This is a genomic window from Flavobacterium sp. (assembly GCF_031363805.1).
Lineage (GTDB): Bacteria > Bacteroidota > Bacteroidia > Flavobacteriales > Flavobacteriaceae > Flavobacterium.
Map to the genome: position 1 here is coordinate 1 of NZ_JANLVD010000130.1, position 46,587 is coordinate 46,587.

Below are 46,587 nucleotides of genomic sequence, written 5' to 3' on the forward strand. Positions count from 1 at the left end.
AAAACCCAAAAAGCATTTTCAACGGTAGCTGCATTGGTAAGAATACACCTGATAAGCAATCTTGATGTGTTTTGGGTAATCGAAAACAGCCGAAGAACCTATACAAAACGACAAAAAAGAACCAAACCTGCAAATATTCAAACCGCATTATTCTAATACATAGAGGGGTGGGGTTTTGTTTTAAAAATTAAACCATAGCATTTGCTAGGGTTGAGAGCATTTTATTGCCTTATTTTTAGGTTCGTCGGTTGATAGTGATTTAATATGTTTGCTAATTTTTATAAACAGTTGTGCTTGGCTGGATGAAAGTGAACATCAAAAAATTATTGAACAATATGAAGTTGGTTGGAATGACCTTGAATCCAATCGCGCAATTTTGAAAAAAATTGAAAATTCCGAAAATTATTATAATATAATAGTTAGTGATTATGTATTTGCAGTTGGACATAACGAAAGTTATATTATAGCAAATCAACACCAAAATTTTAATGCTGAAACTAATTACTATTTGATTGATATTAATAAAAAAAACACGATAATTCAAAAGGAATTCATGGCCCTTTAAACAAAGCTGAATTCGAAAAAATTAAAAAAAAATTGAATATTGAAAACCTAAATTTCGACATGATTTTTAAAGACAAACCCCGCTCAGCAAAGAGTAAATAAACTACAAAACTGTTCTGGAAATGTCTTTGACTTTACAGCCATAAAGTAAGTACTAGCTCCTATCCATAAAAATGTTTTTTAATTAAAATGATATAAAAACTAAGAATAGACACAAACAAGAAACTTGCACTAGCGAGGTGAAAATATAGAATTAAAACAAATACAAATTTTCATTAATAACAATGCACAAAACATTTGAAATAATAACAGAAATCGTTGGCTGGATACAAATTGTATTATCTCCTACTTTAATTGGAATAGCATTCGGTTTGGGAATTTACTATAATTTCCCAAACAATTATGGGTTGGTATTTGGAATATTTATTGCATCAATTGGATTAATTATCGAAATTATTTGGGCAACAAAAAAGTTTAAAACAACTGGAACAATTCATTTTCTGTCAAGAATAAGTGCAATTCCAGAATTAGACAATTTCGAAAAAATTGAAAAAGAAAAATTGAATATTAAAAGTAAATAATTGCCAAAAAATAATAGCAAATTTTGACTAACATAAATAATATTTAGAAGGTTAGATACAATCCTATATCCACTCTCACAACTTCTCCTTCAAATATTTCCCAGTAATCGATTTTTTGTTTTTAACAATTTCTTCCGGAGTTCCAATAGCCAGAATCTGTCCACCGTTTTCACCGCCTTCAGGACCCAAATCAATCACCCAATCGGCACATTTTATCATGTCGAGATTATGTTCAATCACAATGATAGAATGACCTTTTTCAATTAAAGCATTAAACGATTTGAGTAATTTTTGAATATCATGAAAATGCAAACCAGTAGTTGGTTCATCAAAAACAAACAAGGCTTTTTCTTTTGTAGCACCTTTCACTAAAAATGTGGCGAGCTTAATTCGTTGCGCTTCACCACCAGAAAGTGTCGAGGATGATTGTCCCAATTGGACATATCCCAAACCAACATCTTGTAATGGTTGGAGTTTTTGAGAAATTTTAGTCTGTTTGGTTTCAATAAAAAAAGTAAGCGCATCGTCGATTGTCATGGTTAAAATATCATCTATATTTTTTCCTTCAAATGTAACTTCTAGGATTTCCTTTTTGAATCGTTTGCCACTGCAAGTTTCGCAAGGCAACGACACATCGGCCATAAAAACCATTTCAACATTGATGGAACCTTCGCCTTTGCATATTTCGCAACGACCACCATCAACATTAAAAGAAAAATGCTTGGCTTGGTAACCACGATTTTTGGATAATTTTTCTTTGGCATACAAATCGCGAATATCATCGTAAGCTTTAATATATGTGACAGGATTAGATCTTGAACTTCTACCAATTGGATTTTGATCTACATATTCGATATGGTGAATTTTGTGATAAAAACCACGCATTTCCGTAAACTGTCCAGCCTTTTCACTCACGCCATCAATCTTTTTTTGCATGGCTGGAAAAAGAATTTTTTTGACCAAAGTACTCTTTCCAGAACCCGAAACGCCAGTAATTACGGTAAGCATTTCCAATGGAAATTTAACATCTACGTTTTGTAAATTATTCTCGCGAGCTCCCAAAATTTCGATATAGGTAGAAGATTTTCTTCGGGTTTTGGGAACTGCAATTTCTAAATCGCCATTCAAATATTTTGCTGTTAATGAGGTAGATTTTAATATTTCGTCAAAAGTACCTTGCGCGACCAACTCGCCACCAAAAGTTCCAGCTTCTGGACCAATATCGATAATCATATCCGCGGCTTTCATAATATCTTCGTCGTGTTCCACAACAATAACTGTATTGCCTAAATTTCGTAAAGAAAGTAAAACTTCAATTAGTTTTTCGGTATCTTTTGGATGTAAACCAATACTCGGTTCGTCCAAAATATACATGGAGCCCACCAGTGAGCTTCCCAATGAAGTTGCCAAATTAATGCGTTGCGATTCACCGCCAGAAAGTGTTGCTGAATTTCGATTTAAAGTCAAATAATCCAAACCAACTTCTTGTAAAAATGACAATCGATTGTTAATTTCAATCAATAATCTTTTAGCCACTTTCACATCATAATCTGACAATTTTAAATCTTTAAAAAATAAAACAGTATTTTTAATAGATAAATCGACCAAATCGGGCAGTGTCTTCCCTCCTACTTTTATGTTATAAACTTCTTGACGTAATCGTTTTCCTTTGCAAGCATAACATTTAGTTTTTCCGCGATAACGAGAAAGCATGACACGATTTTGAATTTTATAATTTTTTTCTTCTAATTCTTTAAAAAAACCATTTAACCCTTCAAAATATTTATTTCCTTTCCAAACTAAATCTTTTTGAGCATCTGTCAGCTCAAAATAAGGTTTATGAACGGGAAAATCAAATTTGTGACTATTGTTGACCAATTGGTCTCGAAACCAACCCATACTTTCACCTCGCCATGGAAAAATAGCATTTTCAAACACAGATAAAGCTGTATTTGGAATAACCAATTCCGGATCAATTCCAATAATATTTCCGTAACCATCGCAAACTGGGCAAGCTCCATAAGGATTATTAAAGCTAAACAAATGCACATTGGGTTCCAAAAATGACAATCCGTCCAATTCAAAATTGGAACTGTAAGTATATTTTTTCTTGGAATTTACTTCTTGCAAATAGCAAATTCCTTTGCCTTCATAGAAAGCAGTTTGTACCGAATCTGCCAATCTGTTATAAAAATCTTCTTCTTCTTTGACTACAATTCTGTCAATAATCAACAAAATATCTTTATTGTCCAAGGAATGTTCCTCTAAAGCATCCAATCGAACCAATTCATTTTTAACTAAAATACGAGCAAAACCTTGTTGCAACAATACTTTGAGCTTGTCTTCCAATTTCCTGCCTTCTTCCAAATGAATTGGTGCCAGAAGCAACCATTTTGAGTCCAATTCAAAAGTTTTGACTTCATTTATAACATCGGAAACAGTATCTTTTTTTACTTCTTTGCCAGAAATAGGAGAAATAGTTTTTCCAATTCGAGCGTAAAGCAACTTTAAATAATCATAAATTTCGGTAGAAGTTCCTACGGTAGAACGCGCATTTGTAGTATTTACTTTTTGTTCAATGGCAATGGCTGGCGCAATACCTTTTATATATTCTACTTTTGGTTTATCCAACCTGCCCAAAAATTGTCGCGCATAGCTCGATAAGCTTTCTACATAGCGTCGCTGTCCTTCTGCATACAAAGTATCGAAAGCCAAGGAAGATTTTCCGGAGCCAGAAAGCCCCGTGATAACCACTAATTTATTTCTTGGAATGGCAACATCAAGGTTTTTCAGATTGTGAATTTGAGCACCTTTTATTATAATATTTTTTTTTGGTTCTAGCTTCGAAATATCTTGATGAATCATATAAAAAAGTCAATTTTTACAAAGGTAATTAATTCTGTGTTGACAAATGTTAAAGATTTAAAACTAATAATTTTATGCTATTTAAACGTTTTTATATTAATGTCATAAATTTTCAGCTGAGTTTTTGCATATATGCTAATTTTATCTCTTTTTTATTTTATAAATAGATATTTAGCATTAAATAATGCTTCGCAAACGTAATAGTTACCCATTCATGACCACAACATTTAAGATTGTAGTTTTTAATTATTGATTGTGTTTACTATTTGCAAACCCTTAAATACGTTGATAATACTGTTATAATCAATGTAAATGATTACTAATATTTTCGGTATAGTTTTTATATACTTTCAATTTAATGATTTCTTTACAAACAACCCTAAATTTGAGAGTATAAAATAATCAAAATATTATGAAAAAAATTACACTATTCATTTTCTTAACTTTTATTTCGTTAGGATATTCTCAACAACAACAGTACAATTTAGGTTTTGAGCCAGGAACACCTTCTGGAATTTTAAGTAACTGGGCAACTTTCGAAAATCCGAATCCAGTTGCAGATATAGTCACTAACCCAAATCCTAATGGAACAAATACCTCTGCAACTACAAAGGTTTTAAAACTTAACATGGTTCAAAGTTCTGCATGTTATGGTGGCGCTGTAAATTTTCATTCCACTTTAGGAACTTGGAATTTAAATTCAACCATTTTATCAAATAAGACCTTAACCATGCAAGTAAACAAAAGTATTGTTGGAAAAGTGGGTATTAAATTTGGAAACGCAACTAATGGAACCGTATTTGAAATTAAAGACAATCAAGGTCTGGTTTCTACTGTTAATCAATGGGTTACTTTATCGTGGGACATTTCAGCATACAATGCTGCAGACAATGTGAACATAGATCAAATGGTTATTTTTATTGATTGGAGATGTACAGGTGAAATAGCAAGACCTTCGGACGTTCAATTATTAGTAGATAATATTTCATGGGGAGCAAATAAACTAACGGATCCAGCTGTACCAACTTGCTCTGATGGTATTCAAAATGGAGATGAAACAGGTGTAGATTGTGGTGGAACTAATTGTCCAGTTTGCATTCTTGACCCAACAGTGTCTGCACCAAGTCCACTAGCGCCAGCAGCTAATGTACGTTCTGTTTATAGTGAAACATATCCTGCAATAAATACTGTTTCTAATTTTATTTTTAACGCTTTTCAAGGAGCTGGAACTATTTCAGAAGTTGATATACAAAATAATGGTAATAAATCTGGTAAAATAAATGGGCTATCATATTATGGAGCTCAATGGACTGCTACAAATATCAGTTCCTTTGGTTATGTACATTTAGATTATTATGCAACAACTTCTAATAATTTTAATTTTTATTTAATAGACCAAAATGCTAATATCCCTGGAGGAAACCCAGCTGAACCTAGATATAGTTTTGGAGGAACAACACCAAATGCTCCACTTGTTAAAGGTTCATGGCAAAGCATTTTTATTCCATTATCTCATTTTAGTAGTTTTAATACAGGTAGTTTTACATATAATCTAAATAATATTTATCAATGGAAATTTGATGGCAATGGAACAGTTTATTTTGATAATATCTATTTTAGTACTACCAACTTAGCAACTTCTACTTTCGAAAATTTAAATGTAAGAATGTATCCAAATCCTGCAAATAGCGTTTTGAATATTGATGCAAAGTCTAATATCGAAAATGTTTCAATTTACAACCTTTTAGGTCAAGAAGTAGTTTCTAAAACTATCAATAACCAAAATGCTTCAATTAATATCTCGAACCTACAAAGCGGTATTTATATCGTGAAAACTTCGATTGGAGGAAAAATTGCAACATCAAAGTTGATAAAAGAATAAACTTTTTTGTCCCAATGAAAAAGTTAAAAGCACGTTTTTTATAAAACGTGCTTTTTTTATGAATAAAAATTTCATGAATAGTTAACTAAGTTATTAATTTGTATAAATATTTATATCAAATAATGATCAAATTTAAATCATCGATTTTTTTCTTTTTACTTTTTATTAATAGTATTGGTTTTTCTCAAGATTTGCCACCTATTATAAAATATTCATCCACTGTTTACGGTGCTGGAAATCAAAACTGGATGATTTCACAAGATTCAAATAGGTTTGTTTATTTTGCTAACAATGACGGGTTGTTGGAATATAATGGATCAAACTGGACGTTATATCCTTCGCCAAATGAAACCATTATTCGATCGGTAAAAGTAGTTGAGGACAAAATTTATACGGGTTGTTATATGAATTTTGGATATTGGAAAAGGCAATCAAATGGGCAACTTAAATATTTCTCGTTATCGAATGCTATAAAAAATAAAATACTTGATGATGAACAATTTTGGAATATCATAAACTATGATCAATGGATAGTTTTTCAATCATTAAGTAGAATTTATATATATGATACAAAAACTTCGGACATAAAAATTATTACTCCAAAAAATAATATTACAAAGATATTTAAAACCAATAATTCTATATATTATCAAGTATTAGAGGAAGGATTGTATGAAATTGAAAACGGAAAAAGTAAAATTGTTTCGAATAATATAATACTCCAAAAAAATAAAATAGCCGCTATTTTTTCCAAAGATGACGCCTTACTTATACATACACAGTTAAAAGGTTTTTATAAACTTACAGATAGTAATTTATCGAAATTTGTTACAAAATCTGATGCTCAATTGGAAACTAGTAGCATTTATAGTAGTCAAATGCTTTTTGATGGAAGTTTTGCCGTAGGATCGGTTTCAAATGGGATTTTTATCCTTGATGAATTGGGTAATAATAGATATCATATTGATCAAAATAAAGGACTTAGCAATAATACAGCTTTATCTTTATTTGAAGATTTAGACAAAAACCTTTGGATTGGATTAGATAACGGAATTAATTGCATCAATTTACAATCTCCCGTTAGAAGTTATTCAGACAATGCTGGTGTTCTAGGAACCATTTATAGCTCAATATTTTATAATAATAAACTTTATTTTGGTACAAATCAAGGATTATTCTGTAAAAATATTAATAGTGGTAATGATTTCAAATTAGTAAATGGTACAAAAGGGCAGGTATGGTCACTATTCGAATATGAAGGAACACTTTTTTGTGGTCACGACTCAGGAACTTTTGTTATTGAAAACGAAATAGCAAAAAATATTTTTTCACAATCAGGTACTTGGAAGTTCGCTAAAGTCCCAAATCAAAAAAACGTATTATTACAAGGTAATTATTACGGTATTTCGGTTTTGTGTAAAGTTAATAATGAATGGATTTTTAAGAATAAAATAAATGGATTTAGCTCGTCGTCAAGGTTTTTAGAAATTTCAAATGCTAATAATATTTATGTAAGTCACGAATATAAAGGTATATTTAGACTAAATGTCAATTCAAAACTTGATAAAGTCTTGAAAATAAATACTTATGATAATCCTTCAAAAGGTAAAAATTCCAGTTTGGTAAAATATAATAATGAAATTTATTATGCTTTTAAAGAGGGTGTTTATAAGTTAAATTCTAAAGCACAAAAGTTTGATAAAGATGCCGTTTTAAGTTCGGTATTTGAAAAAGATGAATACACTTCTGGAAAAATAATTGTAGATGAATCAAATAAAATTTGGTTGTTTTCAAAAAATTATATCAATTATTTCTCTTTAAGCAAATTAAGTACACAACTTAAACAAAATAAGATTCCAATTCCAGCCTCTCTAACAAACTCATTGTTGGGTTTCGAAAATATAGCTCAAATTTCAAAATCAATTTATCTAGTTGGTACATCAAACGGGTATTACACTATAAATATTAATGATTTAAGCTTTAAGAATTATAAAGTCTCCATAACGAATGTTAGCAATAATAAATTAAATGAAAAAATAGTTAATTACCCTATTGATCAAAAAGGCAATTTTAATTACAAAGAAAATAACATCACCTTAAGCTATACAGTACCCGAATACGATAAGTATATAAATGCAGAATACCAGTATTTACTAGTAGGTTTCCAGGAAAAGTGGAGTGAATGGAGCTCAAAATCAACAGTTAATTTTAAAAATTTACCACCTGCCAATTATACATTTGAAGTACGTGCAAAAGTAGCAAATTCTCAACCTGAAAATATTGCTATTTATTCATTTGCAATTACAAAACTTTGGTATTTAACAAATTTTGCTTTGATTATTTATTTTTTAGCCATTTGTTTTTTCGGCTATTTTATTAATAAAACTTATGGAAATTACTACTCCAAACAAGAACAAAAACTAATTGAAGAAAACAATTTATTACTGGAAATAAAAGAATTAGAAAACGAACAACAATTAATGAAATTGAAAAACGAACAATTATCAATAGATGTTGATACAAAAAACAGAGAACTAGCAGTATCCACAATGAGTTTGATAAAAAAAGACGAATTATTGTCATTAATCAAAGAAGATTTAAACAAAACCTCAGACGAAGCAAGTTTAAGGAGTATAAAGTCTGTAATTAAAACTATTAATAAAAATATATCTGATGATAATACTTGGAACATTTTTAAAGAAGCATTTGATACTGCTGATAAAGACTTTCTGAAAAAAGTAAAACAAGCACATCCATCTCTAACTCCAAATGATTTGCGTTTATGTGCTTACTTGAGATTAAATTTGTCATCTAAAGAAATCGCACCATTATTAAACATATCAGTAAGAAGTATTGAAATAAAACGATATCGTTTGCGTAAAAAAATGGAATTACAACACGAGAAAGGACTTGTTGATTATATACTTTCCATATAATCAAAAAAGCACCTATTCATTTAACTATACATTACCACAACAAAAATAATTTAAGATCAGTTTTTACAATATGAATCAATATAATTTAAAACGTTAAATTGCTGTTAACTACGATATAATTTGATGGAGACCAAAAAATTACTTCTGTGTATATTTTTTGTTGAGGTTTATTTAGTGTTAAAACCATTATTTACCAATACTTTTATATTTCTATCAATTAAATGTTGATAAAAATACATTTTATTAATTTTTTAATGCATTTTTTTACCAAATACCTAAATAAGCACATCGTATGAAAAAAATCTTTTTTTTACTAACCTTTTGGTTTTGTTTTTCCAGTACTTATTCGCAATCTGACAAGGTAATAGTTGACAAGTCCGATTCAGGATTTAAACTTAAAGTTAACGGAAGCGATTTTATGATAAATGGAATGAACTGGGATTATTGTCCAATTGGGAATAATTATTCCTACAGTTTATGGAAACAACCCGACAATATTATTAAGGAAGCTTTAGAGGACGAAATGTCATTGCTTAAAAATATGGGTGTAAATACCATAAGGGTGTATTCGGATACACCCAAAAGATGGATAGAATATATTTATGCCAATTTTGGAATTTACACAATGCTAAATCACACTTTTGGTCGTTATGGTTTAACTTTAAATGGCTCTTGGGTTGTTAATACTGAATATTCTGACGCTACAACTCGCGAAGTACTTCTTGGAGAAGTTACGCAAATGATAAAAGAGTACAAGGATACCAAAGGGCTACTTTTATTCCTATTAGGAAATGAAAATAATTATGGACTATTTTGGGATGGAGCTACAACAGAAAATATTCCTGTAGAAGATAGAGCTTCAACTAAACGTGCTCGTTTTATGTACAAATTATTTAATGAAGCTGTCGTGGCTATGAAACAAATAGATACTTCACATCCAATAGCAATTTGCAATGGGGATCTATTGTTTTTAGATATTATTGCAGAAGAATGTAAGGATATTGATATTTTAGGAGCTAATGTTTATCGTGGTGTTTCTTTTGGAGATTTTTTCGACAAAGTAAAAAAAGAAACAGGTAAGCCTGTTTTATTTACAGAATTTGGGTCAGATGCTTTTAATGTTATTTCAAATGAAGAAGATCAAAAATCACAATCCTACTATTTGAAAAATAATTGGAGAGAAATTTATGAAAATGCTGCGGGTCTTGGTAAATCTGATAATTCTTTAGGCGGTTTTACTTTTCAATTCAGTGATGGTTGGTGGAAAACGGGTCAAACCGTAAATTTAGACATACACGATAATTCAGCTTCTTGGTCTAACGGGGGTTATCAAAAAGATTATGAAGAAGGCGCAAATAATATGAATGAAGAATGGTTTGGAATTTGCGCCAAAGGACCAAGCAATTCAAATGGTTTATACCAATTGTATCCACGTTCTGCGTATTATATTTTAAAAGAAGCACATCAACTCAATCCGTACGCAGCGGGAACAAGTTTAAATGCTATAAAATCTCATTTTGATGGAATTCAACAAATGGACGCAACTTTAAAAGCCAGAGGTGATAAAGCAGCTTTGGATAGTAAAAAAGGCGATAAAATTAGATTTAGTAGATTATCAGCAGAATTTACAATATTCAATACAGGTGGGAATTTAATTACAACACCTAAGAATGAGGTTGTAAACAATACCACATATCCGAATCAATTGGGATTTGACCATATGCAATCCTATTTTATTGGTGTAGAGGGCAATCCATCAGCCAATTCAAAAGTAAATGTTGAGTTTAATATTCTAGGAAATGTAGCTAAAAATCCTATTGATCAAATATTTTACGAAAATCGAGGACTTCCAATAGCTCTAAACAGCAATAACGGAAACGTAACACTAGACTCAAATAACAGAGTTCAAGTTTACAAAGCCAGTTACAATTGGAATCATAAGCTATTTAATTTAAACGGATTTTATAGAACAGGACATTACCACTGGGGCTATGAAGGCGATTTCTTCGGATTATATCCAGAGGCCAACTATGGTCCACAAATCGATGTTTATAATGGTGCGGCTCCTTTTGGTTTTGAAGTAGAAGGAAAAAAACTGTTTAAGGGTTTAAAATTAGCCTTTGGACCACAACTTTGGTGGGGTGCAAATCCAGCTTTATTACTTAAATATTCTAAAAAAATTGGAAAATTTAATGTTACGGGGATTTTTCACGAAGATATTGCCGAACAAAGTTTAACCCAGAGTTCATTTGCAATTCCTCAACCTAAAACCAGAAGGTTAACCTTGCACATGAACAGAAAAATTGGTAATATAGGAATTGATTTTGGAGGTATTTGGGGAGGTCAACCATTGAATGGAAGGGATTATCAGGTTCAAAGAGGTGAAGAAGGAAACTACAAGGCATTTCAAAATCAAATTGACACTAAGGATAATTGGGGAGGAAAAGTAAAATTTACTTACCTAGGAGGAAGTTTTAATTGGTACGGACAATCTGCTATTATGGGATTAGTAGCAAACGGTGGTGCAGATTATACGCAAACCTTTTCAGGATGGCGTTTAAAAGATAGCGGGAGCGGAAATCAATACAACTTTTTAAGTGGTTTTACCTATACTGTTGGCAAATTACAAATTGCACCTAACTTTCTATGGCAAAAACCAATTGAAGGACCAATGAATACAAATGTTCCTGCGCCTGGAAGACCCAGAAATATTCTTGATGATCCTTTTATCGTAAGAGGTAACAGAGAGCAAGTAGCAGGTGAATTACTATTTACTTACGATCCAACCCCTGGTACTTGGATGTACGATTGGGATAATGATAGAACAGAAGATTCTAAATTCTCCATAAGCGCAGGTGTAGTTTTCCGTCGTTTGCCAACCACACAAGATGCAGCTATTGGAATTTTCCCTAACGGAAGAACTACTTTTGCTTTTTCAGGCGCAGCTCCTGCTAAAAATTTGTATGAAATAAATACCCGTTTAGTATCAAAATTCAACAAAGATCTAGGTTTTATTGTTAATATTTATGGTGGTGAGGGTCAAGCAAACGGAAGTGATGCTAGAACAATTAACCGAATCGGTATGGATATTCGTATGATTTATAATAAAATTAAGTTAAGCACTTCTTCAAAAATAAATGACTGGGGTCCATACGATTACCACCGAGATTTTAATCTAACTTTTCCTGTTCAGTTAATGGCAGATATTTCTACCGAAATTGGAAAACCTGATTGGTTTGTATTACCAAGTACACGCATAGGATTGCGAGGTGCATGGCGTTCATTAGACAAGTATTCACCAAGATACAATCCAGCACAAATGTTAGACGGGACAGGTAATTTTGTACCTAATCCAAATGCAATAGGTTTTCCAAACGGTCAGGAGTGGGAAATTAGAACCTATGTTCTTATAAATATTGGAAATTAAAAAAATATAAATATTATGAAATCAAACCTTAATTTTGTAAAAATTTTATCTTTATTGATGATTGCAATGTCCTTTTCAGCATGTGAAAAAGACCTAAATGATTTGGAAGAAGCCAGTTATCCAATTAATCCTGAAGTTTTTATCGATGGATTTAGCCATGGACTAAACTTTGCATCATTTGGTGGCGCAGTACCAACGGCTTTTCAAGTTGATAATGAAATAACTTATAGTAATTCTAGCGCTTCCATGCGTTTTGATGTGCCCAATGTAAACGATCCTAGTGGAGCTTATGCAGGAGGTTCTTTCTTTACTTCTGTTGGAAGAGACTTATCAGGTTACGATGCTTTAACTTTTTGGGCAAAATCTTCTAAAGCTGCAACAATTGATGTAGTTGGTTTTGGAAATGACTTTGGAGCCAATAAATATCAAGGTTCAATTTCTGGATTAACTATAAGTACAGCTTGGAAAAAATATATAATACCTATTGCAGACGCTTCAAAATTAAAAGCAGAAAAGGGAATGTTTTTTATATCCGAAGGACCAGAAGGTGGGGTTGGTTATACATTTTGGATAGATGATGTAAAATTCGAGAAATTAGGAACTATTGCACACGGTAAAGGCTCTATTTTTGATGGAGTAGATAAAGTGGAAACCTCTTTTATAGGAGTTTCAAAAACTATAGATGCTTTGATTTCAGTTTTTAATTTACCAAATGGAATCAATCAGCCAGTAGCAGTAACTCCTTCTTATTTTGTATTCTCATCTTCCAATACATCAGTAGCTACAGTTGATGAGCTGGGTAAAATATCAATTATTGGAACTGGTACAGCTAAAATAACTGCTAAATTGGGAGATACATTAGCAATAGGATCTTTAACAATAAATTCTTCTGGTACATTTATTAACGCTCCAACACCAACAAGGAATGCGTCTAATGTTATTTCAATTTTTAGCGAAACATACCCTAATGTTCCGGTTGATTACTATAATGGATATTATGCCCCTTATCAAACCACACAATCAGCTGATTTTACTGTGGGTACTGACAATGTTTTAAATTATACTAATTTTAATTTTGTAGGAATACAGTTTAGCGCACCTACAATCAATGCCACTTTAATGTCGCACTTGCATTTAGATATATTTATTCCAAGAGCAACACCATTACTGGCAGGTTCTAATTTTAAAATTGAAGTAAACGATTGGGGTTCAGATGCAGCTTTTGGCGGAGGAAATGATGTAACTGGTTCTCGTACTTTTTTTACGCCTACCTTAGTTTCTCAAAATTGGATAAGTTTAGACATACCCTTATCAAGTTTAGCTGGTTTAACAAGAAAAATTAACTTGGCTCAAATAATATTGAGTACAACAAATACAAATATTTCAACTTTTTATGCAGATAATATTTATTTTTATAACGACGGAAGTATAATTCCAGCTGTACCAACTGCAGCTGCTCCTACTCCTTCAATTTCAGCTGCAAATGTTACGTCTATTTTTAGTGATGCTTATACTAATGTAGCAGGATCTGATCTAAATCCAAATTGGGGACAAGCTACTGTTACTACACAGGTACCAATCGCAGGTAATAATACACTTAAATATGCTGGACTTAATTACCAAGGATTACAAATTGGAAGTAGCCAAAACGTATCAACTAAAAACTTTTTACATCTAGATTATTATACAGCAAATTCAACAAGTTTAAAAGTATATCTAATAAGTACAGGGCCTGTAGAAAGACCGTATACCCTAACAGTCCCATCTTCGGGTACTGGTGGTTGGAGAAGTGTAGACATTCCTTTAACTGCATTTGCTCCAGTAAATATGAGTGATATAATTCAATTAAAATTTGATGGAAATGGCGATATTTATTTAGACAATATTTATTTCCGTAATTAATTTATAAAAATAATGATATGAGAAACTTTTTAAAAAATAAGATATATAATTTGCGAATATTTGGCTTAATTTCAACTTTTTCATTTTCGTTAGTTGGTTGTAATTCTGACGACAAACAAAAAGTTGATCAACAAAATTGGCAATTATCTTGGAGCGATGAGTTTAATGGTGCCGCTGGAGCATCACCAGATGCAACCAAATGGGCTTATGATATAGGAACAGGAAATAGTGGCTGGGGTAATCAAGAATTAGAATATTATACCAATCGCACTGAAAACGTAGCTATGGATGGAGCAGGAAATCTAGTGATTACAGCCAAAAAAGAAAATTTTGGTGGATCAGCTTATACTTCAGCCAGAATAAAAACCCAAGCTTTGTTTGAACAAACTTATGGACGATTTGAAGCCCGACTAAAAACACCTTACGGACCAGGTATTTGGCCAGCTTTTTGGATGCTAGGATCTAATATAACAACTACAGCTTGGCCGCAATGTGGAGAAATTGACATAATGGAACTAAGAGGCCAACTTCCAAACATAAACAACGGCACAATCCACGGACCAGGCTACTCAGGCGGTAACGCCATAACAGGAACATACGCATTAAAAAACAGTCGTTATGATGTGGATTATCATGTTTTTGCAGTAGAATGGAATGCTGATAAAATGGATTTTTATGTTGATGATTATTTGTATCAGCGTATTGAAAAAAGTGATGTAGCTAAAAAAGGGGAATGGGTTTATGACAATCCATTCTTTTTAATTCTTAATATTGCGGTTGGTGGAAATTTTGTAGGTTTTCCTACCGAACAAACTCCTTTGCCACAAACAATGACGATAGACTACGTTAGAGTTTACAAACAAATTTAAATACAATTTTTACAAGTAATTCAGTCAAAATAAAATTTTCAAATTAGACCTTATTTTTTTAATAGAATTCTAATAGGAAATTTTGTTTTGTAATGATATGCAATTAAATTTTTTTACAAAACATAAGCAAAATCCAGACCTTGTTTAGAGATAATAAAAAGGAGATACAAACAAAATTATAACAATGGATATAGTAATTATACAAGGAGAGCAATTCTATAAAATAGTTAATAACGATAGTATGCGTCCTTTTTTTATGAGTATAGTAAGCGATTCTAACCATTGGATGTTTATATCTAGTAATGGAGGACTTACAGCTGGTAGAAAAAATGCAGAATTCGCTCTTTTTCCATATTATACCGATGATAAAATTACCGAATTTGCAGATATTACTGGTAGTAAAACTATTTTTCAAATCCATTACGAAAATAAAATCCATCTTTGGGAACCATTTTCGGAAAGATTTAATGATGGATATTCTATTACACGAAATTTATATAAAAATATATATGGTAATAAAATAATTTTTGAAGAAATATTCAATGATTTCAAATTAACATATAGATACGAATGGAATTCAAGTAATATTTTCGGATTTATCAAAAAATCTGAAATTATTAATGATTCCCAAAATGATTACGCAATTACACTACTAGATGGAATTCAAAATCTTTTGCCACACGGAGTACATAGCGATTTACAAATGAGTACCAGTAATCTAGTTGACGCTTACAAAAGAAACGAAATTATCGAAAAAAGTGGGCTCGGAATTTTTGCATTAAGTGCCATTATTGTTGACAAAGCAGAACCAAGCGAAGCACTTAAAGCCAATATTGCTTGGAGTTTAGGCTTAAATAATCCAACATATTTACTTTCTTCGATGCAACTTCCAGCTTTTAGAAAAAAGCAAACAATACTATCTGAAAAAGATATTAAAGGAGAAAAAGGTGCCTACTTCGTTTCCACTGAAATAGAATTGCTTAAAAACTCTAATAAGAATTGGAAAATTATAGCAAACGTTAATCAAAACCAATCTCAAATTATTCAACTTTGCGAAGACATTTTGAAAGATGAAGAACTTGAAAACAAATTAAATGACGATATTGAATTAGGGAAACAAAACCTAATTGCACTTAATGCTACAGCAGATGGATTGCAATTTACAGCCGACAAAAAAAAAGATACGCGTCACTTTTCAAATGTACTTTTCAATAGTATGCGTGGAGGAATTTTTGACAACAACTATCAAATAGAAAAAAAAGATTTTAGCTCTTATTTGTCTAAGGCAAATAAAAATACATTTCAAACAAATAAAATTTTTATAACTAACCTAAAAGAAGAATTTTCATATTCAGAACTGCAACAATTACTTTCTCATCAAACTGATCTCGATTTAATTCGTTTATGTACAGAATATTTACCACTCAAATTTAGTAGAAGACACGGCGATCCTAGCCGTCCTTGGAATAAATTTTCAATTAATACCAGAAGTGAAATTGATGGATCTAAAATTTTAGATTACCAAGGAAACTGGAGAGATATTTTCCAAAATTGGGAAGCGCTTGCATATTCTTATCCAGAATTTATTGAGGGAATGATTTTTAAATTTTTAAACGCTTCAACTTTTGATGGATACAATCCATATCGAGTTACCAAATCTGGTTTTGATTGGGAAACCATAGAACCAGACAATCCATGGTCTTATATTGGATATTGGGGTGATCACCAAATTATTTATCTATTAAAATTTTTAGAGTTTATAGAAAAGTATAGCCCTGGAAAGTTACATTCTTATTTTGAAAAAGACTGTTTTGTTTACGCCGCAGTGCCTTATACAATAAAACCGTACCAAAATATTCTTCAAAATCCTAAAGATACTATAGAATACAACCACGAATGGGATAAAAAAATTAATAATCGAAAACAGCAAAATGGTGCAGATGGAGCTTTGTTGAGGGACAACAATGAGGAAATTTATCACGTAAATTTTATCGAAAAAATATTAGCTACCGTTTTGTCTAAAATGTCTAATTTTATTCCTGAAGCTGGAATTTGGATGAATACGCAACGTCCAGAGTGGAATGATGCCAACAATGCATTGGTTGGCAACGGGGTTTCTATGGTTACACTCTATTATTTACGGCGTTTTTTAAAGTTTTTTCAAAATTTACTAGAAACATCAACACAAGAAAACATTAAAATCTCTAATGAAATGGTTGAATTTTATCACGCCATTAGAGAAAATCTAATCAAATTTAAACCCTTACTTAATACAACTATCAACAATCAAGACAGAAAAAATATAATAGATGCTTTGGGTAAAGCAGCATCAGAATATCGTTTTCAAGTATATAATAGTGGTTTTTGGGGCAAGAAAAGAACACATTCTATGCAAGGACTAAAAAACTTTACAGCAGTTTGTTTAGATTTTATTGACCATTCCATTAAAGCGAATCAGCGAGAAGATAAATTATATCACGCATATAATTTAATGTCTATACAAAATGATGAAGTAGCAATTTGTCATTTATCAGAAATGCTAGAAGGTCAAGTGGCTGTTATTAGCTCTGGATTTTTGAGTGCAAAAGAAAGCTTAGAAATTTTAAATAGTTTAAGAAATAGCACTTTGTACAGACCAGATCAACAAAGTTATATTTTGTATCCAAACAAAGAAATTCCAAAATTTTTAGAAAAAAATATTTTACCCAACAATAAAGTAATACAATCTAATTTACTAACAAACCTTCTTCAAAAGAATAACACACAAATTATCAATCAAGATTGTAAAGGCGACTATCACTTTAATGGAAATTTTCACAATGTAGCAGATTTAAAGCAAGCATTAGAAAGCTTAAAAAATGATGAAACCTATAAACTATTAGTTGAAAAAGAATCAGATTCAATTTTACAAATTTTCGAAGAAGTTTTTAATCATAAAGCTTTTACAGGAAGATCTGGAACATTTTTTGCCTTTGAAGGATTAGGTTCTATCTATTGGCATATGGTTTCTAAGTTATATTTAGCAGTACAAGAAGTTTGTATTAAAGCCATTGATGACAAAGAGAACGAAGCGGTTATAAAATCTTTAATTAAACATTTTGAAGAAATTGGCGAAGGAATTGGAATACATAAATCGCCAAATGTTTATGGTGCTTTTCCAACCGATCCATATTCTCATACACCACAACATAGAGGTGCACAGCAACCCGGAATGACTGGTCAGGTTAAAGAAGATATTTTAGTAAGAATTAGCGAATTAGGTATAAAATTAAGCGAAGGAAAAATTCAATTTCAACCTTTGATTTTAAATAAAAATGAATTTCTAAGTGAAAGTCAAAAGGTAAATTTTATAGCTGTTGATGGCACACAGAATTCCATTTTTTTAGAAAAAAACAGTATGGCATTTACCTATTGTCAAGTACCTATTATTTACACAATTTCAAGTGTTAATCAATTAAAAATCAGTTACAAAAATAGCAATGTTGAAGAAAATGAAGCAATGATTTTAGATGTTATTCAAAGTAAAAAAATATTTCAAAGAACAGGAGAGATTTCTCAAATAAATATTTCTTTTCAAGATAATTTCTTTAGAAAATGAAAAATATAATTTACCCAATATTGGCAATGAGTATAATGAGTTGTAGTGTTACAAAACAAATGAAAGTACAAGTTTACGAAACCTCGGCGAATGGGAATTCATTAAAAAAAATGGAAACTTTTTCAGAGAAAGAGCCTAATATAATAATTTCATTAAATCCTGAAGAAACATTTCAAACTATTACAGGTTTTGGAGGAGCTTTTACCGAATCATCAGCATATTTACTCAATAAATTAAGTGCTAAAAACAGAAAAAAAATATTGGAGGCTTACTTTAACGAAAAAGGAGCAAACTATTCATTAACAAGAACACATATCAATTCTTGTGACTTCTCTTTGAAACAATATGCGTACGCAATGGTTGATGGGGATAAAAATTTAGAAAATTTTTCCATTGACGAAGACAAAAAAAATCATCTTATACCTACAATTCTAGAAGCAAAATCTATTTCAAAAGACGGTTTCAATATTATTGCATCACCTTGGACTTCGCCACCTTGGATGAAAGACAACAAAAAATGGGTAGGCGGGAAATTATTACCTGAATACTATGATACTTGGGCGCTTTATTTTTCAAAATACATAAAAGCTTATAAAAAAGAAGGCATCAATATTTGGGGAGTAACAGTAGAAAACGAACCACACGGAAATGGGAACAATTGGGAAAGTATGCTTTTTACGCCTCAAGAAATGACCCGATTTGTACAAAATAATTTAGGACCAAAACTAGAAAAAGACGGTTGGAAAGATATCAAAATTTTAGGTTACGATCAAAATAGAGCTGGAATTAAAGAATGGGTCGACGAAATGTATAAAGACGAAAAATCATCAAAATATTATGCTGGAACAGCGATTCATTGGTATGAAAGCACTTATGAAGTTTTCCCAGAAGACTTACAATATGCACACAAAAAAGCACCTAATAAATACCTAATTCAAACCGAAGCTTGTGTAGATTCTGAAATACCACATTGGAATGATGACCTTTGGTATTGGAAAAAAGAAGCCACCGATTGGGGTTGGGATTGGGCAAGTGAGAAAGACAAATATTTGCACCCAAAATATGCGCCGGTCAATCGATATGCCAACGATATAATAGGTTGTTTGAATAATTGGGTTGATGGTTGGGTCGATTGGAATATGGTTTTAGACCGTCAAGGAGGGCCAAATTGGTTCAAAAACTGGTGCGTTGCGCCTGTAATTGTAGATGTTGAAAAAGATGAGGTTTATTTCACACCTTTATATTACACAATGGCACATTTTAGCAAATTTATGCGTCCAGGTGCGGTAAAAATTGGCTGTACAATTAATCATAAAGATATAATTTCTACGGCTGTAAAAAACCCTGATGGATCAATTGCCGTTGCTATTTTTAACCCAACAGATGAGGCTGTTGGTATAGAGATTAATTTAAATAATATTAAAAAAAGTATTTCTATTAATGCAAAAGCTTTGCAAACGGTGGTAATAAATTTATAACTAAAAATATTTAAAATATGTCAAATAACAATTCTACCACGAAGCAAATAGTTCCAATGAGTCAGAAAATAGCCTTTGGATTGGGTATGTTAGCCAACCAAATGTTTCCTGCAGCCCTAGGCATTTTTATGGTTGTATTGGTAGAAAATTTAGGCATGCCTTCTTGGATGTGGGGTGTTTTGTTTTTTGTACCAAGAATTGTAGATGCTTTTTTTGACCCAATTATGGGATTTGTTTCTGATAATACCAAATCGGTTTGGGGTAGAAGAAGGCAGTATGTTTTTATTGGTTCCATAATTATGGGAATTGCATTTATGATTATGTGGCAATTATATAGAGAAGATAGCGTATTATACAATTTCACCTTTTTTCTTATTTGGTCGCTTATATTTCATATTGGGCTTTCAATTTTCAGCGTTCCTTATGTAGCAATGGGTTATGAAATGAGTGATGATTTTCACGAAAGAACCAGTATTATGGCAATCTCGCAATGGATTGGGCAATGGGCTTGGGTAATTGCGCCTTGGTTTTGGGTAGTAATGTATGATCCATCTTGGTTTCCAAATGCCGATACCGCTACAAGAACATTATCCATTTGGGTAGGCATTATATTTATGATATTAGCCATGGTTCCAGCTATATTTATTAAAAGTAAATCAACCCAGTTCAATGATAGTTTAGAACCCTTAACTTTTAGAAATATTGGAGGAAGTTTAAAAGAAATTTTAATTAGTTTTAAAGAAGCATTTAGAAACAAGCCTTTTAGAAAATTATGTATTGCTACATTTTTTATATTTAACGCCTTCAATACAGTTGCTGGTTTTACCTTTTTTATAGTGGTATATTATTTATTTAACGGCGATACTGGTGCGGCAGGTATTTGGCCTACTCTTTTTGGATGTGGAGGTGCATTGGCAACTACTTTTATAGTAATTCCTATTGTAGCTTGGTTAGCAAAAAAAATGGAGAAAAAGAAAGCTTTTTTGATTTGTCAAGGCATATCTGTTTTTGGATACATTCTGCTTTGGTTCCTCTTTATTCCAGGTAAACCGTATATGTTTTTGTTTGCTTTACCTTTCTTTTCTTTTGGTATCGGAAGTTTGTTTACTTTAATGATGTCTATGACAGCAGATGTTTGTGATATGGATGAGCTGGAATCAGGTAAAAGAAGAGAAGGTGTTTTTGGTGCTATTTATTGGTGGATGGTAAAGTTTGGTTTTGCAATTGCAGGATTGCTAACGGGTGTAATTATGTCGGCAGTAGCTTTTAAGGCTGGTGCTCCAACGCAACCCGAAGGTGCTGTTACTGGCTTAAGACTTTTCTTTTCTGGTGTTCCAATTATCGGAACTTTGATTGCTATGTGGGTAATGAGAAATTATGACTTAACAGAACAAAAAGCAAGAGATATCAAAAAAGAATTAGATGCTAGAAAAGCACCATTAAAAAAGCAGTCTTCTGCATATCTTTCTGGAAAATTACTTTCTTTAAAGAAAAGTGAAAACACAATAAATAGAACTCTTGGCAATGATTTAAGTTCTAAAAACGACACCGAAATTAGAACACTATCTTCGGAAGTTTTAAATAATGGTTTACACGGTTTGTGTTTTAGCCCTTATTTAGAAGGACAACAAGCGGGTGATATTTTATCAGCAAATCAAATTCAAAAAAGAATTGATGTAATTAGTCCACATACCAAATGGATTAGAACATTTTCTTGTTCAGATGGGAACGAACTTATTCCAGAAATAGCAAAACAAAAAGGATTAAAAACCCTAGTAGGAGCTTGGATAAGTGATGATAAAGAAAGAAACGAAAAAGAAATTAACTCCCTAATTGCTTTGGCTAAAGCGGGTAAAGTTGACATTGCCGCCATTGGAAATGAAGTACTACATCGGGAAGAAATTTCGGAGCAAGAGTTATTACAATATATTAAGAGAGTTAGAGAAGCATTGCGAAGTATTATTCCTGTTGGTTATGTTGATGCTTATTATCAATTTCTTGAAAGACCAGCATTAGTTGATGCTTGCGATGTTATTTTGGCTAACTGTTATCCTTTTTGGGAAGGTGCAAATATTACACATTCACTTTCTTATCTTGACGGAATGATCGAACTAACACAAATAGTGGCTAAAGGCAAAAAAGTAATTATTACCGAAACGGGTTGGCCAAGTACTGGAGAGAATGTCGAATCAGCTCAACCATCTAATTTGAATGCAATGAAATATTTTATTTCTGTTCAAGAATGGACAAAAAATCAGGGTATTGAACTATTTTATTTTTCATCATTTGACGAATCTTGGAAAGTAAACCAAGAAGGCGAAGTAGGTGCAGCTTGGGGTATTTGGGATAAAAACGAAAAATTGAAATTTGATAATAAATAAGAACTAATGTCATTTAGAAGAAAAGAAGATTCACTTTATCAAATAAAATTTGATAATAACAATGAGTTTAAAAACTTTAACAAAATTGATTTTACTGCAAAAACGCCAGAAGAATTAAATGTGCTTTTCAGCGACTTATTGAATACAGAAATGCACGGAATTTGTTTTAGTATGTATCAAGACGGTCAGAAACCAGGCGACATGATTTCTGATGAACAAGTTCGCCGAAGAATGGAAATTATTGCACCTTACACCAAATGGGTGAGATCTTTTTCGTGTACCGAGGGCAATGAGTTTATTCCAATAATTGCTAAAGAATTCGGAATAAAAACATTAGTTGGTGCTTGGCTTGGAGATGATCCAGAAGTTAATAAAAATGAGATTGAAGGATTAATTAAACTTTCAAACGAAGGCTTTGTTGATATTGCAGCAGTGGGAAACGAGGTAATGTATCGTAAAGATTTAACTGAAGATGAACTCTTAAAATTTATCGACAGAGTAAAAAAAGCTATTCCAGATACAATTCCAGTCGGTTACGTAGATGCTTATTATGAATTTACTATAAAACCAAGAATTACTGAAGCTTGCGATGTAATATTAACCAATTGTTATCCATTCTGGGAAGGTTGCAATCTTGATTATTCGTTAGCACATATGAAAAGCATGTACCACCAAGCACTACAAGCTGGAAATGGCAAAAAAGTAATTATTACCGAAACGGGCTGGCCAAGTCAAGGCGAAAGTTTTAAAGATTCGCATCCGTCAAAACAAGGTGCTTTGCAATATTTTGTCAATACCCAACTATGGTCCAAAGAAGAAAATATTGATGTTTTTTATTTCTCGTCTTTTGACGAATCTTGGAAAGTTGGTGCCGAAGGGGAAGTCGGTGCATATTGGGGGATTTGGGATAAAAACGAAAAATTAAAATACAATAATGAACAGTTTTAAAGCGCTAAATTTAGAACCAGGTCGAGCAATTTGTTATTCTGGTTTTAGAGAAGGACAACAACCAGGTGGAATTTATCCAAGTTATAATGAAGTAAAAGAAGATTTGATATTGCTTCAAAATCACTGGAGATATTTGCGTTTGTATGATTGCGATGTTCATGCCGTAACAGTTCTAGAAGTAATTAAAAATGAAAAATTACCATTTCAAGTAATGCTTGGTGCTTATATTGTAGCCGAAATGAATAATTTTGGTTGCCCTTGGGGTGGTGGCGTTTACACCGAAGAACAACTTTATGAAAACCGATTAAAAAACGGAATTCAGATTAAAAAACTTATCAGCTTAGCCAATCAATATCCAACAATTATTTCAACGCTATCAGCAGGAAATGAAGCCTGTGTAGATTGGACAGATCATTATGTGTCAGTTGCTAGCGTTATTGAATATGTAAAATTAATTAAAAAAGAAACAAAGCAGCCTGTAACTTTTTGTGAAAATTATGTGCCCTGGTTAGGTAAATTAAAACCTTTAGCAGAAGAAGTCGATTTTATATCAATACACACCTATCCAGTTTGGGAATATAAAAATATCCACGAAGCATTAGAATATACAAAAGAGAACTATTTAACAGTTGCCAATATGTATCCTAATAAACCAGCTGTAATTACCGAAGCGGGTTGGGCAACAAATTCAAACGGACGCGGAATAGACGCACATAACGTAAGTGAAGAAAATCAAGAAATTTATTTCCAAGATTTAGTAAAATGGACAGATGCAGAAGGAATTTTAACATTTGTTTTTGAAGCTTTTGACGAATCTTGGAAAGGCTCATCAGAACCATTAGAGCCAGAAAAACATTGGGGACTTTTTAAAATAGACAGAACGCCAAAGCTAGTAATGGAAGGTAAATTAGTTTAAAAAGATAAAATAATTCCTTTAAATAGCAAGTAGTATTTATTTTAAAATCATTTCCAATGAAAAAAAAAAACCTATTCAAATTCTATTTTTATTTTACCTAATAAGTCAATTCTCTTTTACACAGATTGATGTTGTATATTCAACTTTAGTTTGGTCAGTTGAATTTAATATAAATGGAGCAATAGATTCCAATCAATGGTTTCATCAAAATCTGATCTTGCAAACAATTATCATATATATTCCCTAAATTGGTCATCAAATAGAATATCATTTTTACTCGATGGCATTATTTATTACACCTATAATCATATAATTAAAAACGCTAACACTTGCCCATTTGATACTGAACAATATATTTTACTTAATATTGCAATGAGTGGAATTGCAGGTTCATTACTGTCTAATTTTACGCAAAGGTACATGTTAATTGACTACGAGTATATCAAAATCCTTTAAGTTCAAATGAAAATAAATTAAGTGAATTTAATATTTTTCTGAATCCAACCAGTAATTTTATAAATATTTCTAGTATTAATATCATTGATAAAGTAGAAATATACAATATTATTGGTAATCTAGTCATGAAAACTAATGTAAATGTTAATAAAATAGATGTATCAAATTTTTCTAAAGGTATTTATTTGATAAGTGTTTATTCAGCATTAGAAAAAAGCTTAAAAAAAATAATAGTTAACTAATTAAAAAATAACAATTCCTTTTAAAATATCCATAGGTATTTATTTATTGTGTTAAATATGTTAAATTTTAAGGTAAATATTGCCTATATTAAATATTTTGTTAATTTTGGAAATAATTAATAATAAAACAAAAAGCTTATAACAAAGAAATACTTTTAAAAAAGAGAAAAAATCTCTTCAGATAAACCCAAAAATCTAAAAGTATTGTTATGGCTACTACTCAACTCCCAGACGCATTATTGGTACGAAGTTACATTGATGGTAACGAAAAATCCTTATCCATTTTAATTGAAAGACACAAATCAAAAATTTATGGTTTTATATATTCAAAAGTATTAGATAGAGATGCTTCCGACGATATTTTTCAAGATACTTTTATTAAAGTAATAAAAACACTTAAAGGAAATTCTTATAACGAAGAAGGCAAATTTTTGCCTTGGGTCATGCGAATTGCGCATAATTTGGTTATAGATTCCTTTAGGAAAAATAAAAAAATGCCTATGTTTCGTGAAACAGAAGAGTTTTCTATTTTTTCAATCATGAATGACAATACTCCAAATATTGAAAGCAGAATTATTACCCAACAAGTTGAAAACGATTTAATTAAACTTTTGAATGAGTTACCAAACGATCAAAAAGAAGTGGTCGAAATGCGCATCTATCAAGATTTGAGTTTCAAAGAAATTGCAGAACTAACTGGAGTGAGTATTAATACTGCTTTGGGACGAATGCGCTATGCATTGATGAACTTGAGACGCATTATAGAAAAAAATCAAATGATTTTGACTAATTAAACAATATTATATTTAAGGTTGCGTTATGTTAATAAATTAAATATTGATATGGCAAAAATTTACTCTAAAAAGAAAAATGCAACCCCAAAAATGTCGCCTAAAAAAGAAACAGTCAATTTTATATTGAACTATTCGAAAGCATTAAGAATAGAAAAGTTAGGTGATGTGGTTTACGAAACAGTTTTAAACTAAAAGCAAAACGCTCTATTTACAGAGCGTTTTTTTTGTAATATTCTTTTAAAACGGTTGGTCTGCCGATAGTTTTGGTTATAATATCTTTGTCCAAATTCCAACCTCGAGCTGGTGAATACTCGCGTCCATACCAAATGATTTGAAGGTGTAAATCATTCCAGATTTTTTCAGGAAAAATACGTTTGGCATCTTTTTCTGTCTGAATTACATTTTTGCCATTTGTCAAATTCCAACGATACATCAATCGGTGTATGTGTGTATCCACAGGAAATGCTGGTACACCAAATGCTTGACTCATAACTACACTGGCTGTTTTATGACCAACGGCTGGCATGGCTTCAAGTGCTTCGAAACTCTGAGGAACTTGACCATTGTGTAGCTCAATTATCATTTTTGACAATCCAAAAATCCCTTTAGATTTCATAGGAGAAAGTCCGCAAGGGCGAATTATTTCTTTAATTTCCTCTACCGACATTTTAACCATATCGTAAGGGTTATCTGCTTTTGCAAATAATAAAGGTGTAATTTGATTTACTCTCACATCTGTACATTGCGCCGAAAGTAAAACAGCAACTAGCAAAGTATATGGATCTTTGTGATCCAGCGGAATTGGAATAGTTGGATAAAATTCTTTTAACGTATTTATAACAAAAGTTACACGCTCTTTTTTGGTCATTTTTAATTAAATTTGAATTGTAAAAATACGATTTCAATTGCAATATCAAAAACCAATTTAAAATTACAAATAATTATGTGCCTAATCCCGCTTTCCGTTTCAACTCCTCGATTGGAAAACTATTTTTCTACACAATGCCACGAGCTTCCTTTGGTCGCTGTGGCTTTGCAAGAAAAATAAATTTTCCAATCTGTGGGGTTTCCACTTCAATCTGGGGCATATAATGTTTATGATTTGAAATAGTCTTAAGTTTTTAGTAATATGTGTTCAGTGTTCGGTAATCAGAGTTCAAAATTTAATATTCAAAATAAAAATTTCTAAAAATCCAACAATCTAATAATCTAACAATCCAATAATCTAATAATCAAAAAATGACAACATTAAAAAAAGGCGACAAAGCACCCAGTTTTTCAGCACTTGACCAAGATGGAAATTCGCACAAATTGGCTGATTATGCAGGTAAAAAATTGGTGATTTTCTTTTATCCAAAAGCAAATACACCAGGATGTACGGCAGAAGCTTGCGATTTGAGCAATAATTATGCTCGTTTTACTTCAAACAATTATGCAATTTTGGGTGTAAGCGCAGATTCTGCGAAAGCACAATTAAAATTTAAAGAAAAATTTGATTTCCCTTTTCCACTGTTGGCAGATGAAGACAAATCTGTTATTCAAGCTTTTGGAGTTTGGGGACCCAAAAAATTTATGGGTAAAGAATATGGTGGGATTCATAGAACTACATTCATCATTGATGAAAAAGGAATGATATCCGATGTAATTTCAGATGTAAAAACCAAAGACCACGCCAATCAAATATTGGGTTAATCTCATTTAATAAAAACAATTAAATAGTATATTCAAAATTCTATTTCCTTGTTTATTTAAGATTTAAAATCATTCCCACACCCATTTGATTTCCGTTATAAAATGGCGCAATCATTGTAGAGCGCACATTCTTTTTGGATTTGAAAATATGATTGTCTATATATGGAAAAATCCAATACGCAATTTTGGTGCTTAAAATGCCAATACCTGCTCCCGCCACTACGTCTGTAAACCAATGTCTGTCATTATAAATTCTAAACATTCCTGTACCAGTTGCGACCAAATATCCTGAAATTCCATACCAAATAGAAACATCTCTGTATTCTTGCCACAAAAATTCAGCTCCAGCAAATGCATTTGCAGTATGTCCAGATGGAAAAGAATTGAAAGAACTTTTATCAGGACGCTCTACTTTTGTTGTATTTTTCAATGTATAAACAGAACTTCCCATTAGTAAATAAGAGGTTGCTAAAATTATAGATCGGTCTTTAAAATTGTTTTTACCTTTAATACCACCGAAATTTAAAGCATAAACAGAAATGGCTGGTGCAAATTGTGAAAAATCATCAAGTGTAATTTTACTGTCTATGTTTTCATTTACTTCTTCTTTTATAATGGCATTGAATAATTTTAAATCATCACTTTCTAAACCAATTACTCCATAAGCAATAAGTGCCGAAGGAATAATGAGTTGTTTGTAATGAAATTTTAAATTTTCAACTTTGGTTGATGCAATGGTATCTTTTGGACTAAGTTGTTGTGCTAATAAATTATTTAATGGTAATAATGCCATTATTATCCATATTCTAAATATTGGTTTCATGTGCGGTTAAAATTATATTTGTAATGATAGAAAAACCCAAATAATTTATAAAATTAGAGTTAATTTTTTCGATTTTAGACTAGTCCGATAAATGCTCATAAGCACCCAAATCTGGATTGGAAGGTGAAGTTCTTAGTTTTCCATCGGCATCATTGGGAACCAAATAAAGAGTATTCCCTTTTGCTTTAGCGGGAGAATTTAAACCAATTCGCAAATTATTTTTGTCAATATTTCTAAATTGCGGATTATTTGAATTTGCATTATTACTCAAAATATTTGTTGCATTTCTTATTGGAGCATATGTAGCATTATTATCAAATACATTATTAATATCATTAAATCTAATCAGACAATTTTCGATATTAAAATCAAAAAGTGCTCCATTGTTTTTGTTTAATCCCAATTCAATATTATTGGAACCGTAAACAATACTATTGTAAAATTTAGCTTGCAAATCGGCAATAAAAACAGTTGTACCATCAAAAAAAGTATTATCCACCAAAACTGCAGGTGACTGTCTTGAACCGCCTTTCCAAAAATTCGCAAAAGTACAATGTTTGAATTGGTAATTGCCCCCAAGTATAGTTGCCAATGCATATTGACCTGCGTTATTAATAATTATATTTTCACCATTTAATCTGGCATTTCTAGATAAAATTCCAAAATTTGACGAATTGTATATTTGTGTATTTTTTATTTGCACGGTTGTAGCATCTTTCCCTTCAATTAAAATACCAACCGATGCATTTTTGATAGTCAAATTTGTAAATGAATTATTTGTGCTACCATTTGTTAAATAAATAGTTCCCCACTGACCAGGAACTTCCGAAAAATCAGGCTCTAGCCTATCGCCTTCAAAAATAACTTCCTTCTCCAATAATTTTGGATCTGTAGATGTTGTACCGTTTACTTGAATACTTCCAGTATTTGCCACAATTATTCCCGATGAATCATGAAAATGAACCCTTGCTCCAGGATTTATAACTAATGTTTTTCCGGGCGGAACGGCAGCATAACCATAAATTACATAGGGTTTTGCATTGGTAAAAACTAATTCATTGCCGTTTAAAGGATCATTATCACTAAGGAAAAAACCATAAATATTTTGTGGCGGATTGGATCCAATTTGTAAATTTTCGTAGGTGTAGCCGCCATTTTGTTTTGGATACCTTTCAGGATACAAAAAAACAGCATCTTGAATAAGTGTTACCAAATTTACTTTTTGCTCATAACTACTTCCACCATCAAATAATATTTCATCGGTGTACAACAAATCGGTAGGATTTGCATTGGCAATATCTGTCGTCGCTTCAATGAAAATATATAAACTATCGTTGGCTAAAATTTCTACATTACTAAAAAGTTTTCCATCGCCAAAACCATTATTATCCGAATCGACACCTGTTTTACCATCAACCAAAATTCTATATTTTGAATTATTGCCTTTTTTTAAACCAATACTTGGAATGTTAATATCATCGTTGGATTTGTTATAAACCTTTAACTGATAGGTGCTTGAACTAATATTTGAAAAAACCGTATCAAGATATACCGTTGTTTTTGAAAATTCTAGCTTACCACTATTTGGAATTGTATCAAAATCTTTTCGACAAGATACAAGTATTAAGAGCAAAGAGATTGTTATGATAAAGGAGTAACGCATGATCCAATTAATTTTTGATAAAAATAATAATAAAAACCTTTATGTTTTAAATTATTATTAAACTTAACGTTCAAAAATGATTTTTAGTTTACTTTTTTGTAGCTTTGAATTACAAAATTTAAAATATGTCTTTTGATAAAGAAGAAATGCTACGAATTTGCAACAAAATGTGTGAAAATACTTTAATGCAAACACTCCAAATAGAATATATTGATGCTGGACTCGATTATCTAGTAGCAAAAATGCCAGTAAACTCAAAAGTACATCAACCCATTGGATTATTGCATGGTGGTGCGACTGTTGCGCTTGCTGAAAGCGTTGGAAGTGCTGCTTCGGTAATGTTTATTGATAGAAATTTGCAAGAAATTCGTGGCATTGAAATTTCTGCAAATCATTTAAAGAGCAAAACAGATGGCGAAGTTTTTGCTACTGCAAAAATTATTCACAAAGGAAAATCTATCCATTTATGGGAAATAAGAATTGTGGATGAAAAAGACAATTTGATATCTATTTGTAAACTGACGAACATGGTTTTACCAGTTAATAAATAATTTCATGGAACTTATTTTAGAAAAAATGAAACAACACAAGAAGCAAAATTTGCCTTTTGTATTGTTTCGAAAACCCAACTCCAAAACTGTAGTTGGGATGTTTCAAGAAAATGACCATGTGTATTTTTCTAAAAATCTTCAAGAAAAAGGATTTGTTTTTGCTCCATTTGAAGATGGAAATACAGTTGTTTTCCCTATTGAACATTCTGAAATAAATTTTGGAACATTTAAACTAAAAAATAAAAAAGATTTAGTTTTAAAAGAATCAAAAATAAATGAGGAGGAAAAGTCCAAATTTATTTCATTAGTAAAAAAAGGTGTAGATGCAATATCAAATGGTGAATTTCTAAAAGTAGTTTTGTCAAGAATAGAGTCTGTTTCAATTAAGCATTTCAAAATACGTAAAATATTTAAAAAAATGCTTCAGCAATATCCAACAGCTTTTTGTTATTGTTGGTTTCATCCAAAAATTGGATTTTGGATGGGCGCAACACCCGAAACATTGTTGCAAGTGAAAGAAAATAAATTCACCACCATGTCATTGGCTGGAACACAACAATTTGAAGATAATTATTTGGTTTCTTGGCAGGAAAAAGAAACTAAAGAACAAGGTTTTGTGACACAATATATTATTGAGAATCTTAAAAATATAGCGGAAGAGATTACAGTTTCAAGTCCGTACACCACAAAAGCTGGGAATTTATTACATTTAAAAACAGATATTCAAGGCATTTTGAAACCAAATTTTAGTAGTAAAGATGTGGTAGCTATTTTGCATCCAACACCCGCAGTTTGTGGCTTGCCAAAAGAAATTGCAAAAAATTTTATCCTTGAAAATGAAACCTACGACAGGGAATTTTATACTGGATTTTTGGGCGAATTGAATCATGACTCTAGCAAAAATGAAACGGCAACAGATTTGTATGTAAATTTGCGTTGCATGAAAATTAATATTGTAAATAATTCTGAAATAACCACTGCTACATTATATATAGGTTGCGGCATAACCGACCAGAGTAATCCAGAAAATGAATGGGAGGAAACGGTGAATAAATCAAAAACAATGAAAAGTATTTTTTAATAAAGATTTAATTTTAATACATGAAACTAGACATACTCGCTTTTGGCGCACATCCAGATGATGTAGAATTGGGCTGTGGTGCCACGATTGCAAAAGAAATTTCACTTGGAAAATCTGTTGGCATTATCGATTTGACCAGAGGTGAATTGGGAACCCGAGGAACAGCAGAAACAAGAGATATTGAAGCTAGCAATGCATCCAAAATTTTGAAAGTTTCCGTTAGGGGAAATTTAGGATTTAGAGATGGGTTTTTTAAAAATAATGTAAAAAATCAGCTGGAAATAATTAAAATGTTAAGAAAGTACAAACCTGAAATTGTACTTTGCAATGCTATCGAAGACAGACATATTGACCATGGAAAAGGGAGCAAATTGGTTTCTGATGCCTGTTTCTTATCAGGATTAGTAAAAATTGAAACCAGTTTAAATGGCAAAATTCAAGAAGTTTGGCGCCCAAAATTGGTCTATCATTACATTCAATGGAAAAACATTGAACCCGATTTTGTGGTCGATGTTTCTGATTTTATGGAGATAAAAATGGAAGCCATAAAAGCATATCAAACTCAGTTTTATAATCCAAATTCAAAGGAGCCTGAATCGCCCATTACTTCCAAAAACTTTTTGGACAGTGTGCTGTACAGGGCGCAAGATTTAGGAAGATTGATTGGGTCAAATTATGGGGAAGGTTTTACTGTAGAAAGGTATTTGGCAGTCAATAGTTTAAATGATTTGAAATAATTTTTTTGTTTTTTTGTTTGCAGAAACCAACTTTTACAATATCTTTGCACTCGTTAAATAAATGGTGGTTGTAGCTCAGTTGGTTAGAGTATTGGTTTGTGGTGCCGAGGGTCGCCGGTTCGAACCCGGTCAGCCACCCTACATAACGCAAAGGTTTCGAAGTAATTCGGAACCTTTTTTTTGGTTATTATCCTACTCTAAATATTAAAATTTATTAGTATTAATTGCAACCTTTTAAAAATATTTCTAAATAAAATTTGTATTTTTAAATTTTATTTAAACATACAATACAATTTTTGAAAATGCAAGATATTGAATTGATCACTTCATTGCGTGAAGAACTTAACTTACACAACCACAACTATTATGTGCTGGACAATGCCACAATTTCTGATTATGAATTTGATCAGAAGTTAAAACAACTCCAGGATTTAGAGGCTAAATATCCTGAATATTTTGACGAAAACTCGCCTTCGCAACGTGTGGGCGGATCGATTACAAAAAATTTTAAAACAATAAAACATGAATACAGAATGTATTCTTTGGATAATTCGTATTCGAAAGAAGATTTGTTGGATTGGGAAAACAGAATCCAAAAAGTGTTGGGAAATGTGCCATTGGAATATACTTGTGAATTGAAATATGACGGTGCATCGATTTCTATAACTTACGAAAACGGAAAATTGACTCAGGCTCTTACCCGAGGCGATGGTTTTCAGGGTGATGATGTGACCAATAATATTAAAACTATAAAATCGATACCTTTAAAATTAAAAGGAAATTTTCCAGATAAATTTGATATTCGTGGTGAAATTATTTTGCCTTTTGCTGGTTTTGAAAAAATGAATCAAGACTTGATAGAAATTGGCGAAACTCCTTACTCCAACCCAAGAAATACGGCATCTGGAAGTTTAAAATTGCAAGATAGTGCAGAAGTTGCCAAACGACCATTGGATTGTTTGTTATATTTTTTGATTGGTAATAATTTACCTTTCAGTAACCAGTTTGAAGGTTTGGAAACTGCTAGAAATTGGGGTTTTAAAGCACCAATTGAAGCCAAACTGGCGAAAAACTTGGAGGAAGTTTTTGAATTTATAGATTATTGGAATACAAACCGCCATCATTTGCCTTACGAAACCGATGGTGTTGTTGTAAAAGTGAATAGTTTTCATTACCAAGAAGAATTGGGCTACACTTCAAAATCGCCACGTTGGGCTATGGCTTACAAGTTCAAGTCGGAGCAGGTTTCTACCAAATTAAATTCGATTTCCTACCAAGTGGGTCGAACTGGCGCGATTACGCCAGTAGCAAATTTGGAACCTGTTCAATTGGCAGGAACTATTGTAAAAAGAGCTTCTTTGCACAATGCTGATCAAATTGAAAAATTAGACATTAGAGTTCATGATGAAGTTTTTGTAGAAAAAGGTGGCGAGATAATTCCTAAAATAATTGCTGTCGATTTGAGCAAACGACCAGCAAATACTCAGCCAACTAAATACATAACAAATTGTCCAGAATGCAATACCCAGCTGGAACGCAAGGATGGAGAAGCCAACCATTATTGCCCGAATTTTTATGGTTGTCCGCCGCAAATTATAGGTCGAATTCAACATTATATTTCTAGAAAGGCCATGGATATTGAAGGTTTGGGCGGAGAAACAGTTGCTTTGTTATTCAATAATGGTTTGGTTCATAATTATGCAGATTTGTATGAACTTACAGTGGAACAAATTTTACCATTGGAAAGAATGGCAAAAAAATCGGCAGAAAATTTGGTGAATGGCGTTTTAGAATCCAAAAAAATACCTTTTGAAAATGTTTTATTTGCCCTCGGCATCCGTTTTGTAGGTGAAACTGTTGCCAAAAAACTAGCCAAACATTATAAAAATATAGATGCTTTGAGTGAAGCAACATTGGAAGAATTGATTTTGGTTGACGAAATTGGAGATAGAATTGCCAGAAGTGTTATTGAATTTTTTGAAAATGAAGAAAATAGAATAATCATCAATCGATTAAAATCGTTCGGCATTCAATTCGAAATAATTGAAAAAATAAATCCGAATGCAACAGACAAACTTTTGGGTAAAACCTTCGTAGTTTCAGGCGTTTTTGAAATATACACACGCGATGATTTGAAAATAGCTATCGAAAATAATGGTGGCAAAGTAGGAAGTTCCATTTCTTCAAAAACAGATTATGTTGTAGCAGGAGAAAATATGGGACCTGCAAAATTGGAGAAAGCAAACCAATTGAATATTCCAATTATTTCTGAAACCGATTTTCAAAACTTGATTTCAAATTAAATTTACTTGAAGTGAATATTAAGATTATACTTTTTACCTTATTAAATGTTGCGCTAATAATATATTTTGGGGCTTCCTATTTGTATGATGCAAAATATGTAATTTATACAAAACCAGCAATTATCCCAATTTTTATGTTGTATGCTTTTGCAAAAAATAGGGGAAAACTAAGTCAAAATTATTTCTTTTTTGTTGCTTTTTTTTATTTAGGAGAAACTTTTTTACTTCATCATGAGAGTCAACCTATTTTGTATGTTTTAGCATTGACTTTTTATTTTTTGAGCTACTTAACCGTTGCAATATTGGCTTTTCCGTATTTAAAAAATTTAAAGTTACTCAATTATGTAAAAACCAATACTATTTTCATTTTTATACTAATTTGTTGTTTTTTGGGTATAGTAATTTCAATTATATTTAAAAACATTTCAATAATTTATTTAAATTTAATCATTCTATTAAATGCCATTGCCGCTTTAATACTGATTATTACCGCATTAATTTATTTAAGAATTGAATTTACAAAAAAATCGATTTATTATTTTTTTGGAAGTTTTTCAATATTTTTCTCGGATACAATTTCAGCATTGATAGTTTATTTTTTAGATGATATTGTTTTAAATTTTACTGAAAGAATTTTGCATTTTTTAGGATTTTTCTTGATTTATCTATTCCAAGTACAAAACAGAGAAATTCAAGCTGACAATGACTTTGCGTAGGTTTTAAAATAAAATTGAATATATTGATAAGGATTTTATTTTTTGGTTAATATATTTATTATGGAATAAATGCAATTTAATTTTCAAGAATGCCAATTAATTAAAAAATATTATATATTTATTAAATGAAAGCAAGTTCACCAGCATTGATTTTATATATATTTTCTAGTATTTTTTACTTACTTTCTATTATTTTTGATTATTCTGATTTAATATTACTTTTCAAGCCAATAATAGCTTCCTCAATGCTATTTTATTATTTGCAAGAATGCAAAGGTAAAGTCAGTTTTTGGTATACTTTAATTCTAATTCTCTTATTTATAAGTGGAATTTTGAACACTTTTGAAGATGAACTGGTATTGGTTTACGTTATTATTGTCAATTTTTTTGTATACGGAATTTTATTAACAAATACTATTTTATCAATATTTAAATTAAAAATAAAACTTCTTGACGGAGTCAATGTAAGTTATGTAATTATAACATCTTTTTTTTTAATGACACTAGCGTATGTATCAATGTTTGTGGTATTTAATCCAACTTCAGATATTTATTATTTTATAGTTTTGTATTCTATTACATTGCTGTTTTTAGGAATATTCAATACTATAAAATTTATAGCAAATTATAGCAAAGCCAATGTTTATTTAATGATATCTACTTTTTGTTTTATTATTTGCGATTTATTTTACGCATTATATTATTACTATTATGATTTTATTTTTTTTAGATATATAAGCATTCTATGCAATGTAATTAACTTTTATTTTCTAGTTAGTTATTTTTTAGAGAAACCAAACAAACAATCACAATAAAACTAAATATTTATTTAATGAGAGATAGCATTCCAGCACTTATTTTATACACTATAGCAGTTATTATTGCTGTTCTAGGTATTGTTTTGGATAATGAAATATTACTTTTATTTTCAAAACCTGTTATAGTTCCAGCCATTTTTTTCTATTATGTGCAAACTACAAAAATATCTATTAATTGGTTTTTTACAATAGGATTGTTTTGCCATTTTTTGGACGATATTATATCATTACTAAATTTTGGAAATACTATTTACTTTGTAATAATTTTTAATGCTGTAAATTTTTTAATTTTATTATATTTCAGAATTAAAGATATTGAACCAAATTTTATCAATAGTAAAAGAAAAATTTATATTTTAATGGCAACATTAATCAATTCTTTCATACTATTTTTTGTGCTTAATTTAATAAATATTGAAAATGAAACATTAAATTTTAGCCTTTATATTTATGGATTTATTTTATGGGCTTTAGCTTCTTTATCTGCATTTCATTTTTATAGTTCCAACAGCTTGCGAAACACTTTTGCCGCATTAATGTGTGGTTGTTTTATAATTTCCAATGTATCTTATGCAGTATATAATTTCTATATAAATATTGAAATTTTTAAAATATTGAATTTAATTATGCAATCAGCATCTTATTTTTATATGGTGAAATACTTTACAAGCAAAAAAATATACCGTTCGGATATAGAATTTGATGATTAATCAGTGTATTTATAGTGAAAGTTTTAAAGTGATTTTATTACAAAATTTAAACAATAATACTTTTACCAGTTGTGGAAACATTTTTATTCGAGTCCAAATAAAAATCAATTCTGCCTAAATTTATACCAAAACATCCCACTTGGTTTATTAGAACTTCTTTGCCTTCACTATTTTTTTCGATAACTGGTTTATCAAGAAATGTATGTGTATGTCCGCCAATTATCAAATCAATATTTTTGGTTTTTTGAGCCAGCATAATATCCGAAGGTTTTTCTGGATTGTCTTTATATTTAAATCCCAAATGAGACAAACAAATAACTAGGTCGCATTTTTCATTTTCTTTTAATTTTTGAGATATATCCTGTGCCGCTTCAATTGGATTATTATAAACAGTTTCTTTGTAAAGTTTAGGATCTACCAGACCTTTTAGTTCTATTCCAAGTCCGAAAACGCCTATTTTGATTCCATCTTTTACAAAAATTTTATACGGTTTTACAAAACTATCTAAAACAGTATTTTTAAAATTATAATTTGCATTTACAAACTCAAATTTAGCATTTGGCATTTGAGCCAAAAGTCCATCAATACCATTGTCGAAATCATGATTTCCAATAGTGGCCAAATCATATTGCATCATGTTCATAAGTTTAAATTCAATTTCACCACCATAATAATTAAAATAGGGAGTTCCTTGAAAAATATCGCCAGCATCTAGCAACAGCACATTTGCAGATTCTTTTCTAATAGATTCAATAACAGAAGCACGACGAGCAACTCCACCCATATTTGCATTTCTCGGATGTGTAGCCGGAAACGGATCAATATGACTATGAACATCATTCGTATGCAAAATGGTTATTTTTTTTATTTCGCCCGATGCAAAACTACTCAAAGACAATCCTCCCAAAGTTAAAAATGTAGTACTAGCAGCTGTTTTCTGTATAAAATCTCTTCTTTTCATTTTAGTTTTCTTTAGCAATTTTTATTTCAGATGGTACTGCAATAGTATCAATATCCTTCAAATAATCGATTAAAATATTGCGCAATTTATAATTTAAGTCAAAAGATTGAACACCTTTTTTGAAGAAATCCATATTATCGCCACCATTCGATAAATAATCAGAAGTTACCACATAATAAATTCTATTAAGTTGTAAAACTTCATTTTTTACTTTAATGTTTTTTACCTTATTATCTTTATCTATAGTAAAAGTAAATCCTGCAATAGGGTGTGGCTTTTTTACAGTTACAATATGATTTGCAATTTCCTCAATTTGTTCTCCTTTTAAAGCAATGACAATGGCGGTATTTTCAAAAGGCATAATTTCAAAAGCAGTTCTTGTAGTTACATTTCCTTTTGGCAAAATGGCACGAATTCCACCATCGTTTAAAAGACAAATGTCAATGTTTTTTTGCTCTCTTTTCAAAAAAACAACATTTGCTTTTTGAAGTGTAAGATTGGCTAAAAAATCACCAATACTAGTTTGCCATTCTCCTTTACTTTTGTCCAAAGTTTCTGGCGCGTATGCCAAAACACTATCTAAATCTTTTTCAATATTTTTTCTAAAAGGAGCAATATAATTTTCAATGTCCTGATTTGAAGCAGCCTTATCGGAAATATTTATTTGTTTTCCTTCAATTTTTGTAACGTTATAATTTTTGGAACAACTTGTGAAAACTAATGACAACGTTAAAATTAAAACAAAAAGTTTTAAAACAAGAACGCACTTTTTTACATTTACCATACCAATTGAATCTTATTTGATTAAATTTGTTTTTTTTGATTAATATGTAAAAGTAATATGTTTCTAAAGTATATAAAAGAATTATCTGTAAAAAAATTATTAAAAAGTACACTCAAACATGCTAATTCAAATACATTTTCAACACCAATTAAGACTGTAGGTTTATTGATTGATGAGAGCTACTTTCAACAAAAAGAGCAACTTAAACAACTAATAATTCAAAATGGAATTAAAGAAAACAACATAAAAATTATTGTTTTTAAAGACAAAATAAAAAAGAATGACGCCTATCAAGAATTAACTTTCAGTAATAAAAACATGAATTGGAAGGGAGTTTTGAAGAAAGATTTTATAAATGATTTCATAAATACGCCATTTGATATGCTTATTAGTTATTATGATGTTGAAAAAGCACCACTCCTTATAATTACTCATAATTCACGAGCTAATTTTAAGGTTGGAATTTCAAAAATCGATACACGACTCAATAATTTAATGATCAATACAACAGTAGAAAATTATACCGTTTTTACCGAAGAATTATTTAAATATCTAAAAATTTTAAAAAAAATATAAAATGCAAGCATTTATTGGTACTGGAGTTGCACTGGTTACTCCTTTTAAAAAAGATTTCTCTGTAGATATTGAAGCCTTAAAAAAAATTGTCAATCATGTTATAGATGGTGGCGTAGAATATTTGGTGGTTTTAGGAACTACCGGAGAACCTGCAACATTGAATCAAGAGGAAAAAGAAATTGTAATTGAAACTATAATTGAAGCCAATAAAGGAAGGCTACCACTAGTTTTAGGCGTAGGAGGAAATAATACCCAGCAAGTTGTTGAAGAATTAAAAAGTAGAGATTTTTCGAAATTTTCAGCCATTCTTTCGGTTTCTCCTTATTATAACAAACCCACTCAAGAAGGAATATACCAGCATTTTAAAGCTATAGCGGAAGCAGCACCCATTCCAGTAATTTTATACAATGTACCAGGAAGAACCGCTAGCAATATGCTACCGGAAACCGTTATGAGACTGGCAAACGATTTTAAAAATTTAATAGGAATTAAAGAAGCGGCTGGCGATATTGTGCAAGCAATGAAATTGATTCAGCACAAACCGAAAGATTTCTTAATTATTTCTGGCGATGATATGATAGCATTGCCAATAGTTTTGGCTGGTGGATCTGGTGTAATATCTGTAATTGGAGAAGGCTATCCAAAAGAATTTTCTGAAATGATTCGTTTGGGACTAAATAAAAAAGTAGAAGAAGCCTACGTTTTACATTACAAAATAATGGAAAGTATTGACATGATTTTTGAACAAGGAAATCCAGCTGGCGTAAAAGAAATTTTTAAAACACTCAATCTATCCGAAAATACAGTACGTTTGCCATTGGTAACTGTAAATAGTGACTTGGCAAACAGATTGGAAATATTCACAAAAAATCTTTCTAAATAACATTCAAAATAAAATTTTGTAGATAAGAAATATTAACTAAATTTGCAATTCGGTTTGTAAGCAAGAAAAGCCAATAAAATCGACATTTCTAAAATAAATATGAATAAATTAATATATACATTCCTCATTTTTGCCCTTATTTCTTCGTGCAGTGAATACCAAAAAGCATTCAAATCTGAAGATGTTGCTACAAAATTTACTGTAGCCGAAAAATATTATAACAAAGGCAAATACGAAAAAGCCATTCGTTTGTTTGAACAGCTTGCCCCAGCTTACAGAGGCAAACCAGAAGCACAAAATATGTTTTACTTGTATTCTCAAGCATTGTACAAATCAGAACAATATTATTTAGCAGGTTATCAATTTGATAGTTTTACTGCTTTATACCCAAAAAGTGATAAAGTAGAAGAAGCCGCTTTTTTATCTGCAAAATCATACACACAACTTTCTCCAGAGTATTCTTTGGATCAAGTAGATACAGATAAAGCTATTGTAAAATTGCAAAGTTTCATAAATACTTATCCAAAATCTCAATATCTTGCTGAGGCAAATATTTTGGTTAAAGATTTGAGAGAAAAACTAGAAAAGAAAGCATTTGAAAATGCCAAACTTTACAATGATATTTCAGATTATAAAGCTGCTATAAAAGCTTTGGATAATTTTGTTGCAGAATATCCAGGTACTCCTTACAAAGAAAAAGCATTATATTATAAATTGAATTCTAGCTACCAATTAGCGATTAATAGCGTGCCAAGCAAAATGCAAGATCGTTTAAATGTAGCAAAAGGAGCTCATACTTCTTTAATAAAATTTAATGCAAACACAGAATTTAAAGAAATTGCCAATGATATGTTGGTAAGAATAGATAAAGATTTACAACAATTTTCTAAATAAAAAAAAGTCATGGATTTAAAAAAGACTACTGCTCCAGTAAACACAATTACTTACAATAAAAATGTAATTGAAGAACCAACTGGAAATGTTTATGAAGCGATTACCATAATGGCTAAAAGAGCAAATCAAATTAACGCTGAAATTAAAAAAGAGTTAATTGAAAAATTGGAAGAATTTGCAACTTATAACGATAGTTTAGAAGAAGTGTTCGAAAATAAAGAGCAAATAGAAGTATCTAAATTTTACGAAAAACTACCAAAAGCACACGCATTGGCTGTGGAAGAGTGGTTGGGCGATAAAATTTACTACAAATCTACATCAAAATAAAATAGCTAATGTCTGTTTTAAGCGGTAAAAAAATAGTGCTGGGTGTTTCTGGTGGAATTGCCGCTTATAAATCTGCATCATTGGTTAGACTTTTTATAAAAGCAGGAGCGCATGTCCAAGTGATAATGACTCCTGCTTCTAAGGATTTTGTAACGCCGCTTACGCTATCTACACTTTCCAAAAACCCAGTATATTCTAGTTTTTTTGATGAAGATGAGGAAAATGGAGTTTGGAATAATCATGTAGATTTGGCGCTTTGGGCAGATTATATCATTATTGCACCTGCAACTGCAAATACCATGTCAAAAATGGTCAATGGAAATTGCGATAATTTACTAATAGCCATTTACTTATCTGCAAAATGCCCAGTTTATATTGCTCCAGCTATGGATTTAGATATGTACAAACATCCTTCTACAATATCAAATTTTGAAGCTTTCGCCAAATATGGGAACATAATAATTCCAGCTGAAAGTGGCGAATTAGCAAGTGGACTTTCCGGCGAAGGCAGAATGGCAGAACCCGAAAATATTATTTCTTTTCTAGAAAAAGATATTGAAGGTAAACTTCCTTTAAGAGGCAAAAAAATATTAATCACGGCTGGTCCAACCTATGAAGCCATAGATCCAGTGAGATTTATAGGCAATCATTCTTCAGGGAAAATGGGTTTTGATATTGCTGAAGCAGCAGCGAATATGGGCGCAGAAGTAATTTTAGTTTCAGGCCCAACTCATTTAAAGGCAAAAAATCAATTAATAAAAATTGTTAGTGTTACCTCAGCAGAAGAAATGTATTTTGCTTGTCACGATTATTTTAGCAAATGTAATGTTGCCATTGCAGCAGCCGCGGTTGCAGATTATAAACCAAAAAATGTAGCCTTACAGAAAATAAAAAAGATAGAAAACACGTTTAATATTGAGTTAGAAAAAACCAAAGATATTTTAGCTTCTTTGGGAGAAATTAAAAAAAATCAATTTCTAATTGGGTTTGCGCTAGAAACTGAAAATGAAATTGAAAATGCAAAGCTTAAAATTCAGAAAAAAAACCTAGATTTGATAGTTCTTAATTCTTTAAATGATGAAGGTGCTGGTTTTGGAAAATCAACAAATAAAGTTACCTTTATTGATAAACATTTTAATATTGAGGCTCAAGATTTAAAATCTAAAGAAGATGTAGCCATAGACATTGTTAATAAAATTATTTCCTATTATGCGTAAACTTATTGTTTGGATTTTTCTTTTATTCTTTGGATTTTCAAACGCGCAAGAATTAAATTGTGTAGTAGAAATTAATTCCGATCAAGTTGGTGCAACCAATAAACAAATATTCGTAACACTTCAAAAATCTTTGACTGAATTTATAAACAATACAAAATGGTCGCAGCAGGTTTATAAACAAAATGAGAAAATTGAATGTTCCTTTTTCTTTACAATAACAACCTACAATTCAGATCAATTTTCAGGAACCCTACAAATACAAGCATCAAGACCAATATTTAATGCAACTTACATGTCTCCAATTTTAAATATCAACGACAAAGATATTAACTTTACATATACCGAATTTCAAAATTTATTTTTCGATATTAACTCATACGATTCAAATCTTATTTCTATTATTGCATTTTATGCCAATATGATTGTAGGTATTGATGGTGATACATTTTCATCTGAAGGTGGTTCAAAATCTTTAGAAAATGCTCAAAATATTGTCAATATTGCACAACAAGGTCAACAAAAAGGTTGGAGCGCAACAGACGGAAATCAAAACAGATTTTTTTTAATAAACGATATGTTATCGCCAAGTTTCTCTTCTTTTAGAAAAGCGATGTACGAATATCATTTTAAAGCAATGGACATAATGACTGAAAATCCTAAAGAAGCTAAAGAAAATATTAAATCATCATTAAAAACACTTCAAGAAATTACAAATCTTAGACCCAATGCCTACATCACTCGCGTATTTTTTGATGCAAAAGTAGAAGAAATTTTAAGTATATTTAGTGGAGGCCCAAAAGTTGATGTGGCTGACGTTATTGACAATCTGAATAGAATGTCACCCACAAATGCTTCAAAATGGGGACAAATTAGCTATTAACAGATCAATATGCTTACTTCGCTATCTATAAAAAATTTCGCATTAATTGAAAGGTTGGAAATAAATTTTTCTAATCAGTTCTCTATAATTACTGGTGAAACTGGTGCTGGAAAATCGATACTATTGGGTGCTTTGGGATTGGTTTTAGGAAAAAGAGCTGATTTAACTTCTCTAAAAAATGCAGCTGAAAAATGTATTATTGAAGCACAATTTCAAATTTCGAAATACAACCTACAAGATTTTTTTTCTGAAAATAATTTAGATTACGAAGATGTAACTATTATTCGTAGAGAAATTTTACCTTCTGGAAAATCTAGAGCATTTATAAATGACAGTCCCGTAAATTTAAATGAACTGCAAGAATTGAGTGAATTTTTATTGGATATTCATTCGCAAAATCAAACACAGGAACTTTCTAACGAAGCGTATCAGATTGAAATTATTGATGCTATTGCGAATCATCAAAATTTAATTACAGAATATAAGCAACAATTATCCAAATACAAATCATTAAAAAGTCAATTAAAAAAAATTGAATCAGAAAAAGAAGCTTTGTCAAAAGAGCATGATTATAATTCATTTTTATTACAAGAATTGCTATCTGCCAATTTAAAAGCAAATGAACAAGAAGAGTTGGAAGCCACTTTCGAGAAATTAAATAATGTAGAATTTATAAAAGAGGCATTAGATAAATCTTTAGCATTGACAAATGAAGAACAGATTGGTATAATTCAAAATTTAAAGGAAGTAAAAATTTCAATTCAGAAAATTGCAAATCTATCGCCAGAACTTAAAACTGTTTTTGAAAGAATTTCAAGTACATTAATAGAATTTGAAGATATAAATATTGAATTGTCTAAGCAAGTAGATAATTTGACAGATGATCCTGAAAAATTGGAATTAGTCAATCAAAAATTGCAAACAATTTATACACTTCAGAAAAAACATCATGTAGAAACTATTGAAGATTTGCTAATTATACAAAATAATTTAGATAATAAAGTAGTTTTGGCTGATGATTTAGAATCTAAAATTCAAAAATTAGACATTCAAATTCAAGAAAATGTTATTGTTTTGGACAATTTAGCATTAGATATTTCAAAAAACAGGAAAACATCTATTCCAGTTTTGATTAGTAAAATTAATGAATTTCTATCTGAATTGGGAATGCCAAATGCGCTGTTTCAATTTGATATTAAACAGGCCGAAAGCTATTTACCTAATGGAAAAGATGAAGTTGAATTGTTATTTTCAGCCAATAAAGGCACAAATTTTGGTCTACTTAAAAAAGTAGCTTCTGGTGGAGAAATGTCAAGAATTATGTTGGCGGTGAAAGCTATTTTGGCAGATTATTCCAAACTACCAACCATAATTTTTGACGAAATTGATACTGGAGTTTCAGGAGAAATTGCACATAAAATGGGCAATATTATGAAAAATATGAGCAAACAAATGCAAGTTTTTGCCATCACTCATTTGCCACAAATTGCAGCAAAAGGCGATAATCATTATAAAGTATTTAAATCAATACAAGGAGAAAGTACTATTTCTGAACTTAAATTACTATGCAAAGAAGAACGTATTCTTGAAATTGCAGAAATGCTATCAGGAAAAGATATTTCAGATTCTGCACTAAACCACGCAAAAGCATTATTAAATTAATTTTTTTATTACTTTTGAAAAACAAATAAACAAGTCAACAAAAACAACATAAAATGATTATAGAACCAAGAATGAGGGGATTTATTTGCACCACAGCGCACCCAGATGGTTGTGCGCAAAATGTAAAAAATCAAATTGAATATATAAAATCAAAAGGTAAAATTGATGGTTCAAAACGTGTTTTGGTGATTGGTGCTTCGACAGGTTTTGGATTGGCTTCTAGAATTACGAGTGCCTTTGGCTCAAACGCATCCACAATAGGCGTATTTTTTGAAAAACCTCCAACTGAAGGAAGAACAGCTTCTCCAGGTTGGTATAATTCTGCCGCTTTTGAAATGGAAACTGAAAAAGCAGGATTGTATGCAAAAAGCATCAATGGAGATGCATTTTCAAACGAAATAAAACAACAAACTATCAATTTGATCAAACAAGATTTAGGTCAAATAGATTTGGTTATTTACAGTTTGGCATCGCCAGTAAGAACACATCCTGTAACGGGAATTACACATCGTTCTGTTTTAAAACCAATTGGCGACACTTATACCAACAAAACAGTAGATTTTCACTCAGGAAAAGTTTCAGATATTTCAATTTCGCCAAGTGAAGGTGATGATATTGAGAATACTGTAATTGTTATGGGTGGTGAAGATTGGAAAATGTGGATAGATGCACTTAAAGAAAATAATTTACTTTCCGATGGTTTTACAACAGTTTCCTACTCTTACATAGGATCATCGTTAACCGAAGCTGTTTACAGAAAAGGAACCATAGGTCGAGCCAAAGATCATATGGAGGCTACAGCATTTGAAATTACAGATTCTATAAAAAATATACATGGCAAAGCATATGTTTCTGTAAACAAAGCTTTGGTAACACAAGCTAGTTCGGCTATTCCCGTTATTCCATTGTACATTTCATTATTGTACAAATTAATGAAAGAAGAAGGAACTCATGAAGGATGTATTGAACAAATTCAACGATTATATTCACAACGATTATTTACTGGAAAACAAATTCCTTTGGATGAAAAAGGAAGAATTCGGATTGACGATTGGGAATTGACAGATCATATTCAAGAAAAAATTTCCAAACTTTGGGCAAATGCTACAACAGAAAATTTATCCGAATTAGGAGATTTAGAAGGATACCGCAATGATTTTTATAATTTATTTGGATTTGGATTCAAAGGCGTAGATTATAAATTGGAAACCAATGAAATGATACATATTTCAAGCATAAATTAGATATTTTTCATAATATAAGGTAAACTCATGAATTTCATGGGTTTTTTTATACATTTTATCGATATTATTATATTTTGTTAACAATTTAATTGTATCTCGGTTTATTTACCACAATTTTAAATAAATCGTTATATTTGATAAAAAATGACAATTTTAAAATTTGCTGAACACTTTCCAGATGAAGAATCTTGTAAGTTGTATTATAAGAAAGTTAGAGAAAAACAAG

General features: G+C 30.9%; 38 protein-coding genes and 1 tRNA gene. 33 read left to right on the top strand and 6 right to left on the bottom strand.

Annotation, left to right across the window (positions count from 1 at the left end):
* Window positions 1-268: 268 nt before the first annotated feature.
* Window positions 269-565: a hypothetical protein gene (locus tag RMN92_RS07745; protein ID WP_309608894.1), complete on the top strand. Its 297-nt coding sequence runs from the start codon at window positions 269-271 to the stop codon at window positions 563-565.
* A gap of 283 nt (window positions 566-848) precedes the next feature.
* Window positions 849-1,145, top strand: a complete 297-nt coding sequence (locus RMN92_RS07750; protein WP_309608895.1) for a hypothetical protein — start codon at window positions 849-851, stop codon at window positions 1,143-1,145.
* A gap of 75 nt (window positions 1,146-1,220) precedes the next feature.
* Here RMN92_RS07750 and uvrA read toward each other — a convergent pair whose 3' ends face one another.
* Window positions 1,221-4,010, bottom strand: coding sequence for an excinuclease ABC subunit UvrA (gene uvrA / locus RMN92_RS07755; protein ID WP_309608896.1), 2,790 nt, complete (start codon window positions 4,008-4,010; stop codon window positions 1,221-1,223).
* Window positions 4,011-4,422: 412 nt separating this feature from the next.
* Between uvrA and RMN92_RS07760 the strand changes: the two genes are divergently transcribed.
* The 14 genes from RMN92_RS07760 to RMN92_RS07815 all read left to right on the top strand — a co-directional run bounded on the left by RMN92_RS07760 (window position 4,423) and on the right by RMN92_RS07815 (window position 26,031).
* The gene (locus tag RMN92_RS07760) at window positions 4,423-5,892 is read left to right on the top strand and encodes a T9SS type A sorting domain-containing protein (protein ID WP_309608897.1); all 1,470 of its coding nucleotides are present in this window, start codon (window positions 4,423-4,425) and stop codon (window positions 5,890-5,892) included.
* Window positions 5,893-6,014: 122 nt separating this feature from the next.
* The gene (locus RMN92_RS07765) at window positions 6,015-8,828 is read left to right on the top strand and encodes a triple tyrosine motif-containing protein (RefSeq protein ID WP_309608898.1); all 2,814 of its coding nucleotides are present in this window, start codon (window positions 6,015-6,017) and stop codon (window positions 8,826-8,828) included.
* 292 nt (window positions 8,829-9,120) lie between these two features.
* Complete coding sequence (locus RMN92_RS07770; protein ID WP_309608899.1) at window positions 9,121-12,255, top strand: glycosidase; 3,135 nt, start codon at window positions 9,121-9,123, stop codon at window positions 12,253-12,255.
* A 15-nt stretch (window positions 12,256-12,270) separates the two neighbouring features.
* On the top strand, window positions 12,271-14,157 hold the full coding sequence (locus RMN92_RS07775) for a glycosyl hydrolase family 16 (RefSeq protein WP_309608900.1): 1,887 nt from the start codon (window positions 12,271-12,273) through the stop codon (window positions 14,155-14,157).
* A 17-nt stretch (window positions 14,158-14,174) separates the two neighbouring features.
* Window positions 14,175-15,026, top strand: a complete 852-nt coding sequence (locus RMN92_RS07780; protein ID WP_309608901.1) for a glycoside hydrolase family 16 protein — start codon at window positions 14,175-14,177, stop codon at window positions 15,024-15,026.
* Window positions 15,027-15,210: 184 nt separating this feature from the next.
* Window positions 15,211-18,624: a hypothetical protein gene (locus tag RMN92_RS07785; protein WP_309608902.1), complete on the top strand. Its 3,414-nt coding sequence runs from the start codon at window positions 15,211-15,213 to the stop codon at window positions 18,622-18,624.
* Window positions 18,621-20,102: a glycoside hydrolase family 30 protein gene (locus RMN92_RS07790; RefSeq protein ID WP_309608903.1), complete on the top strand. Its 1,482-nt coding sequence runs from the start codon at window positions 18,621-18,623 to the stop codon at window positions 20,100-20,102. The genes RMN92_RS07785 and RMN92_RS07790 overlap by 4 nt, the downstream gene beginning before the upstream one ends.
* A 17-nt stretch (window positions 20,103-20,119) precedes the next feature.
* Window positions 20,120-22,483, top strand: a complete 2,364-nt coding sequence (locus RMN92_RS07795; protein WP_309608904.1) for an MFS transporter — start codon at window positions 20,120-20,122, stop codon at window positions 22,481-22,483.
* Between the two features lie 6 nt (window positions 22,484-22,489).
* Window positions 22,490-23,431, top strand: coding sequence for a glycosyl hydrolase family 17 protein (locus RMN92_RS07800; protein WP_309608906.1), 942 nt, complete (start codon window positions 22,490-22,492; stop codon window positions 23,429-23,431).
* Window positions 23,418-24,347 carry a glycosyl hydrolase family 17 protein gene (locus RMN92_RS07805; RefSeq protein ID WP_309608907.1) on the top strand — a complete coding sequence of 310 codons (930 nt, stop codon included), beginning with the start codon at window positions 23,418-23,420 and terminating at the stop codon, window positions 24,345-24,347. The genes RMN92_RS07800 and RMN92_RS07805 overlap by 14 nt, the downstream gene beginning before the upstream one ends.
* A gap of 195 nt (window positions 24,348-24,542) precedes the next feature.
* Window positions 24,543-24,803, top strand: a complete 261-nt coding sequence (locus tag RMN92_RS14560; RefSeq protein WP_395077321.1) for a family 16 glycosylhydrolase — start codon at window positions 24,543-24,545, stop codon at window positions 24,801-24,803.
* A gap of 38 nt (window positions 24,804-24,841) precedes the next feature.
* Entirely contained in the window at window positions 24,842-25,045 is a 204-nt protein-coding gene (locus RMN92_RS14565; protein ID WP_395077365.1) for a T9SS type A sorting domain-containing protein, read from the top strand.
* 209 nt (window positions 25,046-25,254) lie between these two features.
* Complete coding sequence (locus RMN92_RS07810) at window positions 25,255-25,839, top strand: sigma-70 family RNA polymerase sigma factor (protein WP_309608908.1); 585 nt, start codon at window positions 25,255-25,257, stop codon at window positions 25,837-25,839.
* 48 nt (window positions 25,840-25,887) lie between these two features.
* Complete coding sequence (locus tag RMN92_RS07815; RefSeq protein WP_309608910.1) at window positions 25,888-26,031, top strand: hypothetical protein; 144 nt, start codon at window positions 25,888-25,890, stop codon at window positions 26,029-26,031.
* Window positions 26,032-26,047: 16 nt separating this feature from the next.
* Here the strand turns inward: RMN92_RS07815 and nth are convergent, their stop codons facing one another.
* Window positions 26,048-26,707, bottom strand: a complete 660-nt coding sequence (gene nth, locus RMN92_RS07820; protein ID WP_309608911.1) for an endonuclease III — start codon at window positions 26,705-26,707, stop codon at window positions 26,048-26,050.
* 371 nt (window positions 26,708-27,078) lie between these two features.
* On the opposite strand from nth, the gene bcp reads away from it, so the two are divergent.
* The gene (gene bcp, locus RMN92_RS07825; RefSeq protein WP_309608912.1) at window positions 27,079-27,531 is read left to right on the top strand and encodes a thioredoxin-dependent thiol peroxidase; all 453 of its coding nucleotides are present in this window, start codon (window positions 27,079-27,081) and stop codon (window positions 27,529-27,531) included.
* A 52-nt stretch (window positions 27,532-27,583) separates the two neighbouring features.
* Here the strand turns inward: bcp and RMN92_RS07830 are convergent, their stop codons facing one another.
* A complete protein-coding gene (locus tag RMN92_RS07830) occupies window positions 27,584-28,354 on the bottom strand; it encodes a phosphatase PAP2 family protein (RefSeq protein WP_309608914.1) in 771 nt (256 codons plus the stop codon).
* Between the two features lie 79 nt (window positions 28,355-28,433).
* The gene (locus RMN92_RS07835) at window positions 28,434-29,987 is read right to left on the bottom strand and encodes a hypothetical protein (protein ID WP_309608915.1); all 1,554 of its coding nucleotides are present in this window, start codon (window positions 29,985-29,987) and stop codon (window positions 28,434-28,436) included.
* A gap of 155 nt (window positions 29,988-30,142) precedes the next feature.
* On the opposite strand from RMN92_RS07835, the gene RMN92_RS07840 reads away from it, so the two are divergent.
* The 8 genes from RMN92_RS07840 (at window position 30,143) to RMN92_RS07875 (ending at window position 36,933) form a co-directional block, all read left to right on the top strand.
* Window positions 30,143-30,568 (top strand): PaaI family thioesterase, encoded by a 426-nt coding sequence (locus RMN92_RS07840; RefSeq protein WP_309608917.1) that lies wholly within the window; start codon window positions 30,143-30,145, stop codon window positions 30,566-30,568.
* Window positions 30,569-30,572: 4 nt separating this feature from the next.
* Window positions 30,573-31,649, top strand: a complete 1,077-nt coding sequence (locus tag RMN92_RS07845) for an isochorismate synthase (RefSeq protein ID WP_309608918.1) — start codon at window positions 30,573-30,575, stop codon at window positions 31,647-31,649.
* A gap of 20 nt (window positions 31,650-31,669) precedes the next feature.
* Window positions 31,670-32,386 (top strand): bacillithiol biosynthesis deacetylase BshB1, encoded by a 717-nt coding sequence (bshB1, locus tag RMN92_RS07850; RefSeq protein ID WP_309608919.1) that lies wholly within the window; start codon window positions 31,670-31,672, stop codon window positions 32,384-32,386.
* Window positions 32,387-32,450: 64 nt separating this feature from the next.
* Window positions 32,451-32,524: transfer RNA gene (locus tag RMN92_RS07855), tRNA-His, on the top strand.
* Window positions 32,525-32,688: 164 nt separating this feature from the next.
* Window positions 32,689-34,689: an NAD-dependent DNA ligase LigA gene (gene ligA / locus RMN92_RS07860; protein WP_309608920.1), complete on the top strand. Its 2,001-nt coding sequence runs from the start codon at window positions 32,689-32,691 to the stop codon at window positions 34,687-34,689.
* A gap of 11 nt (window positions 34,690-34,700) precedes the next feature.
* Window positions 34,701-35,405 (top strand): hypothetical protein, encoded by a 705-nt coding sequence (locus RMN92_RS07865; protein ID WP_309608922.1) that lies wholly within the window; start codon window positions 34,701-34,703, stop codon window positions 35,403-35,405.
* A 125-nt stretch (window positions 35,406-35,530) separates the two neighbouring features.
* Entirely contained in the window at window positions 35,531-36,220 is a 690-nt protein-coding gene (locus tag RMN92_RS07870) for a hypothetical protein (RefSeq protein ID WP_309608923.1), read from the top strand.
* Between the two features lie 17 nt (window positions 36,221-36,237).
* A complete protein-coding gene (locus tag RMN92_RS07875; RefSeq protein WP_309608924.1) occupies window positions 36,238-36,933 on the top strand; it encodes a hypothetical protein in 696 nt (231 codons plus the stop codon).
* Between the two features lie 46 nt (window positions 36,934-36,979).
* Here RMN92_RS07875 and RMN92_RS07880 read toward each other — a convergent pair whose 3' ends face one another.
* Entirely contained in the window at window positions 36,980-37,894 is a 915-nt protein-coding gene (locus RMN92_RS07880) for a metallophosphatase (RefSeq protein WP_309608925.1), read from the bottom strand.
* Window position 37,895: 1 nt separating this feature from the next.
* The gene (locus tag RMN92_RS07885; protein WP_309608926.1) at window positions 37,896-38,621 is read right to left on the bottom strand and encodes a 5'-nucleotidase; all 726 of its coding nucleotides are present in this window, start codon (window positions 38,619-38,621) and stop codon (window positions 37,896-37,898) included.
* 114 nt (window positions 38,622-38,735) lie between these two features.
* On the opposite strand from RMN92_RS07885, the gene RMN92_RS07890 reads away from it, so the two are divergent.
* The 8 genes from RMN92_RS07890 to fabV all read left to right on the top strand — a co-directional run bounded on the left by RMN92_RS07890 (window position 38,736) and on the right by fabV (window position 46,361).
* Window positions 38,736-39,254, top strand: coding sequence for a DUF6913 domain-containing protein (locus RMN92_RS07890; protein WP_309608927.1), 519 nt, complete (start codon window positions 38,736-38,738; stop codon window positions 39,252-39,254).
* A 1-nt stretch (window position 39,255) separates the two neighbouring features.
* A complete protein-coding gene (gene dapA / locus RMN92_RS07895) occupies window positions 39,256-40,137 on the top strand; it encodes a 4-hydroxy-tetrahydrodipicolinate synthase (protein WP_309608928.1) in 882 nt (293 codons plus the stop codon).
* A gap of 99 nt (window positions 40,138-40,236) precedes the next feature.
* Entirely contained in the window at window positions 40,237-41,031 is a 795-nt protein-coding gene (locus RMN92_RS07900; protein WP_309608929.1) for an outer membrane protein assembly factor BamD, read from the top strand.
* A 9-nt stretch (window positions 41,032-41,040) separates the two neighbouring features.
* Window positions 41,041-41,358 (top strand): DNA-directed RNA polymerase subunit omega, encoded by a 318-nt coding sequence (locus tag RMN92_RS07905; protein ID WP_309608930.1) that lies wholly within the window; start codon window positions 41,041-41,043, stop codon window positions 41,356-41,358.
* A gap of 8 nt (window positions 41,359-41,366) precedes the next feature.
* On the top strand, window positions 41,367-42,575 hold the full coding sequence (gene coaBC, locus RMN92_RS07910; protein WP_309608931.1) for a bifunctional phosphopantothenoylcysteine decarboxylase/phosphopantothenate--cysteine ligase CoaBC: 1,209 nt from the start codon (window positions 41,367-41,369) through the stop codon (window positions 42,573-42,575).
* Window positions 42,568-43,455: a DUF4835 family protein gene (locus tag RMN92_RS07915; protein ID WP_309608932.1), complete on the top strand. Its 888-nt coding sequence runs from the start codon at window positions 42,568-42,570 to the stop codon at window positions 43,453-43,455. Before coaBC ends, RMN92_RS07915 begins: the two co-directional genes overlap by 8 nt.
* A gap of 9 nt (window positions 43,456-43,464) precedes the next feature.
* Complete coding sequence (recN, locus tag RMN92_RS07920; RefSeq protein ID WP_309608933.1) at window positions 43,465-45,117, top strand: DNA repair protein RecN; 1,653 nt, start codon at window positions 43,465-43,467, stop codon at window positions 45,115-45,117.
* A 53-nt stretch (window positions 45,118-45,170) separates the two neighbouring features.
* Window positions 45,171-46,361 (top strand): enoyl-ACP reductase FabV, encoded by a 1,191-nt coding sequence (gene fabV, locus RMN92_RS07925; RefSeq protein WP_309608934.1) that lies wholly within the window; start codon window positions 45,171-45,173, stop codon window positions 46,359-46,361.
* Window positions 46,362-46,587: the final 226 nt, after the last annotated feature.

Bases quoted from the DNA above. Each gene is read 5' to 3' on its own strand.
- RMN92_RS07750 (WP_309608895.1), top strand. From the start codon at position 849: ATGCACAAAACATTTGAAATAATAACAGAAATCGTTGGCTGGATACAA.
- uvrA (WP_309608896.1), bottom strand. From the start codon at position 4,010: ATGATTCATCAAGATATTTCGAAGCTAGAACCAAAAAAAAATATTATA.
- RMN92_RS07760 (WP_309608897.1), top strand. From the start codon at position 4,423: ATGAAAAAAATTACACTATTCATTTTCTTAACTTTTATTTCGTTAGGA.
- RMN92_RS07765 (WP_309608898.1), top strand. From the start codon at position 6,015: ATGATCAAATTTAAATCATCGATTTTTTTCTTTTTACTTTTTATTAAT.
- RMN92_RS07770 (WP_309608899.1), top strand. From the start codon at position 9,121: ATGAAAAAAATCTTTTTTTTACTAACCTTTTGGTTTTGTTTTTCCAGT.
- RMN92_RS07775 (WP_309608900.1), top strand. From the start codon at position 12,271: ATGAAATCAAACCTTAATTTTGTAAAAATTTTATCTTTATTGATGATT.
- RMN92_RS07780 (WP_309608901.1), top strand. From the start codon at position 14,175: ATGAGAAACTTTTTAAAAAATAAGATATATAATTTGCGAATATTTGGC.
- RMN92_RS07785 (WP_309608902.1), top strand. From the start codon at position 15,211: ATGGATATAGTAATTATACAAGGAGAGCAATTCTATAAAATAGTTAAT.
- RMN92_RS07790 (WP_309608903.1), top strand. From the start codon at position 18,621: ATGAAAAATATAATTTACCCAATATTGGCAATGAGTATAATGAGTTGT.
- RMN92_RS07795 (WP_309608904.1), top strand. From the start codon at position 20,120: ATGTCAAATAACAATTCTACCACGAAGCAAATAGTTCCAATGAGTCAG.
- RMN92_RS07800 (WP_309608906.1), top strand. From the start codon at position 22,490: ATGTCATTTAGAAGAAAAGAAGATTCACTTTATCAAATAAAATTTGAT.
- RMN92_RS07805 (WP_309608907.1), top strand. From the start codon at position 23,418: ATGAACAGTTTTAAAGCGCTAAATTTAGAACCAGGTCGAGCAATTTGT.
- RMN92_RS14560 (WP_395077321.1), top strand. From the start codon at position 24,543: ATGGTTTCATCAAAATCTGATCTTGCAAACAATTATCATATATATTCC.
- RMN92_RS07810 (WP_309608908.1), top strand. From the start codon at position 25,255: ATGGCTACTACTCAACTCCCAGACGCATTATTGGTACGAAGTTACATT.
- RMN92_RS07815 (WP_309608910.1), top strand. From the start codon at position 25,888: ATGGCAAAAATTTACTCTAAAAAGAAAAATGCAACCCCAAAAATGTCG.
- nth (WP_309608911.1), bottom strand. From the start codon at position 26,707: ATGACCAAAAAAGAGCGTGTAACTTTTGTTATAAATACGTTAAAAGAA.
- bcp (WP_309608912.1), top strand. From the start codon at position 27,079: ATGACAACATTAAAAAAAGGCGACAAAGCACCCAGTTTTTCAGCACTT.
- RMN92_RS07830 (WP_309608914.1), bottom strand. From the start codon at position 28,354: ATGAAACCAATATTTAGAATATGGATAATAATGGCATTATTACCATTA.
- RMN92_RS07840 (WP_309608917.1), top strand. From the start codon at position 30,143: ATGTCTTTTGATAAAGAAGAAATGCTACGAATTTGCAACAAAATGTGT.
- RMN92_RS07845 (WP_309608918.1), top strand. From the start codon at position 30,573: ATGGAACTTATTTTAGAAAAAATGAAACAACACAAGAAGCAAAATTTG.
- bshB1 (WP_309608919.1), top strand. From the start codon at position 31,670: ATGAAACTAGACATACTCGCTTTTGGCGCACATCCAGATGATGTAGAA.
- ligA (WP_309608920.1), top strand. From the start codon at position 32,689: ATGCAAGATATTGAATTGATCACTTCATTGCGTGAAGAACTTAACTTA.
- RMN92_RS07870 (WP_309608923.1), top strand. From the start codon at position 35,531: ATGAAAGCAAGTTCACCAGCATTGATTTTATATATATTTTCTAGTATT.
- RMN92_RS07875 (WP_309608924.1), top strand. From the start codon at position 36,238: ATGAGAGATAGCATTCCAGCACTTATTTTATACACTATAGCAGTTATT.
- RMN92_RS07880 (WP_309608925.1), bottom strand. From the start codon at position 37,894: ATGAAAAGAAGAGATTTTATACAGAAAACAGCTGCTAGTACTACATTT.
- RMN92_RS07890 (WP_309608927.1), top strand. From the start codon at position 38,736: ATGTTTCTAAAGTATATAAAAGAATTATCTGTAAAAAAATTATTAAAA.
- dapA (WP_309608928.1), top strand. From the start codon at position 39,256: ATGCAAGCATTTATTGGTACTGGAGTTGCACTGGTTACTCCTTTTAAA.
- RMN92_RS07900 (WP_309608929.1), top strand. From the start codon at position 40,237: ATGAATAAATTAATATATACATTCCTCATTTTTGCCCTTATTTCTTCG.
- RMN92_RS07905 (WP_309608930.1), top strand. From the start codon at position 41,041: ATGGATTTAAAAAAGACTACTGCTCCAGTAAACACAATTACTTACAAT.
- coaBC (WP_309608931.1), top strand. From the start codon at position 41,367: ATGTCTGTTTTAAGCGGTAAAAAAATAGTGCTGGGTGTTTCTGGTGGA.
- RMN92_RS07915 (WP_309608932.1), top strand. From the start codon at position 42,568: ATGCGTAAACTTATTGTTTGGATTTTTCTTTTATTCTTTGGATTTTCA.
- recN (WP_309608933.1), top strand. From the start codon at position 43,465: ATGCTTACTTCGCTATCTATAAAAAATTTCGCATTAATTGAAAGGTTG.
- fabV (WP_309608934.1), top strand. From the start codon at position 45,171: ATGATTATAGAACCAAGAATGAGGGGATTTATTTGCACCACAGCGCAC.